General features: G+C 69.4%; 58 protein-coding genes. 40 read left to right on the top strand and 18 right to left on the bottom strand.

Features of this window, described 5'->3' with window-relative positions:
* Positions 1-240: 240 nt before the first annotated feature.
* A complete protein-coding gene (locus ACIQCS_RS09085) occupies positions 241-564 on the bottom strand; it encodes a hypothetical protein (protein ID WP_345849562.1) in 324 nt (107 codons plus the stop codon).
* Between the two features lie 8 nt (positions 565-572).
* Positions 573-1,499 (bottom strand): hypothetical protein, encoded by a 927-nt coding sequence (locus ACIQCS_RS09080; protein ID WP_345849563.1) that lies wholly within the window; start codon positions 1,497-1,499, stop codon positions 573-575.
* Positions 1,500-1,753: 254 nt separating this feature from the next.
* Here ACIQCS_RS09080 and ACIQCS_RS09075 point away from each other — a divergent pair, with 254 nt between their 5' ends.
* The 3 genes from ACIQCS_RS09075 to ACIQCS_RS09065 are packed head-to-tail and all read left to right on the top strand — an operon-like array spanning position 1,754 to position 3,250.
* The gene (locus tag ACIQCS_RS09075) at positions 1,754-2,155 is read left to right on the top strand and encodes a VOC family protein (protein WP_345849564.1); all 402 of its coding nucleotides are present in this window, start codon (positions 1,754-1,756) and stop codon (positions 2,153-2,155) included.
* A gap of 53 nt (positions 2,156-2,208) precedes the next feature.
* Positions 2,209-2,490, top strand: a complete 282-nt coding sequence (locus tag ACIQCS_RS09070) for a hypothetical protein (RefSeq protein ID WP_345849565.1) — start codon at positions 2,209-2,211, stop codon at positions 2,488-2,490.
* A gap of 25 nt (positions 2,491-2,515) precedes the next feature.
* Positions 2,516-3,250 carry a hypothetical protein gene (locus ACIQCS_RS09065; protein WP_345849566.1) on the top strand — a complete coding sequence of 245 codons (735 nt, stop codon included), beginning with the start codon at positions 2,516-2,518 and terminating at the stop codon, positions 3,248-3,250.
* Between the two features lie 63 nt (positions 3,251-3,313).
* On the opposite strand, the gene ACIQCS_RS09060 is transcribed toward ACIQCS_RS09065, so the two are convergent.
* The 4 genes from ACIQCS_RS09060 to nth all read right to left on the bottom strand — a co-directional run bounded on the left by ACIQCS_RS09060 (position 3,314) and on the right by nth (position 6,996).
* Positions 3,314-3,970: a DUF6891 domain-containing protein gene (locus ACIQCS_RS09060; protein WP_345849567.1), complete on the bottom strand. Its 657-nt coding sequence runs from the start codon at positions 3,968-3,970 to the stop codon at positions 3,314-3,316.
* Positions 3,971-4,045: 75 nt separating this feature from the next.
* Complete coding sequence (locus ACIQCS_RS09055; RefSeq protein WP_345849568.1) at positions 4,046-5,509, bottom strand: S41 family peptidase; 1,464 nt, start codon at positions 5,507-5,509, stop codon at positions 4,046-4,048.
* A gap of 68 nt (positions 5,510-5,577) precedes the next feature.
* Positions 5,578-6,279, bottom strand: coding sequence for a uracil-DNA glycosylase (ung, locus tag ACIQCS_RS09050; RefSeq protein WP_345849569.1), 702 nt, complete (start codon positions 6,277-6,279; stop codon positions 5,578-5,580).
* A gap of 30 nt (positions 6,280-6,309) precedes the next feature.
* A complete protein-coding gene (gene nth, locus ACIQCS_RS09045) occupies positions 6,310-6,996 on the bottom strand; it encodes an endonuclease III (protein ID WP_345849570.1) in 687 nt (228 codons plus the stop codon).
* A gap of 78 nt (positions 6,997-7,074) precedes the next feature.
* Here nth and ACIQCS_RS09040 point away from each other — a divergent pair, with 78 nt between their 5' ends.
* The 4 genes from ACIQCS_RS09040 (at position 7,075) to ACIQCS_RS09025 (ending at position 8,762) form a co-directional block, all read left to right on the top strand.
* Positions 7,075-7,422 carry a GFA family protein gene (locus ACIQCS_RS09040; RefSeq protein ID WP_345849571.1) on the top strand — a complete coding sequence of 116 codons (348 nt, stop codon included), beginning with the start codon at positions 7,075-7,077 and terminating at the stop codon, positions 7,420-7,422.
* Between the two features lie 39 nt (positions 7,423-7,461).
* Positions 7,462-7,833, top strand: a complete 372-nt coding sequence (locus ACIQCS_RS09035) for a tRNA-binding protein (RefSeq protein ID WP_345849572.1) — start codon at positions 7,462-7,464, stop codon at positions 7,831-7,833.
* Positions 7,834-7,912: 79 nt separating this feature from the next.
* Positions 7,913-8,482 carry a hypothetical protein gene (locus ACIQCS_RS09030; RefSeq protein WP_345849573.1) on the top strand — a complete coding sequence of 190 codons (570 nt, stop codon included), beginning with the start codon at positions 7,913-7,915 and terminating at the stop codon, positions 8,480-8,482.
* Between the two features lie 67 nt (positions 8,483-8,549).
* Positions 8,550-8,762 carry a DUF4287 domain-containing protein gene (locus tag ACIQCS_RS09025; protein ID WP_345849574.1) on the top strand — a complete coding sequence of 71 codons (213 nt, stop codon included), beginning with the start codon at positions 8,550-8,552 and terminating at the stop codon, positions 8,760-8,762.
* Positions 8,763-8,794: 32 nt separating this feature from the next.
* On the opposite strand, the gene ubiG is transcribed toward ACIQCS_RS09025, so the two are convergent.
* Positions 8,795-9,526 (bottom strand): bifunctional 2-polyprenyl-6-hydroxyphenol methylase/3-demethylubiquinol 3-O-methyltransferase UbiG, encoded by a 732-nt coding sequence (gene ubiG / locus ACIQCS_RS09020; RefSeq protein WP_345849575.1) that lies wholly within the window; start codon positions 9,524-9,526, stop codon positions 8,795-8,797.
* Between the two features lie 86 nt (positions 9,527-9,612).
* Between ubiG and ACIQCS_RS09015 the strand changes: the two genes are divergently transcribed.
* From ACIQCS_RS09015 to ACIQCS_RS09005, 3 genes are all read left to right on the top strand, one after another.
* Entirely contained in the window at positions 9,613-10,893 is a 1,281-nt protein-coding gene (locus tag ACIQCS_RS09015; RefSeq protein WP_280277566.1) for an aspartate kinase, read from the top strand.
* Between the two features lie 102 nt (positions 10,894-10,995).
* Entirely contained in the window at positions 10,996-11,760 is a 765-nt protein-coding gene (locus tag ACIQCS_RS09010; protein WP_345849576.1) for a hypothetical protein, read from the top strand.
* A 77-nt stretch (positions 11,761-11,837) separates the two neighbouring features.
* The gene (locus ACIQCS_RS09005) at positions 11,838-12,824 is read left to right on the top strand and encodes an NAD(P)H-dependent flavin oxidoreductase (RefSeq protein WP_401530624.1); all 987 of its coding nucleotides are present in this window, start codon (positions 11,838-11,840) and stop codon (positions 12,822-12,824) included.
* A 176-nt stretch (positions 12,825-13,000) separates the two neighbouring features.
* On the opposite strand, the gene ACIQCS_RS09000 is transcribed toward ACIQCS_RS09005, so the two are convergent.
* Together ACIQCS_RS09000 and ACIQCS_RS08995 are read right to left on the bottom strand one after the other, a co-directional pair.
* Positions 13,001-13,960, bottom strand: coding sequence for a hypothetical protein (locus ACIQCS_RS09000; protein ID WP_345849578.1), 960 nt, complete (start codon positions 13,958-13,960; stop codon positions 13,001-13,003).
* Positions 13,960-14,301: a PadR family transcriptional regulator gene (locus ACIQCS_RS08995; protein WP_401530621.1), complete on the bottom strand. Its 342-nt coding sequence runs from the start codon at positions 14,299-14,301 to the stop codon at positions 13,960-13,962. The genes ACIQCS_RS09000 and ACIQCS_RS08995 overlap by 1 nt, the downstream gene beginning before the upstream one ends.
* A 178-nt stretch (positions 14,302-14,479) precedes the next feature.
* Between ACIQCS_RS08995 and ptsP the strand changes: the two genes are divergently transcribed.
* From ptsP to ftsH, 5 genes are all read left to right on the top strand, one after another.
* Positions 14,480-16,759: a phosphoenolpyruvate--protein phosphotransferase gene (gene ptsP / locus ACIQCS_RS08990; RefSeq protein ID WP_345849580.1), complete on the top strand. Its 2,280-nt coding sequence runs from the start codon at positions 14,480-14,482 to the stop codon at positions 16,757-16,759.
* A gap of 109 nt (positions 16,760-16,868) precedes the next feature.
* The gene (locus ACIQCS_RS08985) at positions 16,869-17,789 is read left to right on the top strand and encodes a helix-turn-helix domain-containing protein (protein ID WP_345849581.1); all 921 of its coding nucleotides are present in this window, start codon (positions 16,869-16,871) and stop codon (positions 17,787-17,789) included.
* Positions 17,790-17,866: 77 nt separating this feature from the next.
* Entirely contained in the window at positions 17,867-18,832 is a 966-nt protein-coding gene (locus ACIQCS_RS08980) for a hypothetical protein (RefSeq protein ID WP_345849582.1), read from the top strand.
* Positions 18,810-19,811, top strand: a complete 1,002-nt coding sequence (gene tilS / locus ACIQCS_RS08975) for a tRNA lysidine(34) synthetase TilS (RefSeq protein ID WP_345849583.1) — start codon at positions 18,810-18,812, stop codon at positions 19,809-19,811. The genes ACIQCS_RS08980 and tilS overlap by 23 nt, the downstream gene beginning before the upstream one ends.
* Before the next feature lie 68 nt (positions 19,812-19,879).
* A complete protein-coding gene (gene ftsH, locus ACIQCS_RS08970) occupies positions 19,880-21,841 on the top strand; it encodes an ATP-dependent zinc metalloprotease FtsH (protein ID WP_345849584.1) in 1,962 nt (653 codons plus the stop codon).
* A gap of 412 nt (positions 21,842-22,253) precedes the next feature.
* On the opposite strand, the gene ACIQCS_RS08965 is transcribed toward ftsH, so the two are convergent.
* Positions 22,254-23,330, bottom strand: coding sequence for a DUF3667 domain-containing protein (locus ACIQCS_RS08965; RefSeq protein ID WP_345849585.1), 1,077 nt, complete (start codon positions 23,328-23,330; stop codon positions 22,254-22,256).
* 50 nt (positions 23,331-23,380) lie between these two features.
* On the opposite strand from ACIQCS_RS08965, the gene ACIQCS_RS08960 reads away from it, so the two are divergent.
* From ACIQCS_RS08960 to ACIQCS_RS08910, 11 genes are all read left to right on the top strand, one after another.
* Positions 23,381-24,634, top strand: a complete 1,254-nt coding sequence (locus tag ACIQCS_RS08960; RefSeq protein ID WP_345849586.1) for a glutamate-5-semialdehyde dehydrogenase — start codon at positions 23,381-23,383, stop codon at positions 24,632-24,634.
* Positions 24,635-24,665: 31 nt separating this feature from the next.
* Positions 24,666-24,929 carry a CopG family transcriptional regulator gene (locus ACIQCS_RS08955; protein WP_345849587.1) on the top strand — a complete coding sequence of 88 codons (264 nt, stop codon included), beginning with the start codon at positions 24,666-24,668 and terminating at the stop codon, positions 24,927-24,929.
* Positions 24,917-25,204, top strand: a complete 288-nt coding sequence (locus tag ACIQCS_RS08950; protein WP_345849588.1) for a type II toxin-antitoxin system RelE/ParE family toxin — start codon at positions 24,917-24,919, stop codon at positions 25,202-25,204. Before ACIQCS_RS08955 ends, ACIQCS_RS08950 begins: the two co-directional genes overlap by 13 nt.
* Positions 25,201-25,830 carry a nicotinate-nucleotide adenylyltransferase gene (locus ACIQCS_RS08945; protein ID WP_280277579.1) on the top strand — a complete coding sequence of 210 codons (630 nt, stop codon included), beginning with the start codon at positions 25,201-25,203 and terminating at the stop codon, positions 25,828-25,830. The genes ACIQCS_RS08950 and ACIQCS_RS08945 overlap by 4 nt, the downstream gene beginning before the upstream one ends.
* An 80-nt stretch (positions 25,831-25,910) precedes the next feature.
* Entirely contained in the window at positions 25,911-26,219 is a 309-nt protein-coding gene (gene rsfS / locus ACIQCS_RS08940) for a ribosome silencing factor (protein ID WP_137861951.1), read from the top strand.
* A gap of 26 nt (positions 26,220-26,245) precedes the next feature.
* Entirely contained in the window at positions 26,246-26,668 is a 423-nt protein-coding gene (locus tag ACIQCS_RS08935; RefSeq protein WP_280277580.1) for a 23S rRNA (pseudouridine(1915)-N(3))-methyltransferase RlmH, read from the top strand.
* A gap of 4 nt (positions 26,669-26,672) precedes the next feature.
* Positions 26,673-27,845 carry a peptidoglycan DD-metalloendopeptidase family protein gene (locus ACIQCS_RS08930; protein ID WP_345849589.1) on the top strand — a complete coding sequence of 391 codons (1,173 nt, stop codon included), beginning with the start codon at positions 26,673-26,675 and terminating at the stop codon, positions 27,843-27,845.
* A 66-nt stretch (positions 27,846-27,911) separates the two neighbouring features.
* Positions 27,912-29,264 (top strand): S41 family peptidase, encoded by a 1,353-nt coding sequence (locus ACIQCS_RS08925; protein ID WP_345849590.1) that lies wholly within the window; start codon positions 27,912-27,914, stop codon positions 29,262-29,264.
* A gap of 3 nt (positions 29,265-29,267) precedes the next feature.
* Entirely contained in the window at positions 29,268-29,753 is a 486-nt protein-coding gene (locus tag ACIQCS_RS08920) for a disulfide bond formation protein B (protein WP_345849591.1), read from the top strand.
* Entirely contained in the window at positions 29,750-30,283 is a 534-nt protein-coding gene (locus ACIQCS_RS08915; protein WP_345849592.1) for a demethoxyubiquinone hydroxylase family protein, read from the top strand. The genes ACIQCS_RS08920 and ACIQCS_RS08915 overlap by 4 nt, the downstream gene beginning before the upstream one ends.
* Positions 30,284-30,336: 53 nt before the next feature.
* Positions 30,337-30,744: a hypothetical protein gene (locus tag ACIQCS_RS08910; protein ID WP_345849593.1), complete on the top strand. Its 408-nt coding sequence runs from the start codon at positions 30,337-30,339 to the stop codon at positions 30,742-30,744.
* 127 nt (positions 30,745-30,871) lie between these two features.
* Here ACIQCS_RS08910 and ACIQCS_RS08905 read toward each other — a convergent pair whose 3' ends face one another.
* The gene (locus ACIQCS_RS08905; protein ID WP_345849594.1) at positions 30,872-32,080 is read right to left on the bottom strand and encodes a hypothetical protein; all 1,209 of its coding nucleotides are present in this window, start codon (positions 32,078-32,080) and stop codon (positions 30,872-30,874) included.
* 113 nt (positions 32,081-32,193) lie between these two features.
* Here ACIQCS_RS08905 and ACIQCS_RS08900 point away from each other — a divergent pair, with 113 nt between their 5' ends.
* Entirely contained in the window at positions 32,194-33,441 is a 1,248-nt protein-coding gene (locus ACIQCS_RS08900; RefSeq protein ID WP_345849595.1) for a putative DNA modification/repair radical SAM protein, read from the top strand.
* 17 nt (positions 33,442-33,458) lie between these two features.
* Here the strand turns inward: ACIQCS_RS08900 and ACIQCS_RS08895 are convergent, their stop codons facing one another.
* Entirely contained in the window at positions 33,459-33,932 is a 474-nt protein-coding gene (locus ACIQCS_RS08895) for an Lrp/AsnC family transcriptional regulator (RefSeq protein ID WP_345849596.1), read from the bottom strand.
* Between the two features lie 531 nt (positions 33,933-34,463).
* Between ACIQCS_RS08895 and ACIQCS_RS08890 the strand changes: the two genes are divergently transcribed.
* Genes ACIQCS_RS08890 through ACIQCS_RS08880 form a run of 3 tightly spaced genes read left to right on the top strand, consistent with a single transcriptional unit; the run spans position 34,464 to position 38,087 of the window.
* Positions 34,464-35,654: a parallel beta-helix domain-containing protein gene (locus tag ACIQCS_RS08890; RefSeq protein ID WP_345849597.1), complete on the top strand. Its 1,191-nt coding sequence runs from the start codon at positions 34,464-34,466 to the stop codon at positions 35,652-35,654.
* Complete coding sequence (locus ACIQCS_RS08885; protein WP_345849598.1) at positions 35,651-36,670, top strand: SO2930 family diheme c-type cytochrome; 1,020 nt, start codon at positions 35,651-35,653, stop codon at positions 36,668-36,670. The genes ACIQCS_RS08890 and ACIQCS_RS08885 overlap by 4 nt, the downstream gene beginning before the upstream one ends.
* Before the next feature lie 22 nt (positions 36,671-36,692).
* Positions 36,693-38,087: a UdgX family uracil-DNA binding protein gene (locus ACIQCS_RS08880; protein WP_345849599.1), complete on the top strand. Its 1,395-nt coding sequence runs from the start codon at positions 36,693-36,695 to the stop codon at positions 38,085-38,087.
* A 59-nt stretch (positions 38,088-38,146) separates the two neighbouring features.
* On the opposite strand, the gene ACIQCS_RS08875 is transcribed toward ACIQCS_RS08880, so the two are convergent.
* Positions 38,147-38,548, bottom strand: a complete 402-nt coding sequence (locus tag ACIQCS_RS08875) for a hypothetical protein (protein ID WP_345849600.1) — start codon at positions 38,546-38,548, stop codon at positions 38,147-38,149.
* Between ACIQCS_RS08875 and ACIQCS_RS08870 the strand changes: the two genes are divergently transcribed.
* The 6 genes from ACIQCS_RS08870 to ACIQCS_RS08845 are packed head-to-tail and all read left to right on the top strand — an operon-like array spanning position 38,433 to position 45,483.
* Entirely contained in the window at positions 38,433-39,056 is a 624-nt protein-coding gene (locus ACIQCS_RS08870; protein ID WP_401530611.1) for a CerR family C-terminal domain-containing protein, read from the top strand. The two genes, ACIQCS_RS08875 and ACIQCS_RS08870, sit on opposite strands and share 116 nt — an antisense overlap.
* Complete coding sequence (locus ACIQCS_RS08865; RefSeq protein WP_345849602.1) at positions 39,053-40,060, top strand: HlyD family efflux transporter periplasmic adaptor subunit; 1,008 nt, start codon at positions 39,053-39,055, stop codon at positions 40,058-40,060. The genes ACIQCS_RS08870 and ACIQCS_RS08865 overlap by 4 nt, the downstream gene beginning before the upstream one ends.
* 55 nt (positions 40,061-40,115) lie before the next feature.
* Positions 40,116-41,843, top strand: coding sequence for an ATP-binding cassette domain-containing protein (locus ACIQCS_RS08860; protein WP_345849603.1), 1,728 nt, complete (start codon positions 40,116-40,118; stop codon positions 41,841-41,843).
* Positions 41,840-42,970: an ABC transporter permease gene (locus ACIQCS_RS08855; RefSeq protein ID WP_345849604.1), complete on the top strand. Its 1,131-nt coding sequence runs from the start codon at positions 41,840-41,842 to the stop codon at positions 42,968-42,970. The genes ACIQCS_RS08860 and ACIQCS_RS08855 overlap by 4 nt, the downstream gene beginning before the upstream one ends.
* Positions 42,971-44,074, top strand: a complete 1,104-nt coding sequence (locus ACIQCS_RS08850) for an ABC transporter permease (protein WP_345849605.1) — start codon at positions 42,971-42,973, stop codon at positions 44,072-44,074.
* A 5-nt stretch (positions 44,075-44,079) separates the two neighbouring features.
* On the top strand, positions 44,080-45,483 hold the full coding sequence (locus tag ACIQCS_RS08845) for an efflux transporter outer membrane subunit (protein WP_345849606.1): 1,404 nt from the start codon (positions 44,080-44,082) through the stop codon (positions 45,481-45,483).
* A gap of 243 nt (positions 45,484-45,726) precedes the next feature.
* Here ACIQCS_RS08845 and ACIQCS_RS08840 read toward each other — a convergent pair whose 3' ends face one another.
* The 3 genes from ACIQCS_RS08840 to ACIQCS_RS08830 are packed head-to-tail and all read right to left on the bottom strand — an operon-like array spanning position 45,727 to position 49,636.
* Positions 45,727-47,319, bottom strand: a complete 1,593-nt coding sequence (locus ACIQCS_RS08840) for a HAMP domain-containing sensor histidine kinase (protein WP_345849607.1) — start codon at positions 47,317-47,319, stop codon at positions 45,727-45,729.
* An 8-nt stretch (positions 47,320-47,327) separates the two neighbouring features.
* Positions 47,328-48,029, bottom strand: coding sequence for a response regulator transcription factor (locus tag ACIQCS_RS08835; RefSeq protein ID WP_345849608.1), 702 nt, complete (start codon positions 48,027-48,029; stop codon positions 47,328-47,330).
* Positions 48,030-48,040: 11 nt separating this feature from the next.
* Positions 48,041-49,636, bottom strand: coding sequence for a DUF4173 domain-containing protein (locus ACIQCS_RS08830; RefSeq protein WP_345849609.1), 1,596 nt, complete (start codon positions 49,634-49,636; stop codon positions 48,041-48,043).
* 111 nt (positions 49,637-49,747) lie between these two features.
* On the opposite strand from ACIQCS_RS08830, the gene ACIQCS_RS08825 reads away from it, so the two are divergent.
* On the top strand, positions 49,748-51,037 hold the full coding sequence (locus ACIQCS_RS08825) for an Hsp70 family protein (RefSeq protein WP_345849610.1): 1,290 nt from the start codon (positions 49,748-49,750) through the stop codon (positions 51,035-51,037).
* 67 nt (positions 51,038-51,104) lie between these two features.
* Here ACIQCS_RS08825 and copD read toward each other — a convergent pair whose 3' ends face one another.
* Together copD and copC are read right to left on the bottom strand one after the other, a co-directional pair.
* Positions 51,105-52,022 carry a copper homeostasis membrane protein CopD gene (gene copD / locus ACIQCS_RS08820; RefSeq protein WP_345849611.1) on the bottom strand — a complete coding sequence of 306 codons (918 nt, stop codon included), beginning with the start codon at positions 52,020-52,022 and terminating at the stop codon, positions 51,105-51,107.
* A 3-nt stretch (positions 52,023-52,025) separates the two neighbouring features.
* On the bottom strand, positions 52,026-52,394 hold the full coding sequence (gene copC, locus ACIQCS_RS08815; protein WP_345849612.1) for a copper homeostasis periplasmic binding protein CopC: 369 nt from the start codon (positions 52,392-52,394) through the stop codon (positions 52,026-52,028).
* A 191-nt stretch (positions 52,395-52,585) separates the two neighbouring features.
* Between copC and ACIQCS_RS08810 the strand changes: the two genes are divergently transcribed.
* From ACIQCS_RS08810 to ACIQCS_RS08800, 3 genes are read left to right on the top strand one after another with little or no spacing between them, the layout of a single operon-like run.
* Positions 52,586-52,852, top strand: a complete 267-nt coding sequence (locus tag ACIQCS_RS08810) for a hypothetical protein (RefSeq protein WP_345849613.1) — start codon at positions 52,586-52,588, stop codon at positions 52,850-52,852.
* Entirely contained in the window at positions 52,849-53,289 is a 441-nt protein-coding gene (locus ACIQCS_RS08805; RefSeq protein ID WP_345849614.1) for a periplasmic heavy metal sensor, read from the top strand. Before ACIQCS_RS08810 ends, ACIQCS_RS08805 begins: the two co-directional genes overlap by 4 nt.
* On the top strand, positions 53,286-53,852 hold the full coding sequence (locus tag ACIQCS_RS08800) for an RNA polymerase sigma factor (protein ID WP_345849615.1): 567 nt from the start codon (positions 53,286-53,288) through the stop codon (positions 53,850-53,852). Before ACIQCS_RS08805 ends, ACIQCS_RS08800 begins: the two co-directional genes overlap by 4 nt.
* Position 53,853 lies beyond the last annotated feature (1 nt).

The following is a 53,853-nucleotide window of genomic DNA, read 5'->3' as shown; positions in this document are numbered from 1 at the left end:
GGATCCCGGGCCAGGGGCGAGGGGCGCGAAGCTCGCTTTGCCGTTTCCGGCCGGTACCCGCGTGATTGCCTCGATCATCCCATACTACCCTGAATCCCCGCCTGCGCGGGGATGACGGAAGTGATCTCAAAGACTTGTCCGGGTTCTCGACCAAGGTGGAACTGATATTCCCGGTTGCGGGGACGACGATCAAGAATGGGATGTCTGGCCCCGGGGCCCCGGATTCGGCGGCTCCCGGGCTCATTCCCGCGGGCGCAGCGTGCCTTCGATCATCGGCACCAGTCCGATCCAGTCGCGCGGCAGCCGGGCGATCAGGAAGCGCTCGATGTTCTGCTGCGGATCGGCAAGGATCCCGTGCGGCGTCCGCACCGCGCCATGATAGGCGCGGCAGCCATCGGCCCGGATCGCATAGAGGAAGCCGCGATAGCCGAGCGCGGGAGGCTCCCGCCAGCCCGCGCCCGCCGCCAGGGCATCGTGCAGCGCGGCCAGCGCCGCGGCGGCTCGCGCGTCGAGCTGCCAGACCGGATTGGGCCGGCCGCTGAAGACATCGAGCTCGACGCGCATGGCCTGGTTCAGTTGATCACCACCGATCTGCCTGCGTAGAAAAAGTCGCAGAAATTGGTGTACGGCCCCCGCGCGCAGGTCTGCGGGTCGGTGATCAGCACGCCGTTGCTGTCATAGTTGCGTGCCGCCGTGCTGCCGGGCTTGTGGCCCCAGAAGCCGCCGCGCTGGTGACGATACCAGTGATAGTCATAGCCCGGCGCGATCACCAGCGCCATCAGCCGGCGCGGATACTCGCTCTGCGGCAGGCAGGTGCACCGCTTCTTGAGGCCATCGGCCATCGCCGCGGCGGTCACCGTGTTGCATGCCATGACGGACGTGCCGGCACCATGCGCGCGGCCCGGCTGCGCAAAGGTGTTGGTGCGCCAGTTCCGCGCGTAATTGTAGCAATTATTATAGGGCTGGGTCGCCGGATTGTTCCAGAAGCCGGGATTATACTGGCTGACCTCATATTGGCACTGGCTGCACTTGCTGTCGGGAATGGTAGTGATGAGCGGGTTGCTCGGCGGGGGCGGCGGGGGCGGCGGTCCGGGGGGCTTCCGCATCAGGCGCGTCGTCACCTCCATCCATTCCAGCGCGGTCTCGCGCAGCTTCTCGTCGAGCGGCGTCACGGCATGCTCGACCAGCCGGACCTCGGAACGGAGCGGCATCGTCCCGATGAGCAGGCGCGCCAGCTCGCCCGCGGCATCCAGATTCTCCTTTCCGGTGGGCGCCACCGCGAATTTCTGCGGAAGCCCGCGCGGCGCCCGCACGTCGTCGAGGAGATTCTCGACGCGAACCTCGCGAAAGCCGAGCCCGTCATAGCCCGCGCCGGGCTTGGTCACCGCGGCGCGCATCTCGCGGGCCGCGCCGAGCAGCTTCTTGGCTGCTTCTTCCTCGGTGATCATCCAGACCGGATTGGGCCGGCCCGAGAACATATCCACTTCAATGCGTAGCATGATCGATTCTCCCCAGTAGAAGAATTGGCGTCATGCGACCCAGGATTTATCGAAGAAATTTATTGGCTGACCCGAATTGCCCCATGGAGTTTCGCGCAATTCATGTGCGACTCGACATGCGGAATTCGAGCATAGTCCCTGCCTTTCGATCCAGGCAACCAAATAGACTGGAAGAATAATCCATTTTGGGTATCAGCCTTTCCGGCGACGGCGCCCGGGCCGGTTGCCGCGGCCCGGCCCGCTCTGGAGACAAGGTGCCCCAACTCGCCCATATCGCCCTCATCGTCCGCGACTATGACGAGGCCCTTGCCTTCTACGTCGGCAAGCTGGGCTTCACGCTGGTCGAGGACAGTTACCAGCCCGAGCAGGACAAGCGCTGGGTCACGATCCGCCCGCCCGGCGCGCCCGATGGCGCCACCACGCTCCTGCTCGCCCGTGCCGCCACGCCGGAACAGGAAGCCGCGATCGGAAACCAGGCCGCGGGCCGCGTCTTCCTGTTCCTCGCCACCGACGATTTCGCGCGCGACCATGCGGCCTTCGCCGCAGCCGGCGTGCGCTTCGTTCGTCCGCCCGCCCTGCAGCCCTATGGCAAGGTCGCGGTGTTCGAGGATCTCTACGGCAACCGCTGGGACCTGATCGGGCCCGCCCGGGACTGAAGACGCCGCCCGGCCATCAATGCTAGGGTGGCGCTCCGAAGGGAGCCCCGCGCATGGACACCGAACCGCACCCCCTGCTCGCGCCGCAGACCGCCCGCGCCACCTTCCGGGTCGGCGATCGCGTGGTGATGGAGGCGGAGGCGCGCACGACGCCGCTCGGGCTGCTCGCGGCCGGGGGAATGGTCGCGGCGATCCTGCTCGCGATTCCGCCGATCCTGCTGGCCAGGCGTGGCCGCGCGGCGCTCCGGCCGCCCGGGGTCGGCGGCGCCGCGATCCTGATGGATGCCCCGGCGCAACATCTGCCGGGAACCTCTCCAACCACGCTCGCAAATTAGGATTTCGTCTGGCCTATCCTGCCTGATGAGCAGGAAACGCAATGCCGCCGCCTCGCGCGCGGCCTCCGCCCCGGAGCACGGCGCCAAGCCGCGCCTCGGCTCCCCCGTTCGGGTCCGGCCGCGCCATGATGGCTGGTCTCCCGAGAAGCAGGTCGATTTCATCGAGGCGCTGGCGGAGAGCGGCTGCGTCGCCCACGCCTGCGAGCGGGTCGGCATGCAGCCGCAATCGGCCTATATGCTGCGAAGGCGCATCGATGCGCAGAGCTTCCGCTTCGCCTGGGATATGGCGCTCGATTATGCGGTGCAGCGGCTCGCAGAAGCCGCGCTCAGCCGCGCGATCCACGGCGTCGCGGTGCCGGTATTCTATCAGGGTGAGCAGATCGGCGAGCGGCGCCATTTCGACGAGCGGCTCACCCGCTTCCTCCTGCGCTGCCGCGATCCGGTGCGCTATGGCGCCTGGATCGACCGGATGGTGGAAGCCCGGCGCCATCCGGACGGCGCCGCCTCGCTGCTCTCGCGCGCGATGCACAATCTGGAGGACGATGCCTATGCCGAGGAGGCGGGCGAGCGGCGTTCGCGCGATCGCCACCTGCCGCTCGGCTGGACGCGCGTGGACAATCTGGAGGATGTCCGGGCCGCCGACCTGGCCCGGGAGGAAGAAGCGCGCGAAGCGGCGGACGAAGCGCGGCGCGAGGCCGAGTTCCAGGCCCATCTGGATGAGATCGCACGCGGGCAGCGGAAGAAAACCGGCCCCCCATAGCCTAAACTTCGTAAACTTCCGCGTGCGCGGCAGCCCCTCAGATGCGCCCCTCAGATGCGCCCCTCAGATGCCCCGGCGCCGCTTCCAGTCGAGCGCCACGCCGATGCGCTGGTCCCAGCTGCCGTCCCAGCGGGTCTCCAGCCCGTGCGCCTCGAGCTCGACGACGATGTCGCGCGCCACCGCCAGCGCCGCGTCCTCGCCCTCGTCGCAGGCGCCGTAGTTGAGGTACAGCCCGCCGCCGTCCACGGCGCTCTCGGTGTCCTGCATGTGGTAGAAGGCATAGCCGCGTGCCGACACCCCGGCATCTTCCGCCGCGCGCACCTCGTCCCAGATCTCGGTCGCGCCGCAATTGCCGCAGCAGCTGAAATTCTGGCGGGTGATCACGCCGCTTTCCTCCAGCGCGGCGAAGGCGGCGTCGAGCCGGTCGCAATCCGTTTCGTCGGGCCAGTGGCGTTCGGCGGCGCGCTGCTCGGCCAGTGCCTGGCGGAGCAGCTTCTGCGCGAGCGGGCGCAGTTCGTCGGGAGACAGGTCGTCGGCAAAGGCGTCGGACGCGTTGGTCAGGATCGCGTCCTCGTCATAGAAGCCGCTCGCCACGTCGCGGCGGATCTGGTCGCGTACCCATTCGGTCTTCTCGGCCAGCGGCGTGGCCGGGGGCGCCAGCGCGGCCTCCGGCTGCGGCGCGATGCGCTTGCCGAACAGGCGGCCGAACAGCGACTTCATTGCTTCCTCCATCGTCGGGAGGGGAAGATAGCAACCCCGGAGGCCCGCGCCTATGCCGCGCGCCGCAAAAACGGATCAGAACATGCCGGGCACGTCGCGCTGGGGCACGCTCGGCCGGGCGGGCGCGAGCAGCTCGTGCGCCGCCGCGCCGCCCGTCTCGGTGGCGCTTTTCGCGGCGGCGGTGGCGGTCACGGCGCTGATCGCGGTGCAGCTCCGGCCCTGGATGAAGTCGAGGGCGGCGCGGGTCGATGCCTCGCGCGGATCGCCCATGGGATAGGCGATGTCGTCCGATGCGCGGCAGCTCGCCCGCACCGTGCCGGCGAGCCCGGTGAAATAGGCGCCCTGATGGTCGCGATTCTGCAGGGCGAAGGCGATGATGCGGAAACGGTCGTCGCAGGCGGTCTTGTCGATGGCGATCTGGCCCACCGGCTTGCCATAGGTATTGGTGCCGACCAGCGCGAGGCTGGTGCCGAGATAGGGGAGCATCCCGGCGGCGACGAGCTCGCTGGCCGATGCGGTGCTCGACGTGCCGATAAAGGCGACGCGGGTCGGCGCGATCGACTGGGTCTGGGGCGCGAAATAGGCGGTGCTGTTCTCCGCCGACTTGCTCGGGCGGAAGGTCATATAGTCGAACACGTCCGAGGTCGCCCGGTTGGCGCCCATCAGATTGCCCATCAGCTCGGCGATCGAGACGAGCCCGCCGCCATTGTAGCGCAGGTCGATGATCACTTCGGTCACGCCGGCGGTGCGGAACTGGGCGAAGGCCGCGCGCAGCGGCGAATCGGCGGTGTTGATGAAGGTGCGCAGATTGACATAGCCGACGCGGTGGCCGCCATCGTCGATGATCTTGGCGCCGTAGCGCGAGGAGACCGGAGTGAGCGTATAGTCGGTCTTGGCGATGGTCACCACGCGAGTGCCGGCGGCGGCGTCGTTCACGCGCATGGTGCGGCTGGTGCCGGCGGTGTTGGGGCCGAGCGCATCGGTCAGCGCGGCGGTGCCGCCGCCGGCGAGGATGTCGCTGACGTTGCGCAGGTTGGCGGCGCTGGTACCGATCGCCTGGATCTCGGTGCCGCGGTCGATCCCGGCGGTGAGCGCGCTGGTGCCCTCGAACGTTTCGGCGGAGTAGAGCCGGTTGCCGTCGAGATAGAGGCGGAAGCCGAAGCCCGCGCTCGAGCCCGAATTATAATAGGCGTTCTCCTCGGCGATCGAGGTGACATAGGTGAAATAGCGGTCGCGCCCCTGGGCCCGCGCCGTGGCGGTGAGCGCGTCGACATAGGCGCCGACGCTGGCATAGGGCGTGGGATCGAGGCTGGCGGGCAGCGTCTCGGGGAAGAGGTACCATTCGTTGAGCTGCGCGGCGGCCCAGTCCTGGCGCTCGCGCAGGGTGCAGCCCGCCACGGTGGGGGTGGGCGTGGTGGTCGGCGTCGGCGTCGCGCTGCCGGTCGATCCGCCGCCGCCCGCGACAGACCCGCTGCCGCCTCCGCCGCCGCTGCAGGCGGAAAGGGAAAGCGCGATCAGGGCAGTCAGCGTACGGCGCATGCGAAGTCTCCTCGGCGGCCAGCCTAAGTCAAGCGTGGGGCCAAGTCATCCTGCTGCATAGGTGAAATCTAGTTCTGTAGTGGCGGCAGCGCCCAGTCGATCGGCTTCATGCCGCGGCTCCTCAGGAATTCGTTGGCCTTGGAGAAGTGCCGGCTGCCGAAAAAGCCCGAATGGGCGGAAAGGGGGGAGGGATGGGGCGCCTTGAGCACCAGATGGCGGCCGCCGCGGTCGATCGAATCGACGAACGCTGCCTTTTTCTGGGCATGGCTGCCCCAGAGCAGGAAGACCACCGGCTCGGCGCGAGCGTTGACGAGGCGGATCACCGCGTCGGTGAATCGCTCCCAGCCGCGCCCCTGGTGCGATGCGGCCATGCCCATCTGCACGGTGAGGACCGCGTTGAGGAGGAGGACGCCCTGGCCGGCCCAATGCTCGAGGAAGCCGTGCCGCGCCGGCGGAATGCCGAGATCGGCCTCCATCTCCTTGTAGATGTTGACCAGGCTGGGCGGGGTGCGCACGCCCGGCCGCACCGAGAAGCACAGCCCGTGCGCCTGGCCCTCGCCATGATAGGGATCCTGGCCGAGGATGACGACGCGGACGTCCTCGAGCGGCGTCAGGTCGAGCGCGCGGAACCACTCGCTGCCCGCCGGGAAGATGCGCTTGCCCGCCGCCTTCTCGGCGACGAGGAACTGGCGGAGCGCCGCCATGTACGGATCGGCGAACTCGCCCTGCAGCGGATCGAGCCAGCTCGGATGGAGTTTCACCTCGGCCATGGCCTCCTGTCCGAAAGCCGCGCCGCCCTGTCAATCGCCTCGCGCGCGGCAATCGCGCCGCAAGGGGCAACGCGCGCAGTCGGCGGCGTCGAAGCGGCAGAGCGTCTGGCCGAGCTTCTTGGTGGCGATGTGGAAGTCGAGAAAGTCGCGGCCCTGCCATTCGGGCATCGCCCGGGTCACCGCCTCGCTCGCCGCGCGGCCGCCGGCACCGCGGTGGACCAGGCCGGTGCGCTGGAGCACGCGCAGCACATGGCCGTCGACGATCAGCACCGGACGGTCGAGGGTGCTGGCGTTGAGCGTGGCGGCGGCGACCTTGCGGCCGACGCCCGGCAGCCGTTCGAGCCAGGCCAGGGCGTCGTCGAGCGGCAGGTCGCCGAGGAAGCCCAGGTCGAACCCCCGGCGCTCCGCCGCGATCCGGCCGAGCGCACCGATCACGTAGCGTGCCTTGTCCTCGGCATGGGTGACCGCGCCGATGCAGCGCAGCACGTCCGCCGGGCCGGCCGCGAGCACCCGCGCCGGGGTGCCGAACGCGGCGACGAGCCGGTCATAGGCGGCGAGCGACACCGCGTCCCTGGTCCGCCCGCTGATCATCGACTTGACCAGCGCCCCGATCGGCGAGCGCCGGGGTAGCGGTCCGGCCAGGGTGCGGATAGGCTCCAGCGCGCGCTGCCAGCGCTGGATGTCGTCGTGCCCGCAGAATCCGAAGCCCGATTGCATGCTGGCATGGTAGAACATAACTAGAACAAGAGCAATGGGCGACGCTGGCGCGTTGGCCATGGAACAGGAGGAGAGCCGATGCCGTTCACCGGAAGCTGCCATTGCGGCGCGATCGCCTATACGGTCGCGGAGGATCCGCCCGGCCAGGCGATGCAGTGCAACTGCTCGATCTGCCGCCGCAAGGCGCCGCTCCACCATTTCACCACGCCGGAGCGGTTCACGCTCCACACCCCGCGCGATGCGGTGGCGACCTATCGCTTCAACCATCATGTCATCGATCATCACTTCTGCGGAACCTGCGGCGTCGCACCCTTTGCCGAGGGGCAGGGGCCGAACGGGCCGATGGTGGAGATCAACCTGCGCTGCGCCGACGGAATCGATCTCGATGCCCTCAATGTGCAGCTGTATGACGGGGCGAGCCGCTGAGCGCTGGTCTCGGCGGCGTGGCGGTGGCAGAGGGTCGGCATGCACCTTTCCCATGATCCCGCCGCCCCGGCCGCCGAGACGATCGGCTTCGACCAGTTCCTGTCCGTCGACATCCGGGTCGGCACGATCGTCGAGGCGCAGCCTTTCCCCGAGGCGCGCAAGCCGGCCTACAAGCTGCTGATCGATTTCGGCCCCACCATCGGCCGCAAGCGCTCCTCGGCGCAGATCACCGAGCATTATGCGCTGGCGGAACTGCCGGGGCTCCAGGTCGCGGCGGTGGTCAATTTCCCGCCGCGCCAGATCGGCAAGTTCATGTCCGAAGTGCTGACCCTCGGCTTTCCCGACGCGGCCGGCAGGGTGGTGCTGTTCCATCCCTCGATGCCGGTGCCCGATGGCGGCCGGCTCTTCTGATCGGTAGCGCTAACATTTTTCGTTGAAACGTTCCGGACACAGGCATAGCCTCGCCGCAAAATAACGAGGGGAGGCATATATGACCAAGCGACTGGCGTTCGCCGCCATGACCCTGTCGATTCCGGCAATGGGATCCGCCCCGCGCGCCGCGCAGGACGCGGCGCCGGCGGCAGAGCCCGAGATACTCAACAATGCCGATCCGGACAGTTTCCAGGTCTATGGCCTGCCGGGCGGGGCCAAGCCGGCGTCGATCAAGGATGCCAAGGTCCAGTTCGGCAAGGCGATCCGCGTCGAGACGCCGGGGGGCGGCAATGCCTGGAGCGTCGGAGTCAACGCGCCGCTGCAGGCAGGCGTGCGGAAGGGCGACAAGCTGCTCATCGCCTTCTACGCCCGGGTGGAGAAGCCGGCCGAGGGCGCCACCACCGCGGCGATCGCCTCGGCCCAGCTCCAGCTTGCCGCCGCGCCCTATACCAGGCTGTTCGGCGAGGGCGTCACGGTCGGGCCCGAATGGAAGCTCTACAAGATCGTCGGCCATGCCGATCGCGACTATGCGAAGGGCGAGCTCGCCGCGGCGCTGCACATCAATACCGCCCGGCAGACGCTCGACATCGGGGCGATGGCGGTGCTGGACTTCGGCCAGAAGCCCTGAGCCGCGATTGCGTCACGGCCACGCATCGGCCAGTGCGTTCCGGCAATATATTCGGAGAGCGAAGCGCGTGGCTGACGAATCCATCAAGGGACCGGCTTCCTATTTCCCGTCCATCGAGAAGAAGTACGGGCGCCCCATCGGCGAATGGCAGGAACTGGTGCGCAAGGCGCTGCCGGCCAAGCACATGGAGCTGGTCGCCATGCTGAAGAACGAGCATGGCATGGGCCATGGGCATGCCAATGCCGTGGTCGCGCACGTGCTGGCGACGGAAGGGAGCTAGGTCGCCGATCGCGACCGCTCCGCCCGGGCGGTCTAGGCCCGCACCGCCGTGACCAGATAGTTCAGCGCCTCGCCGGTGCCGGTCACGAAGCCGCGTGCCGGCGAGAAGCCCAGGCCGGTGCGGTCGGTCACCTTCAGTCCCGTGGCGGCCAGCAGTTCCTCCAGCTCCTCGGGGCGGAGGAACTTGCTCCAGTCATGCGTTCCCGGCGGGATCGCGCCGGTGCCCTCGGCCAGCGTGATCATCGCCAGGCGCGAGGCGAGCGTGCGGTTGGGAGTGGAGAGGATCATCAGCCCACCCTCGGCCAGCGCCCCCGCCAGCGCGGCGACGAAGGCCGCCGCATCGGTGACGTGCTCGATCACTTCCATCGAAGTGACGAGGTCGAAGGTCCGCCCCGGCAGATCCTCGATCCCGCCGGCGACATAGTCGATGGCCAGCCCGGCGGCCGCGGCATGCGCGCGGGCGGCGCCGATATTCTCGGGCGCGGCGTCGATGCCGGTCACTGTCGCGCCCAGCCGGGCGAGCGGCTCGGCAAGCAGGCCGGCGCCGCAGCCGACATCGATCGCGGTCCTGCCCGCCAGTGGCGTGAAGCGGGTGGGATCGCCGCCCCAATGCGCGTCGATCGCGGCGCGGACATAGCCCAGCCGCGCCGGATTGAGCCGGTGCAGCATTGCCGAGGAGCCCTTCGGATTCCACCAGTCCGCCGCCAGCTTGCCGAAATGCTCAGCTTCACGCGGGTCAATCGTAGCTTTGGTTGCGCTTGCCATGCGCCGCTCCTATCAGGGCGCCCCATTATCGTCATCCCCGCGCAGGCGGGGACCTCAAGGCCCGCAAAGCAGACAGGCTCCTTTCCATGGCGCGTATCGTGATGAAGTTCGGCGGCACCTCGATGGCTGGCATCGAGCGCATCCGGAGCGTCGCGGCGCGGGTCAAACGCGAATGGGAAGCCGGCAACCAGGTGGCGGTGGTCGTCTCGGCCATGGCCGGCGAGACCGACCGGCTGGTCAATTTCTGCCGCGAGGCGAGCTCGCTCTACGATCCGCGCGAATATGACGTGGTCGTATCGAGCGGCGAGCAGATCACGTCGGGCCTGCTCGCGGTCGCGCTCCAGGCGATCGGCGTGCCCGCGCGTTCCTGGCTCGGCTCGCAGGTGGCGATCCACACCGACGCCGCCCATGCCAAGGCGCGCATCCGGTCGATCGATTCCGCCGGGCTCGAAGCGGGCTGGTCGCGCGGCGAGGTCGCGGTGATCCCCGGCTTCCAGGGCATCGCCAATGACGGCAGCAACCGCGTCACCACGCTCGGCCGCGGCGGATCGGACACCTCGGCGGTGGCGGTGGCGGCGGCGGTCAAGGCCGATCGCTGCGACATCTATACCGATGTGGACGGCGTCTACACCACCGATCCGCGCATCGTCCCCCGGGCCCGCAAGCTCAGGAAGGTGACGTACGAAGAGATGCTGGAGCTCGCCAGCGTCGGGGCCAAGGTGCTCCAGACGCGCTCGGTGGGCCTGGCGATGAAGGAACAGGTCCGCGTCCAGGTGCTGTCGTCGTTCACCGGCGACGATGCCCCGATGGCGGACACGCTGCCCGGAACGATGATCGTGGGCGAAGAGGAGATTCAGGACGTGGAAAGCCAGCTCATCACCGGCATCGCGCACGACAAGAACGAAGCGAAGATCACGCTCACCGCAGTGCCGGACAAGCCGGGCGCAGTGGCGACGATCTTCAATCCGCTGGCCGAGGCCAACATCAACGTCGACATGATCATCCAGAACATCGCGCACCAGAGCACGGGTTCGGCGAGCGCGACCGACGTGACCTTCACCGTGCCGGCGGCCGATCTGGCGCGCTCGATCGAGGCGCTCAACCAGGCCAAGGGCTCGATCGGTTTCGCCGACCTGCTGCAGGACACGCGCGTCGCCAAGATCTCGGTGGTGGGCGTGGGCATGCGCAGCCATGCGGGCGTGGCCGCGACGATGTTCAAGACGCTCGGCGAGCGCGGGATCAACATCCAGGCGATCACCACCTCGGAGATCAAGGTCAGTGTCCTGATCAACGAGGACGAGACCGAGCTCGCGGTGCGCATCCTCCACACCGCCTATGGCCTCGACGCGACCGACGAAGCGGCCTGATCCCTTTTCCAGCCCGGCTGCAACGCACCGTAACATGCGGCGCGATGCTGCCATGTTTCGGACGCCGTGCCGCCGCGGCGCAATGGTTGGGGCGAAGCCGTGATGCGGTGGCCTTCCCGTCCCTTCGCCGATTCGGGACTGCTCCGCAGGCGGGGCGCCGCATTGCTGCTGGCGCTCGCCATCGAGCTGCTGCTGGTGCTGCTCCTGCTCTTCTTCGTGCCGCCGGTGCCGAGCCGCAAGGAGAGCGGGCGCACCACCGTGTTCGGGGTCGAGGCGTCGAAGGGCGAGGATAGCCCCGACAAGAAGCCGGCCGAGAAGCAGCAGAAGAAGGCAGCGAAGGCGCAGCGTGCCGAGGCGCAGACCCAGCCGCCACCGCCGGTGCCCGTGCCGGTCGAGACGCCGGTGCCGGTGGGGCCGCCGACCTTCCTCAAGCTCAGCCGCAACGATTATCAGCAGGGCGACATCGCCAGGATGCCGTCGCGCGGGCCGACGCGCAGCCAGGACAGCGAGGTCGCCGATAGCGGCGGTGCGCGGGCGGACGATAGTCCGATAGTTGGCACGGCCCCCAATGGCGAGCCGCTCTATGCTCCAGGCGGATGGGTCCGAAAGCCGACCAATGCTGAAATCGAGCCCTATCGGCCGCGCCGGGCCAAGAACGGTACTGGCACGATCGCGTGCCGCACGGCGCCACGAAACCGGCTTGTCGATTGCCAGATCCTTGGTGAGTCGCCTCGCGGATCGGGCTTCGGTTACGCGACGCAGCAGGCATCCTGGCAATTCCTGATGCGGCCGCCGCGCCTGGGCGGCAAGGAGCAGATCGGCGTTTGGGTGACCGTCACCGGCGAATATACGACTACCGAGAAATGACACCGGGCTTGCGGGGAGCCGCCGGGCGCGGCTAGGCCCCTGCCATGACGATCGGACAAGAGAGACTGGAGCGCCGGATGGCGCGGGGACGCGACTTTCTGGGCAGCGAGGTCGCGATCATGTGCGGCGCGATGTCATGGGTGAGCGAGCGCAACCTCGTCGCCGCAATGTCGAATGCCGGCGGTTTCGGCCTGATCGCCTGCGGCGCGATGACGCCCGAGCTGCTCGACGCGGAGATCGCCGGCACCAAGGCGCTCACCGCGAAGCCCTTCGGCGTCAACCTGATCACCATGCACCCGCAGCTGTTCGACCTGATCGAGGTCTGCAACCGGCATGGCATCGGCCATGTCGTCCTGGCCGGCGGGCTGCCGCCGGCGGGCTCGCTCGACGCGATCAAGGCCAATGGCGCGAAGCTGATCTGCTTCGCCCCGGCGCTCAGCCTGGCCAAGAAGCTGATCCGCTCGGGCGTCGACGCGCTGGTGGTCGAGGGCATGGAGGCCGGCGGCCATATCGGCCCGGTCTCGACCAGCGTGCTCGCGCAGGAGATCCTGCCCGAAGTGGCCGAGGCGGTGCCCGTGTTCGTCGCCGGCGGCATCGGCCGGGGCGAGGCGATCGCCGGCTATCTCGACATGGGCGCGGCCGGCGTCCAGCTCGGCACCCGCTTCGCCTGCGCGACCGAAAGCATCGCGCATGCGAACTTCAAGAAGGCCTTCATCCGCGCTTCGGCGCGCGACGCCACCGCGAGTGTGCAGATCGATCCGCGCCTGCCGGTGATCCCGGTGCGCGCGCTCAAGAATGCCGGCGGCGAGCTGTTCACCGCCAAGCAGCGCGAAGTCGCCCAGCTGCTCGACGAGGGCAAGGTGGCGATGGCCGAGGCGCAGCTCCAGATCGAGCATTACTGGGCCGGGGCGCTGCGCCGCGCAGTGATCGACGGCGATGTCGAGCATGGCAGCGTGATGGCCGGCCAGTCGGTCGGCATGGTGACGAAGGAAGAGCCGGTGGCGGACATCATCGCGACGCTGATGGCCGAAGCCGCCCATGCGCTGGAGAAGCGCGCGGCCTGAGGCTTGCCGAGCGCCGGGCGGGGAACACCCGGCGCTGGTGCCAGGCTGAGGACTCATATTACTTCAACCGTCGTCCCGGCCTTGCGCCGGGATTCCGCTTCTTCTTGCGCGGGTGAGATAGCGGGGCCCCGGCGCAAGGCCGGCGTGACGAAGAAGGAACCGCTGAGTCCCCAAAACTAGCGGGGCTCCTTGTAGAGCTGGTACAGCTCCTTCACGCATTGCCAGGCGGAGATCGCCGCGACCACGATCACCGCGATCTCGAGGCCCTTGTCGAGACTCTGCTGGATCTTCGCGACCTTCGCCGCGTCGGCGCCGGCGACGATCACGATCCGCTCCGCTGCATGCAACACCGCGGCGATGGCGAGCGTGCCGGCGGTGCTGGCAAGGATCAGCAGCGCGCGTAGCGGCTTCCAGGCCGGCCGCAGGAACTGGACGAGGCTCAGCAGGATCCGCGCCCAGACCAGGACTACCACCGGCCAGTAGAGCGTTGCCCAGATCGGCGCGGCAGTGATCGTCATCCCGTCGTCGTGCGGGAAGAAGGGGATGGTGAAGGCGCCCGCCCACCAGGCGAGAAAGCCGATGCCGAAGGCGATCTCGAACACCGGCTCCCAGCGCTTGCGCGGCGGCAGGTCGAGGCGGAGCTTGCCGAGGTCGGGCAGTTCCTCGGGCTTCCAGCGGGCGAGATAGGTGTCGAGCCAGCCGGCCTGCTCGATGGCCGCAAAGGCCAGGGTGATCAGCGCGCCGATGGTCAGCAGCGTGTTCGCGGCGTCGCCGAGCCCTTGGGAAAGCGCCTGGAAGAAGGGTTCGCCGCTCACCGCGATCCGCCCGGCGGTCTTCACCGCCTCGATCACCGCGAAGAGCGCCAGCATGATCCGCAGCACGAACCAGTAAAAGGGGAAGAGCTCCGCGCCGATCAGCACCTGACGGTCGTGATAGCGGCCGGCGACGGTGAGCGGGTGGCCGAATTCCCTGAGGATCTGGCTCACCTCGCCCTTGTCGAGCGGGCGGCCGAGCGCTTCCTCGCGATCCTCGATGCGGGCGGCGATCAGGTCGGCCAGCTCGGCGATGATGTCGCCGGCCTTGGCCGAGGGCAGGTTCCAGCGCACCGCGCCGAGATAGCGTTCGATGAGGTCCATCACTTTTCTCCCTCGGTCAGGCGCAGGATCGATTCCGAGATCGCGTTCCATTCGGCGAGAAGCTGGCCGAGCACGTGCAGACCGTCGGGCGTGAGGCGGTAGAAGCGCTTGTTGCGCCTCGCTTCCTCGCGCCATTCGCTGGTGAGCAGCCCCTGCGTCTCCAGCCGGCGGAGCAGCGGATAGAGCGCGCCTTCGTCGATCGGCAGCCCCGCCTCCTCCAGACTGGTGCGCAGCGTGTAGCCATAGCGTTCCTCGCGCAGCGCGCCGAGCACCGCCAGCACCAGCGATCCGCGCCGCAGCTCGACGCGCAGTTTCTCGAACAGGTCTTCCTCGACCGGCATCGCCCTGTGCCTCATATCGTGTATGACACACACTGTGTAGCATACAGTATAAGAGGCCACAAGCTTCCCCGGGGATCGTTTCGCCGGCGTTCGCGATTCGCGGCGGGTTGCCGGTGGCGGCGCACACTTGTTTCGCCTGCGCATGGCGCGCGCGATCACAATCTGTTAGCGCGGATCCATGCCCGTTTCCGCAGCCGCCTCGGCCCGTGAGATACTGACGCGCCTCCACGACGTGATGGCGTCGCGCAACCCGGCGCAGTCGAAGCTCAATTCGGTGGTCAACATCATCGGCGAGGCGCTGTCGAGCGAGGTCTGCTCGATCTATCTGCTGCGCGAGGGGCTGCTCGAGCTGTTCGCGACGCGCGGCCTCGCGCAGGAGGCGGTGCACGTCACCAAGCTCGCGCTGGGCGAGGGCCTGGTCGGCACGATCGCCCAGAATGTCGAGACGCTGAACCTCGACGAGGCCGAGCTGCACCCCGCCTTCGCCTATCGTCCCGAGACGGGCGAAGAGGCGTTCCACAGCTTTGCCGGCGTGCCGATCATCCGGCGCGAGCGGGCCGTGGGGGTGCTCGCCGTGCAGCATGCCGAATCGCGCCGCTACGAGAGCGAGGAGATCGAGGCGCTGCAGACCGTAGCGATGGTGCTGTCCGAGCTGATCGCCAATGCCGATCTGATCGACCCGGCGAGCGGCGGCGGCTCCACCCGGCTCCAGTCGACCGCGCCCGAGCTCGGCCATGGCTTCAAGCTGGTCGACGGCATGGCCGCCGGCGTCGCGGTGTTCCACCAGCCGCGCATCGTGATCGAGCACACCGTCGCCGAGGATACCGAGGCGGAGCGCCACCGCGTCTATGCCGCGTTCGACAAGATGCGCGAGCAGATCGATCGCATGGCCAGCCAGGCCGAGTTCGGCGGCGGCGGCGAGCAGGACGAGATTCTCGCGACCTACAAGATGTTCGCCTATGACGAGGGCTGGTCGCGCCGGATCAACGAGGCGATCGATTCGGGCCTCACCGCCGAGGCGGCGATCGAGCGCGTCCAGCAGCGCACCCGCCAGCGCATGCGCGAGATCGACGATCCGCTGCTGCGCGACCGGATGCACGATCTGGAGGATCTCTCCAACCGGCTGCTCCGTATCGTCTCCGGCCAGCTCGGCACCGCGGCGCAGATGGGGCTGCGGCAGGATTCGATCCTGATCGCGCGCAATCTCGGCCCGGCGGAGCTGCTCGAATATGATCGCCGGCGCCTGAAGGGCGTGGTGCTGGAGGAAGGATCGCTCACCGCGCACGTCACCATCGTCGCACGCGCCATGGGGGTGCCGGTGCTGGGGCGCGTCCGCAACATCCGCCAGATGATCGCCGAGGGCGACATGCTGCTGCTCGACACCAGCGAGGAGAGCCTGTTCGTCCGCCCCACCCAGGCGATGCAGGAAGCGTTCGAGGCCAAGCTCGAGCTGAGCCAGAAGCGCCGCGCCGCGTTCGCGCAGATGCGCGGCGTCGCGCCGGTGACGACCGACGGCCACCGCGTGACGGTGATGGTCAATGCCGGCCTGCGCGACGACATGGCCGCGCTCGATCTCACCGGTGCCGACGGCATCGGCCTGTTCCGCACCGAATTCCAGTTCCTCGTCTCGGCCACGCTGCCCCAGCGCGAGATGCAGCGCCGCCTCTACAAGGACGTGCTCGACGCGGCGGGGGACCGCCCCGTTACCTTCCGCACCGTCGATATCGGCGGCGACAAGGCGCTGCCCTATCTCAACCATGACGAGGATGGCGAGGAAGAGAATCCCGCCATGGGCTGGCGGGCGCTGCGCCTCGCGCTCGATCGCGACGGGTTGATGAAGGCGCAGGCGCGCGCGCTGATCGAGGCCGGTGCCGGCCGCACGCTCAACATCATGTTCCCGATGGTCTCGGAGCCATGGGAGTTCGACGCGGCGCGCGAGCTGTTCGAGGCGCAGCGCACTTGGCTCGCCGCGCGCGGGCGCAAGATGCCGACCGAGATCCGCTATGGCGCGATGCTCGAGGTGCCGGCGCTGGCGGAAGTGCTCGACCTGCTGCTGCCGCGGCTCGATTTCCTGTCGATCGGCACCAACGACCTCACCCAGTTCCTCTTCGCCGCCGATCGCGCCCATCCCAAGCTGGCGTTGCGCTATGATTGGCTGAGCCCGTCGATCCTGCGATTCCTCAAGCGCGTGGCGGACCAGTGCCGGGCGGGCGGCGTGCCGGTGGGCGTGTGCGGCGAGATGGGCGGGCGGCCCCTGGAGGCGCTGGCGCTGCTCGGGCTCGGCATCGATCGCCTGTCGATCACACCTGCCGCGGTGGGGCCGATCAAGGCGATGGTCCGTTCGATCGATCGGGGCGCGCTGATGACGGCGATGGCCGGGATGCTGGCCGATCCGGGCAGCTCGCTGCGCGACCAGCTGGAGGCATGGGCGAGCGAACATTCCGTCGAACTGGCCTGAACTGCGGGCAAAATCACCCTGGCTGGCGTTGACAGGCGCGGCTTGGTGAACGACAGCTTCAGCCGTCGGCGGGAGCAACGGGCGCAACCCTTCCGCCCGGAGAGTATGGATGGAAGGCGAAGCCGCCGAAGACCCGACCCTGTTTCCCGCCAGCGTGGGCGAGAAGCTGCGTGCCGCGCGCGAGGCGCAGGGCCTCGATCTTCCCGAGATCGCCGCGCGGACCCGCATTCCGCAGCGTCACCTCGAGGCGATCGAGAAGGGCAATTATGCCGGCCTTCCGTCGATCACCTATGCGCTGGGATTCGCCAAGGCCTATGCCCGCGCGGTCGGTGCCGACGAGGTGATGATCGCGCGCGAGCTGCGCACCGAGCTGCATCGCAATCCCGAGCGCGCGGCGCCCGTTCCCGCCTATGAGACGAGCGATCCGGCGCGCGTGCCGCCGCGCGGTATCGTCATCTTCGGGGTCGTCCTGGCGCTGCTGCTCGTGGTTGGCGGAGTGCTCTATTACGGTACCGGCCTGTTCCGCGGCAGCGCCCCGGCGCCCGAGACTCTGGCGACCGAGGAGCCGCAGGCGAACCTGGCCGACAATGTCAGCGTCGCCAATGCCGCCGTGCCGGTGGCGGCCAGCGGCGGCCAGGTCTCGCTGATCGCGCTCGACACCGTCTGGATCCGCGTCACCGATGCCAAGGGCACCAAGCTCGTCGAGAAGGAGCTCGCGCCCGGCGAGCGTTACGACGTGCCGGCCGATGCCGATCATCCGCGCATCCGCACCGGCGGGCCCGAGAAGATTCAAGTTACGCTCAATGGCTCGAACGTCGATCCGCTCGGCCGCGCCGGCACGACGGTGGATGTCGAGGTGAGCGCCGGTGCGCTGCGCGCCCGCGGCCAGCCGGGCGCTGCGCCGACGCCGGCTGCCGCCGCGACGCCGGCCGCGCGCCGCGAGCGTCCGGCCGCGCGCCTCTCGACGGCGACTCCGGCGCCGACACCTGCCGAGCCGGCTGCGACGAGCACTGGCAACAGCGCGCCGTAAGGACTGGCGAGGCGGGCGGCCTCCCGGCTATAGCGGACCAATTCTCCATGTCTGACCTGCACCGGGGGGTGTGATCGATGCGTTTTCTTCTTGCCGCCACCGCAATGGCCGTCGTCTTCGGCGCCGGCACCGCCCAGGCCCAGGATTCGGCACTGTCCGGCCGCGTCGACCGGCTCGAGCGCGAGATGCGCGCCGTGCAGCGCAAGGTGTTTCCGGGCGGCGCCGGCCAGACGGTGGAACCGCAGATCACGCCCGAGACCAGCACGAGCGTGCCCGGCACGCCGTCGGGCACGCCGCTGATCGACCTGACCCAGCGCGTCACCGCGATCGAGGAGCAGCTGCGCACGCTCACCGGCCAGGTCGAGCAGGGCCAATACCGCCTGCGCCAGCTCGAGGACGCCTTCGCCGCCTACAAGCGTGGCAATGATGCGCGCATCAAGGGGCTCGAGGACCGCGCGACCGCCAATGCGGCGCTGGGCGGCGAGGATACGACGGTGCCGGCCGATACCGCCGGCGCCACGATCCGTCCGCCGGCGGGCGGCACGCGCCCGACCACGCCGCCTCCGGCCGCGGGCACCACGCCGGCCGCGGCCAAGCCCGGCGGCACGCGCGCCCAGCAGGTCGCGGCGATCGAGAAGCCCAATACGGGCGATCCCGCCGAGGACGGCTATGCCTATGGCTTCCGCCTGTGGCAGGCCAAGCTCTATCCCGAGGCCCGCCGCGAGCTCGAAGCGGTGGCGACCAAATATCCGACGCATCGCCGCGCCAGCTATGCGCAGAACCTGCTCGGCCGCGCCTATCTCGACAGCGGCGCGCCCAGCCTGGCGGCGGTGGCCTTTTACGAGAATTACAAGAAGAACCCCAAGGGCGAGCGCGCGCCCGACAGCCTCTATTATCTGGCCCAGGCGCTCATCAAGCTGAAGAAGCCCGCCGCCGAGGTCTGCAAGGTCTATACCGAGCTCGACCAGCTTTACGGCGACAAGCTCTCGATCGAGATGAAGACCGGCGTGGCGGAGGGCCGTGCAAGCCAGAAGTGCAAGTGACCGGTTGACGCCCGACCAGGATAAGGTCGAGCGTTTCCGCCGCGATTGCGAGGCGCTGACCGGCGGCGCTCCGGATGCGGGGCGCCCGCTGGCCCTGGCCGTCTCGGGCGGGCCGGACAGCCTGGCCCTGCTCCTCCTTGCCCATGCGGCCTTTCCCGGCGCGGTGATCGCGGCGACCGTCGATCACGGCCTGCGCCCTGAAGCGGCGGAGGAAGCCGGGTTCGTCCGGCAGCTGTGCAATCGGCTCGACCTGCCGCACGAGACGCTCGGCGGAACCGTGCCCGCCGCCGGCAACCTGCAGCAGGGCGCGCGGGCGCTGCGCTACAAGCTGCTCGCCGATTGGGCGGCGGGCCGGGCCACATGGCTCGCGACCGCGCACCAGCAGGACGATGTCGCCGAGACCTTCCTGATGCGGGCCCGGCGCGGCGCCGGGGTGGGCGGGCTTGCCGCGATGGCGGCGGCGCGGCCGCTTGGCCGGGTCATGCTGATCCGGCCGCTGCTCCACTGGACCCGGGCGGAACTGGAGTCGCTGGTCGCGGATGTGGGAATCGCGCCGGTGCGCGACCCCTCCAACGCCGATCCGCGCTTCGACCGTGCCCGCATCCGCGCATTGCTGGCGCAAATGGGGGAACTGCCCGCCGATCGCCTTGCCGCCGCCGCACGCAACCTGCGCGATGCCGAGGATGCGCTGGCCTGGGTCGCCGAGCGCGAATGGCGCGCGCGCGCGGTGGTCGAAGACGGCTCGGTCGCGTTCGATCCTGCCGGTCTGCCCAGGGAGCTCCGCCGCCGCCTCGCCGAGCGGGCGGTGGCGACTGTCCGCGCCGCGCACGGCCTGGGCCCCGATTGGCGGGAGACCGGGCTCGAGCCCCTGCTCGCCGCGCTGGATGCCGGGGGCACCGGTACGATTGCGGAAGTGATCGCCCGGGCCGGGGCTGCTATCTGGCATTTCGCGCTGGCGCCACCGCGTCGATCACACTGATCGACGCTGTTCCATTGCCATTAACTTGGCCGTGCCTATCTTGGGCAGCGGAAAGGTACCGAATCCGCATGAGCGACAACGACAAGCAGCAGGGCCCCGACAATGGGGGCGGCAACCCCTGGATGAAGAGCCTGTTGATCTGGGTGGGCATCCTGGCGGCGCTCGCCCTGTTCGTGACGATCTTCGACAAGAACAACGCGCCCGCGCCCGGCGATGCCGTGGCCTATTCCGATTTCATGGCCAAGGTGAACAACGGCGAAGTGAAGTCGGTGAACATCTCGCGCGCCACCGGCGTGGTCAGCGGCGAGCTGTCGAACGGCGGCAAGTTCCGCACGAACGCGCCCGAGGATCCCGCGATGATCGGGACGCTCCTCGCGAAGAACGTGAAGGTCTCGGCCCGGGCCGAGGAGGGGCCGAACATCTGGATCTACCTCCTCTATCAGTCGCTGCCGTTCCTGCTGATGCTCGGCATCGCCTTTTTCGTGATCCGCCAGATGCAGAAGGGCTCGGGCTCGGGCGCGATGGGCTTCGGCAAGTCGCGGGCGCGCCTGCTCACCCAGAAGGAAGGCAAGGTCACTTTCGACGACGTGGCGGGCATCGACGAGGCGCGCGAGGAGCTGCAGGAGATCGTCGAGTTCCTCAAGGACCCGACCAAGTTCGCCCGCCTGGGCGGCAAGATCCCCAAGGGCGCGCTGCTGGTCGGCTCGCCGGGCACCGGCAAGACGCTGCTCGCACGTGCAATTGCAGGCGAGGCGGGCGTGCCCTTCTTCACCATTTCGGGCTCGGACTTTGTCGAGATGTTCGTCGGCGTCGGCGCGTCCCGTGTCCGTGATATGTTCGAGCAGGCCAAGAAGTCGGCGCCCTGCATCGTCTTCATCGACGAGATCGACGCCGTCGGCCGTTCGCGCGGTGCCGGCCTTGGCAACCAGAATGACGAGCGCGAGCAGACGCTCAACCAGCTGCTCGTCGAGATGGACGGCTTCGAGGCGAACGAGGGCATCATCATCATCGCGGCGACCAACCGCCCCGACGTGCTCGATCCCGCGCTGCTCCGTCCGGGCCGCTTCGACCGCCAGGTCCAGGTGCCGCGCCCGGACATCGAGGGCCGGGTGAAGATCCTCCAGGTCCATATGAAGAAGGTGCCGCTGGCGCCGGACGTCGAGCCGCGGGTGATCGCGCGCGGCACGCCGGGCTTTTCGGGCGCCGATCTCGCCAATCTGGTCAACGAAGCGGCGCTGCTCGCCGCCCGCCGCGGCAAGCGGCTGGTGGCGGCGCAGGAGTTCGACGATGCGCGCGACAAGGTGCTGATGGGCGCCGAGCGCCGCTCGATGGTGATGACCGACGACGAGAAGCGGATGACCGCCTATCACGAGGCCGGCCACGCCCTGGTCTTCGCCCATGAGCCGACGGCGGACCCGATCCACAAGGCGACGATCATCCCGCGCGGCTTCGCGCTGGGCATGGTGCAGCCGCTGCCGGAGCGGGACAGCTACAGCTATCACCGCGACAAGATGCACGCGGATATCGCCGTGGCGTTCGGCGGCCGCATCGCCGAGGAGCTGATCTTCGGCTATGACAAGGTGTCGTCGGGCGCCTCGAACGACATCATGCAGGCGACGCGCCTCGCCCGTGCGATGGTGACGAAATGGGGCCTGTCGGACAATGTCGGCCCGCTGGACTTCTCGGAGAGCGACGAGAGCTACGGCTATGCGATCTCCCGCGCCAAGCCGATGTCGGACGAGACGGCGCGGCTGATCGACAGCGAAGTGAAGGCGTTCGTCGAGCGCGGTCTCGGCCGTGCCCGCCAGTTGCTCACCGATCATATCGACCAGCTCCACACCATCGCCCAGGCGCTGCTCGAATATGAGACGCTGACCGGCGAGGAGATCAAGCGGTTGATCGCGGGCGAGGATCTGGGCCGCGAGGATCCGGGCGCGGCCGCGCGGCCGGCGGCGGTGGCGGGAACTTCGATCCCCAAGATCCGCAAGCCCAAGGGGCCGTTCGGCCAGCCGGCGCCGCAGGGCGCCTGAGCTGAGGCTCCAGTCCAAAGGAAAGGGCCTTCCCGGTCGTTCGGGGAGGCCCTTTTTCTTTCGTCCCCATCTTCTTGGATCGTAGTCCCGCCCGGGATTCCGACCTGACGATCTCGCAACCCGCCTGGTGGACCCCGGCACAAGGCCGGGGTGACCGGCGAAAGGCGGCTACGCGTCCGTCCAATCTGAACCTCGGTACAGCCTTGGGCCAGAAGCTGATCAAGGCTCCGATCTCTTTCGTCATCCCCGCGAAGGCGGGGATCCAGGGCCCAGAGGCGGATTGCGCGCAGTCGAGTCCCGCGCGCTCCGGAGGCGCTCGCCTCGTGGCATCGTTGTCCCGCGCTAGTCTGGACCCCGCCTGCACGGGATGAGGGTGTCTGTTGACGGAGGCGGCCCCGGCCGCCCGCTTCGCCTATCCGAACAGCCCCAGCGCCACCAGGATCAGCACGAAGATCGCCAGGATCCAGCTGATGAAGAAGGTCAGCACCCAGGCGCGCATGATCGCGGAGAACCAGCCCAGCTGATAGGCCTGTTGCAGCTGCCGGGTCACATGGACGAACGGTATCGCCAGCGCCGCCACGGCCAGCCAGCCGCCGCCCAGCCCGATCGCGGCGACGATCGCCACCACGATGTAGAAGAGCGACATGAAGGTGATCGAATAGGTGACGAACACCGCATGATCGTAGAGCTTGTACTGCCGCTTCCAGAAGAACAGCGCCCACAGGAACGGCACCGAGAGCGGGATCAGCAGCCAGGAGAATTTGTAGCTGGCCGACTGGAGCTTGTACATCATCAGCGCCGGGTTCTTCTGCCACTTCTCGATGCCGTGATCGAGTGCGTGCCAGCCGGTATGGGCCTCCGCCATCGACCCGTCGAGATGGTCGCCGCCCAGCGACTTCGCCGCCTTGTCGAGCCCGGCCAGGTCGCTCTGCGCATTGGCGATGCGCTCGCGATACTCGGCCTTCTCCTCCTCGTCGGTGGCGGCGGCGAGCTTCCGCTGCGCCTTGCCGAGCTTCGCCTGCGCATCCTTGCGCGCATAGTCGATCGCGGCGAAGGGCTTCATGTTGCCGGCATTGAGCTCGGTCGGCGCCGAGATTCCCACCCAGGAGAAGACCGCGAACATCGCGAAGACCGAGAAGAGGAAGATCGCCATGGGCGAGACGAAGCGGGCGCGCTCGCCGGCGATGTAGCGCCGCGTCAGCTCGCCCGGCCGCCAGGCGAGCATCGGCAAGGTGCGCCACAACTTGCCTTCGAAATGGAAGACGCCGTGCAGGATGTCGTGGCCGATCGCGGAAAGCGAACGATGGATATGCGCTGCCTGGCCGCAGCCGTGACAATGCGATCCGATCAGCGCCGTCCCGCAATTGAGGCACAGCCCATGCCCCGCATCGTTCCCCGTGCCATGCCCTTCGCCCGCCTGCGGCTCCACCGCACGGCCGAGCAACGCCCCCGTCGCCAGTTCCCCGGCTGCTTCGATTCCCCCCGACATGGCGCCGGACCTATCAGCTTGATCTTGCGCGTGCTAGGCGCAAGCGCAGCATGACCGACACCGCCGCCCTGATCGCCCAGATGGCCCAACGCGCCCGCCGCGCCGCAGTGCAGCTCGCCGCCATGCCGACCCCGGCCAAGGCCGCCGCGCTGCGCGCCGCCGCCGCCGCGATCCGCGCCGACACGCAGGCGATCCAGGCCGCGAATGCCGAGGACATGGCCGCCGCCAAAGCCAATGGCCTGTCGGGCGCGCTGCTCGATCGCCTGAAGCTCGATGCCGGTCGGATCGAAGCCATGGCCGCCGGAGTCGAGGCCGTGGCCGGGCTCGCCGATCCGGTCGGCGACGTGATCGACCGGGTCGAGCGGCCCAATGGCCTGGTGCTCACCCGCGTCCGTGTGCCGATCGGGGTGATCGGCATCATCTATGAGAGCCGGCCCAACGTCACCGCCGATGCCGGCGTGCTCTGCGCCATGGCGGGCAATGCCGCGATCCTGCGCGGCGGCTCGGAAGCGATCCGCTCGAACCGCGCCGTCCATGCCGCGCTCGCCCGCGGCCTGGCGGAGGGCGGCATGCCCGAGGATGCGGTGCAGCTCGTTCCCGTCACCGATCGCGCCGCGGTCGGCGCGATGCTTGCCGCCGAGGGAGCGATCGACATGATCGTGCCGCGCGGCGGCAAGAGCCTGGTCGCCCGGGTCCAGGCGGAGGCGCGCGTCCCCGTGCTGGCCCATCTCGACGGGCTCAACCACACTTATATCGACGGTGCCGCCGATCCGGCGATGGCGCGCGATCTCGCGCGCAACGCCAAGATGCGCCGCACCGGCATCTGCGGCGCGACCGAGACGCTGCTGATCGACCGCGGCTTCGCCGATCCGCGGCCGGTGCTGGCCGCGCTGGCCGATGCCGGCTGCGAGCTGCGCGGCGATGCCGAGATCCGGGCGCTCGAGCCGCGCGCGGTCGCCGCCGATGCCGCGGATTGGGACACCGAATATCTCGATTCGATCCTGTCGGTGAAGCTGGTCGACGGCGTGGACGCGGCGATGGCGCACATCGCCGCGCACGGCTCGCATCACACCGATGCGATCGTCACCGCCGACGCGGCCGTCGCCGAGCGCTTCCTGGCGCAGGTCGACAGCGCGATCGTGATGTGGAACGCTTCCACCCAGTTCGCCGATGGCGGCGAGTTCGGGCTGGGTGCCGAGATCGGCATCTCCACCGGCCGCCTCCACGCCCGCGGGCCCGTGGCGCTCGAAGGGCTGACGACCTATAAATGGGTGGTGCGCGGCACGGGCCAGGCGCGGCCTTGAACTCCTGAATACGAATGTATACAATGGTGGCATGAGCAAATCCGCCGTCGTTACCGCGCGCCTCGATCACGAGACGCTGGACCTTGTCGACAAGGTTGCGGCCGCACAGGGTCGAACCCGTGCCGATTTCGCTGCTGAAGCGATCCGGCGCGTCGCGGAGAGCGAAGCCGACTTCATGGCCTTTGTGCAGGTGGGGATCGACGCTGCCGAGCGCGATGAGGTCGTGCCGCATGCCGAAGTCATGGCCGAACTCGAGCAGATGATCGAAAAGCACCGGGCTCGATGCCGGTCCTGATCTGGACGGTACCTGCACGTGATGACATCCGCAGGATTGACGCCTGGCTCGATGAGAACGCTACGCCCGGTTCCGCCGTCGCGACGCTGACGGCGATTTATCGTCGCGCCGCATTTCTCGCGAATTTTCCCCGGTCGGGACGGCCGTTGAAGAGCGGTCTGCGCGTTCTGCGCGTCCTCGATACCCCGCACGTGATTCTGTACCGCGCGACGGAACCGGAAGTGCTGGTTCTGCGCGTACATCATGAACGCGAAGACTGGCTGGTCGAGCCATGAAGCGCATCGGCCTGCTCGGCGGCTCGTTCAACCCGGCGCATCTCGGCCATCGCAAGCTCTCGCTCCACGCGATTCGGGCGCTGGGGCTGGACGAGGTGTGGTGGCTCGTCTCGCCGGGCAATCCGCTGAAGGACAAGGCCGGCATGGCGCCGTTCAAGGCGCGCATGGCCTCGGCCCGGCGCATGGCGCGGCATGCGCCGATCCGCGTGTCGGACATCGAGAAGCGGATCAAGACGCGCTACACGGCCGATACCGTCCGCAAGCTGCCCCGGCTGTTCCCGCAGCACCGCTTCATCTGGCTGATGGGCGCGGACAATCTCGCCCAGTTCCACAAATGGGAGCGCTGGCGCGACATTGCCGAGCAGGTTCCGATTGCGGTGATCGCCCGTCCGGGGTATGATCGCGATGCCCATGCAAGTCCTGCAATGGGTTGGCTGCGGCGCGCTGTGTGGCCCGCAGGCCAGGCGAAGAACTGGACGCGTTGGAGATTGCCGGCCCTCGTGCTGTTGCGCTTCCGCCCCGATCCGACTTCGGCGACGAGCCTTCGGGCCGCCGATCCCGCCTGGCACCGGCGTTTTTCCGCGTCGTCTCCACAACAAGCGCGCACAGACAAGTTGCAACCCTAGGAGGCCCCTTGGCCACATCGCCCAATGTTCTGCGTTCGCCCGATGCCGCTGGTGGCACCGAGGCGCTGCATCAGCTCGTGATGGCGTCGCTCGACGACGATCAGGCGGTCGAGACGGTCTCGATCCCGCTTGCCGGCAAGAGCAGCATCGCCGACTATATGGTCGTGGCATCCGGCCGTTCGACGCGTCAGGTCGCGTCGATGGCGGTGAAGCTCGCCGACAAGATCAAGGCCGAGTTCGGCCGCACCCCGCGCGTGGAGGGCCTGCCCACCGCCGATTGGGTGCTGATCGACGCGGGCGACGTGATCGTCCACCTGTTCCGCCCCGAGGTGCGCAGCTTCTACAATCTCGAGCGGATGTGGTCGTTCGGCGAAGCCGGCCAGGCGTGATCCGCTAGAAAGGGGCGGTACGGGCGATGCAGCTCCATATCGTCGCGCGCGGGAAGATCGGCCGCAGCCCGGAGGCGGAGCTGGTCGATCGCTATCTCCGGCGCATCCAGTGGCCGAGCAAGGTGACCGAGCTGCCCGATACGGGCGGCAAGGTTCCCGAGCTTTCGGGCAGCACCCGGATCGTGATGCTTGACGAGACGGGCGAGAACCTGCCCTCGCGCGTGCTCGCCGAGCGGCTGGGCGCCTGGCGCGATGACGGGGTGCGCGAGGCGCGCTTCCTGATCGGCGCGGCGGACGGATTCGAGGATGCCGATCGTGCCCAGGCGGATCTGCTGCTCAGCTTCGGCCGCGCCACCTGGCCGCACATGCTGGCGCGGGCAATGCTCGCCGAGCAGCTGTGGCGCGCCACTTCCATCCTTGCCAACCATCCCTATCATCGCGAAGGCTGAGCCCGTGCTCCGCCCGCTGATCCTCGGCGCCAGCCTGCTGGCGATCCTCGCCACCGGCAGCTTCGCCGCGGCGCAGGCACCGAGCCTCGGCGAGCAGCAGGGCCGCCTGCGGGAGGCCACTGCCCAGAGCCGCGCGGCGCAGGCGCGCAGCGTGCAGCTCGAGCGCCAGGCCGCGTCGGAGCGCGACCAGGCCGTGCGGGCGCGGGCGCAGGAGGCCGCCGCCGCCGAGCGGATCAAGGCCGCCGAGGCCGACATCGCCGCCGCCCGGGCGCGCATCGGCATCGTCGACCGCCAGCTCGCCGCGCAGCGCACCCGCGTCGCCGAGCGCCAGGGCCCGATCCTCCGCCTGATCGCCGCGCTCCAGTCGATGGCCCGCCGCCCGGCGGTGCTCGGCCTGGTCCAGCCCGGCTCGACTGCCGACATGGTCCATGTCCGCGCCGTGCTCGGCACGGTGATGCCCGTGGTCGAGGCCCGCACGCGCGATGTGCGCGCGGAGCTTGGCCATATCCGCGCGCTGCGGGCCGATGCGCTCGCCGCGGTCGAGAGCTTTCGTGCGGCGCGCCGGCGGATCGAGGACGAGCGGGTCGCCCTGGTCCGGCTCGAGGCGGATCACCGTGCCCGCTCCGCCCGGCTCGCGTCGAGCGCGCTGGTCGAATCGGACCGGGCCATCGCGCTGGGCGAGCACGCCCGCGAGATCGTCGACCAGATGGAGACGGCGGGCCAGGCCGCCGGGATCCAGGCCGATCTCGCCGCACTTCCCGGCCCGCTGCCGCGCCCCGGCAGCGCCCTCGCGGCGCCGTCGCGCCGGGCCGGCGCCCCTTATGTCCTGCCCGTCGCCGGCGCGGTCGTCACCGGCATGGGCGAGCTTTCCGCCACCGGGGTGCGTGCCCGCGGCGTCACGCTCGCCTGCGCGCCCGGCAGCGATGCCGTGGCGCCCGCGGCCGGGCGCATCCTCTTCGCCGGCCCGTTCCGCGACTATGGCGGCGTGGTGATCATCGACCATGGCAATGGCTGGACCAGCTCGGTCACCGGGCTGGGCGGCACCAGTGTCCGCGTCGGCGAGCAGGTGGCGCAGGGCGCGCGCATCGGCCGGACCCCGGGCGGCGACGCGCCGCGCGTCACGGTGGAGCTGCGCCGGCGCGGCGAACCCATGGACCTTGCGCGCCTGCTCGGCTGATTGTGCCGTGCATTTGCCGCGATCCCGTCCTAGATTGATCCTCGAACGCGTTTCCGGAAAGTAACTATGCTTCGTTCGTTCCTTCAGGTCACCGCCGCGGTCGGCGCGCTGGCGCTCGTTCCCATTGCCTCCGGCGCCATGGCCGGCGTGGACACTTCGAGCTTCAAGGAGCTCGACACCTTCATGGAAGTCTACAGCCAGGTGAAGGCGAACTATGTCGACAAGGTCGACGACAAGACGCTGATGAAGGGCGCGATCCAGGGCATGCTGGCCGCGCTCGATCCGCACAGCAGCTATGCCGACGGGCTCGATTTCGACAATCTGAAGATCCAGACCGACGGCAATTATGGCGGCCTCGGCCTCACCGTCACCCAGGAGGACGGGGCGGTGAAGGTGGTGGCGCCGACCGAGGACACGCCGGCCGCGCGCGCGGGCATGAAATCGGGCGACTTCATCACGCATATCGACGGCAAGTTCATCGTCGGCGGCAGCCTGGACGATGCGATCCAGCAGATGCGCGGCAAGCCGGGCACCAGCGTCACGCTCACCGTGATCCGCCCGGGTGCCGACAAGCCGCTCACCTTCACCATGAAGCGCGAGATCATCGTGCAGCGGCCGGTGAAGTGGGACGTCAAGGACGGCGTCGGCATCCTCAACATCAACACCTTCACCGCCCAGACCGGGGCGGACACGATCAAGGCGATCCAGGAGATCGACAAGAAGCTGGGCCACAAGCCGCTGGGCTATATCGTCGACCTGCGCCAGAATGGCGGCGGCCTGCTCAGCCAGGCGATCGAAGTGTCCGACATATTCCTGACGCATGGCGAGATCGTCTCGCAGCGCGGCCGCGAGAAGGCCGATATCGAGCGCTGGTACGCCGATGTGAGCGAGCCGGGCATCGTCGCGGTTCCGGGCGACCTTGCCCAGGGGCTGCCGGTGGTCGTGCTGATCGACGCGGGCACCGCCTCGGCCTCGGAGATCGTCGCCGGCGCGCTGCAGGACCATCACCGTGCGCTCGTCATGGGCGTGCGCAGCTTCGGCAAGGGCTCGGTCCAGTCGATCCTGCCGATGGGCCCGCGCGCCGCGCTGCGCCTCACCACGGCGCGCTATTATACGCCATCGGGCCGCTCGGTGCAGGAAGGCGGCATCAAGCCCGATCTGCTCGTGCCCCAGCTCACCGATCCCGACTACAAGACCCGGCCCTCGATCCGCGAGGCGGATCTGCGCGCGCACCTGATCAACAACGACAAGGTCGACGATTCGGTGCTCGAGGACGATCAGCGCACCGATCCGCGCTTCGCCAAGACGGCGGAGCAGCTGAAGAAGGACGGGATCGACGACTTCCAGCTGCACTATGCGCTGCAGACCATTTCCCGCCTCGGGCCCAAGACCCAGGTCGCCGCGACACGGAGCAAGTAAGCCATGCGTAACGACGGCCTCCGCATCGCGCGCTGGATCGCGCTCCTCCTTCCCCTCGCGTTGGTGGGCGGCGCGCATCTCTCCGAGCTGTTCGGCCTGGTGCCGTGCGAGATGTGCTGGTGGCAGCGCTGGCCGCATTATGCCGCGATCCTGGTCGCGCTCTCGGCCTTTTTCGTGCGTAGCCGGCCGCTGCAGATGACGATCGTCCTGCTTGCCGCCGCCCTGATCGCGGTGAGCGGCGGCATCGGCGTCTTCCATGCCGGCGTCGAGTATAAATGGTGGGAGGGCATTACCGCCTGCACCGCCCAGGTGCATGGCGACAATCCGATGGACATGCTGAACGATGCGCTGCGCCGGCCGCTGATCCGCTGCGACGTGCCGCAATGGACGTTCTTCGGGATCAGCCTGGCCGGCTTCAACGCGATCCTTTCGCTCGGCGGTGCGATCGTGATCTTCCTGCTTGCCGCCCGCAAGGGCGCCCGCGCATGAGCTGGAAGCCCGGCGATCGGCGCGAGGGGCTGGCCTCGATGGTCCGCGTCGACCAGGCGGGCGAATATGGCGCGACGCGCATCTATGCCGGCCAGCTCGCGGTGATGGGCGATCGCACGCCGATGGCGCGGATGATCGCCGGCATGGCGAGCCAGGAGGAACGTCACCGCGCCTTTTTCGACGCGATGATCGCGCGCCGCGGCGTACGCCCGACCGCGCTCCAGCCCTTCTGGAACGTCGCCGGCTTCGCCCTGGGCGCCGCCACCGCGGCGATGGGCCCCGAAGCGGCGATGGCCTGCACCGCCGCGATCGAGACCGAGATCGACCTTCATTACCAGCAGCAGCTCGAGGAGATCGGCGATAGCGATCCCGAGCTCGCCGAAGCCGTGGCGAAGTTCCGCGACGAGGAGCTCGAGCATCGCGATACCGCGCTCGCCCATGGCGCGGAGCATGCCCCGGCCTATCCGCTGCTGTCCGGGGTGATCCGTGCCGGCTGCCGCGCTGCCATTGCGGTATCGAAACGGATATAAAGGCCCCATTCAGCCGTTTTGGACCAGGCACGGCACACAGCAGGAGTAAGCCGATGTTGAACCGGATCATGATCGCAGGCGCGCTCGCCGCCATTCCGATGCTGCTGCCCGTTGCCGCGCATGCCCAGAACGCGGCGCAGAACGGCGTGCTGGTGATCTATGGCAAGGACAAGTGCCCGACCAACTCGAACGGCGAGGAGATCGTGGTCTGCAAGCGCCTCGACGAGCGCGAGCGCTATCGCATCCCGTCGAACCTGCGCGAACAGGCCGGCCCGCCGCAGAAGACCGAGAGCTGGGCGGTGCGTTCGCAGGACGCGCTCACCTCGGGCGATTTCGGTACCGGCAGCTGCTCGACCACCGGTGCCGGCGGCGGCACCGGCTGCTTCGTGCGGAAGGCGACCATCGCCCGCGCCGAGGTTCGGGCGCGCAAGAAGGCCGAAGAGAATCTGCCGCTGCCATGAGCTGATTCCTCTCCCGCGCCACGGGAGCCGGGGAGGGGAACCGCGCCAACCAGATGGGATCCCTCCCACACAGCGCTCGCGGCGGCGCGCCTTTCCGGCGGCGCCTGCCGAGGGGGGCAGCTTCTTCCTACCGCGCCGGCCGGAACGCCACCCATTCGGGCGGCGGGCGGCGCACGCAATCGGCGATGATCCACAGCATCACCAGCGCGCGCGCCGCCGCGGCGCCGGCAACGTCCAGCGTGTTCGCCGCCGGCCAGGCGCCGTCCATACCGGCCAGGAACCAGAACTCGGCGAAATAGGCGAAGATCCCGGTCGCCGCGAACAGCGCCACCGGCCATAGCCGCGGCGCTGTCATCACCAGCATCGGCCACAGCCACAGGTCGAACTGGGGCGAATAGACCTTGTTGGTGAGCATGAACCAGGCGAGCAGCGGCGTCGACAGCAGCCAGAGCCGCGCATGGTGGCGCTGCCAGCCCAGGCCGATGATGGCGGCCCCGCCGATCGCGAAGGCGAGGGCGGCAAGGAGATTCTTGCCCGGCGTGCCGAGCTGCAGGATGCCGAGATTGCCGAGCACGTCCCAGGTCCCGGCAACGGTGCCGCCGCGTGCCTGCGAGAAGCGGTAGAATTCGCTCCAGTTCGCCGGCGCGAGCAAGGCGATCGGCAGGTTCACCGCCAGCCAGGCTCCGATCGCGGCGAGCTTCACCCAGCCGGTGCGCACCACCCGCTGCCACCAGCGGCGGCCCTGCTCGAGAAACGCCGAGAGGGCGAACAGGGGCAGCATCACGATCGGAAACAGCTTGGCGGCCACGCCCAGCCCGGCCGCGGCCCCCGCGCGGATCAGCCGGTCCTCGCGCGCCAGCAGCATCGCCCACACCGCCAGCGTGACGGCGATCATATCCCAATTATGCCCGACATAGAGGATGAGCGGCGGCGCGGCGGCCCACCACCAGAGCCGTCGCCGGTCCATCCCCGCCCGCCGGAACATCCAGAGGATCAGGAAGGCGAGGGCAATGTTCACTGCCGTCACCACGCCCAGGAACCTGGCGTCATTGGCCTCGCGCCCGAAGATCAGATGCGTCGCCGCGCCTTCGATCCAGATCGCCGCGCCGGTCAGCACCGGATATTCGATCGGGGTCTGGAGATAGGGGATCCGGCCCTTGTCCACTGCGCGCGCGGTCCAGAAGGGCACCGCATCGCTGTAGCAGCCGGTGAGATATTGTTCGGAATCGGTCCAGCCGCCCGGCATGCAATGCTGCTTGAAGCCGAAGCCGAGCAGGCAGGTGGCCGCCAGCACGACCAGCAGCGCGCGAAAATGCCGGTCGATCCTCAATCGCATCGCGCGCTCCAGAATTTCCCTCCCAGATGCGCTCGGGGAGGAACCGCTTGTTTTCGCTCGCCTCCTTCCACAACCCGCTGGACACCGCAACATCTGGAACATAAAGCGAACGAATGTCGCAGCTCGATCTCCGCGCGAAGCTCGCCGTCCTTGCCGATGCCGCCAAATATGATGCCAGCTGCGCCTCGTCGGGCACGGCCAGGCGCAATTCGGCGGCGGGCAAGGGGCTCGGCTCGACCGAGGGCATGGGCATCTGCCACGCCTATGCGCCGGATGGACGCTGCATCTCGCTGCTCAAGATCCTGCTGACCAACAGCTGCATCTTCGACTGTCATTATTGCATCAACCGCAAGAGCTCGAACGTCCGCCGCGCCCGCTTCACGCCCGAGGAAGTGGTCGACCTCACGCTCGGCTTCTACCGGCGCAACTATATCGAGGGGCTGTTCCTTTCCTCCGGCATCATCCGTTCGAGCGACTATACGATGGAGCAGATCGTCCGCGTCGCGCGGCTGCTGCGCGAGGTTCATGACTTTCGCGGCTATATTCATCTGAAGACGATTCCCGATGCCGATCCGGAGCTGGTGCGCCAGGCCGGGCTCCATGCCGATCGCGTCTCGATCAATGTCGAGCTGCCGACCGTGGCGGGGCTGGCCCGGCTGGCGCCCGAGAAGTCGGCGCCCCGGATCGAAGGCGCGATGCGGGACGTCCGTGCCGCGATCGAGGACGGTGCCGATGCCGTCCGGCGCTACAAGGCCGCGCCGAAATTCGCGCCCGCCGGCCAGTCGACCCAGATGATCGTCGGTGCCGACGCCGCCACCGATGGCGACATCATCGCGCGCGCGGCCGGGCTCTACGACAGGTTTCAGCTGCGGCGCGTCTATTATTCGGCGTTCAGCCCGATTCCCGATGCCAGCGCCGTGCTGCCGCTCCGGCGCCCGCCGCTGATGCGCGAGCATCGGCTCTACCAGTCCGACTGGCTGATGCGCTTCTACGGCTATGCGCCGGGCGAAGTGGCCGAGGCGGCGGATCCCGTCACCGGCATGCTCCCGCTCGACATCGATCCCAAGCTCGCCTGGGCCCTGCGGTTCCGCGCGCATTTTCCGGTCGACGTCAACCGTGCCCCGCGCGCGGCGCTGCTCCGGGTCCCAGGCCTGGGCGTCAAGGCGATCGACGCGATCCTCGCCGCGCGCCGCTGGCGCCGGCTGCGCCTGGCCGATATCGCCCGGCTGACGGCGTCGCTCGCCAAGGTCCGCCCCTTCCTGATCGCCGAGGACTGGCGCCCGGTCGCGCTGGCCGACCGCGCCGACCTGCATGCGCTGGTCGCGCCCAAAGGCGAGCAGCTCGAACTGTTCGCGGCATGAGGATGCTGTCGGTCGCCCTAGTCGGCGATCGGCACGAACAGCCCGCGCTTGCCCACGCCCAGCGCGACATTGGTGGTGAAGCGGCGCACGTTCGGATTGTCCGCCATCAGCCGGCTCATCAGCGCGTCATAGGCGCCGACATCGGGTGCGACGACGACCAGCACGAAATCGGCGGTGCCCGTGACGTAATAGATCTGCTGGACCTGCTCCTCCGCGGCCAGCCATTGGCGCAGCCGGGCGATCAGTTCGGGGCGCTCGCGCTCGATCTCCAGTGCCGCCAGGAAGAAATTGGGCTTCCCCACCTTGAGCGGGTCGACCACGGCGACCTCGCCCAGGATCACGCCCGTCGCGCGCAGTCGCTTGAGGCGGCGCTGCACTGCCGAGGCCGAGAGCCCGACCTGTCCGGCCAGGGCCTCGGCGGTCTGCGCCGCGTCGCGCTGGACCAGGGCGAGGAGCCTGCGGTCGAAGGGGTCGAGATCGGATCGGGCCATTGGCCGCACCCTAGCGCGTAAATGCGCCGAAATCCGCCGATTCGAGTCCCTTCTTCGCGGAAAAGCCGCGCGGGCGCGCCCCTATCTCCCGGGACGAAGGAGAATGTCATGATCGACCATATCGAGATCCGCACCACCCGCCTGGCCGAGAGCCTGGCCTTCTATGCCGATGCCCTGGCGCCGCTCGGCTATACCTAGAAGGTCGATGGCCCGGCCAAGGGCTTCGGCAATGATTCCGCGCTCGACCTGTTCCTGGTCGAGGGCGACGCGCCGTCCGACCTCCACTTCGCCTTTGCCGCGCCCGACCGCGCCACGGTCGACCGAATCTATGCCGCCGGCCGCGACGCCGGCCATGTCCTCGATCGCGCGCCTGCGCTCGCCCCGCACATCCATCCCAATTACTATGCCGGATATCTTCGCGATCCCGATGGGCGGTTGATCGAATTCGTCTGCCACGGCCCTAACTGACAGGCCTGTCAATTTCTCCCGATCGGCGTATCATCTTCAAAAATACGCAAGAGGGAGAGAGGGATGCTTCGATTCTGCGCACTCGCCGCGGTGCTGGTCGCCGCGACTCCGGCCCTGGCCCGCGATATTGTCGTCGAGGCCGGGCCCAATGCCCAGGAACGGCTCCAGTCCGCGCTGCTCGACGCCAGGCCGGGCGACACCGTCCGCATCGGCGCGGGCCGCTTCGAACTGACCGACGGGCTCAGCCTCGACGTGAACGGCGTCACCGTGCGCGGTGCCGGGGCCGAGCGGACGGTGCTCAGCTTCAAGGGCCAGCTGGGCGCGGGCGAGGGACTGCTCGTCACTTCGGACGATGTGGTGCTGCGCGACTTCGCGGTGGAGGATTCGAAGGGCGACGGCATCAAGTCCAAGGGCGCCGACCGGATCGTCTACAAGAATGTCCGCGTCGAATGGACCGGCGGGCCCAAGGCGACCAACGGCGCGTACGGCGTCTATCCGGTGGAGAGCGAGGATGTGCTGATCGACGGCGTCACCGTGAAGGGCGCTTCGGACGCGGGCATCTATGTCGGCCAGTCCAACCGGATCGTCGTGCGCAATTCCACCGCGATGTACAATGTCGCCGGGATCGAGATCGAGAATAGCGGCTTTGCCGAAGTCACCAACAATCTCGCCACCCACAACACCGGCGGCATCCTGGTGTTCGACCTGCCCGCCCTGCCCCGGCGCGGGGCCGGCTGGGTGAAGGTGCACGGCAACAAGGCGGTCGACAACGATACCCCCAATTTCGCCCCGCCCGGCAACACCGTCGCCACTGTCCCCACCGGCACCGGCGTGCTGGTGATGGCCGAGAACGACGTCAGCGTCACCGGCAACGAACTCAGCGGCAACGGCACCGCCAACATCATGGTCGTTGCCTATCGCCAGCCCTTCGAGGACAAGGGCTATGATCCCTATCCCCGCAACATCCGCCTCGCCGGCAACAAGCATGGCCGGGCCGGCTTCGCCCCTGCCATGCCCGGCGGCAAGGCGCTTGCGGCGGCGCTGGGCGGCACGCTGCCGCCGGTCTTCTGGGACGGCACCGGCGGCGACAAGGTGGGCCTCACCGGGGATGACGGACCGGTGCTGACCCTGGGTCTTGCGCTCGGCGCCGGCATCGAGACCGCCAGGCCGCAGATGATCAAGCTCGACAACGCGGTCCCGCCGCCCTGGCAGAGCTTCAAGCTCCCGCCCGCGATGGAGGCCGCCGCCAAATGAAGGCGCTGCTCGGCGCGGCCGCCCTGTTCGCCGCCGCGCTGCTCGGCCAGCCGGGCGGCGTGAACGACGCGGCGATCACCGGCGAGGGCTATCCCGCGCGCCTCTCCGAATTCGGCTTCTTCACCGATCTCGCGGCCCGCACGCCGGCCCAGGGCCTGCTCCGCTACGACCTCGAGACTCCGCTCTTCTCGGACTATGCGGCCAAGGAACGCTATATCTACCTGCCGGCCGGCACCCGGGCGAAATATGATCCGGACGGGCCGCTCGATCTCCCGGTCGGTGCGGCGCTGGTCAAGACCTTCGGCTATCCGGTGGACGGTCGGTTCAAGCCGCTGGAGACCCGCGTGCTGCTTCACCGGGCCGGCGGCTGGGTGCCGATCCCCTATGTCTGGAACGCGGAGGGCACCGATGCGGAGGTGAAGCGCGCCGGCACGCGCATCCCCGTCGCCTTCGCGGATCCCTCCGGCGAGCGGCACGCCATTTCCTATGCCGTGCCCAACCAGAACCAGTGCAAGGATTGCCACGGCCTGGCCGGCCGGGTCACGCCGATCGGCATCAAGGCACGCTATCTCAACCATGGCGGCCAGCTCGAGGCGATGCTGGCTGCCGGCATGCTCGACCGGCTTCCGCCCGACGCGCCGCGCGTCGCCCGCTGGGACGACCAGGCCGCGCCGCTCGACGCGCGTGCCCGCGCCTGGCTGGAGATCAACTGCGCGCATTGCCACAATCCGCGGGGCGCCGCGTCCAATTCGGGCCTGTTCCTCGATCTCGCCCGCGCCGATCCCGAGCAGCGCGGGCTGTTCAAGCGCCCCACCGCCGCCGGGCGCGGGGCGGGCACGCGCGACTTCGACATCGTCCCCGGCGCGCCCGACGCCTCGATCCTGCTCTATCGGATGGAATCGACCGATCCCGGCATCGCCATGCCCGAGCTCGGCCGTGCCACCGTCCACAAGGAAGGCGTGGCGCTGGTCCGCCAGTGGATCGAATCGATGCCGAAATCCGCGCCGGGGCGTTAGAGCCCGCGAACCGGAGGGCAGAGTGCGCGTCGTCACCTTGGCAAGCGAAGACGATTTCGAAGGCTGGCGCGATGCCGCGCGCGGGCTTGCCCAGGCCGGCGTCCCCCCGTCGGAAATCCTGTGGCAGGTCGGCGAGACCCTGACCGACCTCTTCGCCGGCGAAGCCGCGATGCCGCTGGTCGACTCCCGCGTCCTCAAGGTCCCGCCCGCGTTCCTGGACCTTGCCCGGTCGGCGATCCTGCACGGCGACCCCGCGCGCTTCGCGCTGCTCTATGCGCTGCTTGCCGGCGATCCTCGCCGCATCGCCGACCCGGCCGATCCGCGCGTCCGCCGGCTGGAAGCGATGGCCCGCGAAGTCCGCCGCGACATCCACAAGATGCGTGCCTTTGTCCGCTTCCGCGAAGTACGGGACGCCCCGCCTTTCCCGGGCATCGGCGCGCCCGACGCCCGCTATGTCGCCTGGTTCGAGCCGACCCATCACATCGTCCGCGCCAATGCCCGCTTCTTCGTCGAGCGATTCGCCAATATGCGCTGGTCGATCCTCACGCCCGCGCTCTCGCTCCACTGGGATACCGAGGCGCTGCGCGAAGGCCCCGGCGCCACCCGGGCGGACGCCCCCGGCGAAGATCCGGTCGAGGATATCTGGAAGGCCTATTACGCCGCGATCTTCAATCCGGCCCGCCTGAAGACCGGCGCGATGCTCCGGGAGATGCCGCGCAAATACTGGAAAGACATGCCGGAAACCGCGTTGGTGCGGGAACTGGTCGCAACCGCGCGCCAGCGGGAGACGGCGATGGTGGCGGCACATGCCCGGTCGGGCGGCAATGCCGAAGCGGCGTGGCGGGCGCTGCGCGACGAGGCGGCGCACTGCACTCGCTGCGATCTGCACCGGCATGCCACGCGGACCGTGTTCGGCGAAGGCCCGCCCGATGCCCGGATGATGCTCGTCGGGGAGCAGCCCGGCGATCAGGAGGATCTGGCCGGTCGCCCGTTCGTCGGCCCCGCCGGGGACATGCTCGATCGCGCCATGGCCGCGGCGAGGATCGATCGCGACGGCGTCTACGTCACCAACGCGGTCAAGCATTTCAAGTTCGAGCGCCGCGGCAAGCGCCGCATCCATGCGAGGCCCGATGCCGGCGAGATCCAGGCCTGCCGCTGGTGGTACGAGCAGGAACGCGCGCTGGTGAAGCCCGAGATGACCGTCGCGCTGGGCGCGTCCGCCGCCCGCCAGCTGCTCGGCAAGGCCGTGACGATCGCGGCGACGCGCGGCCGGGTGCTGGAACTGCCCGAAGGCGGGCTGGGCTGGGTGACGATCCACCCCAGCTATCTCCTCCGCCTGCCCGACCGGGCGAAGGCAGAGGACGAATTCGCGGCGTTCGTGGAGGATCTGGCGGAGGCGGCGAAGGCCCTGGCCTAGCCAGAACCGCTCCGGTGCAAGCCGGGGGGCATTTTCAGAACTCATGCGTTGTCATGGTCTTAAGGAGAAAGCACATGCGAATCCTGCGCATAGCCGGCGCGTTGGCGCTGGCCGCGACGGCCCTGGCCGGCTGCCATGGCGATGGCCGCCCCGGCTATAATGGCGACCATCACCGCGGCGATCATCACCATCGGGGCGACCAAGATCGCGATCGCGGCGACCATGATCATTCCTGATCGGATCCCAGGCCGCTGAACCGCCGGGTCCCGCTGCGCGTTATGCGCGGCGGGGCTTGTTCCTTGCATCATCATGCCGTATTGTTCGTTCGAACGAACAGGGCATGCGATGACCAGCCAGACGTTGATCGAAACGGCGATCGACCAGTTCGGCCGCCACGGCTTCGAAGGCGCGAGCACGCGGGAGATCGCGCGCGCCTCGGGCACGGCGATGTCTTCGATCACCTATCATTTCGGCGGCAAGCAGGGGCTGTACCTCGCCGCCGCCGATCACATCGCCGCCCGTGTCCGCGAGATCCAGGGGCCCGCGCTCGAAGGCGCCCGCGAAACCGCGCGCGCCGGCACGCGCGAACAGGCGACCGAGGCGCTGCTCGCCTTGCTCGACGGCTTCGCGCTGATGATGATCCGCCCCGAATCCGAAGCCTGGTCGTTGTTCATCACGCGCGAGCAACAGGCCCCTACCGAGGCTTTCGACCGGATCTATGCCGGCGTGATGCAGGAGGTCGTGGGCGTCTTCGTCGCGCTTCTTGCCCGTATCCGCACCGATCTTGGCGAGCGCGAGGTACTGGCCATGGGGATCATGCTGTTCGGCCAGACGCTGGTGCTGCGGGTCTGCCGTGCCGCCGTCACCCGCATCCTCTCGGTAGAGACGATCGACGAGCGCACCCGGGCGCTCCTTCGGGCGCGGCTGCGCGCCAATGCCCTCTGCATCCTGTCGGAGAATGCCGCATGAACCGCCGCCGCATTGCGATCCTCGTCGTCATCGTCGGACTGGTGATCGCCGCGATCGCCACCAGCGGCTTCGGCCTGTTCAAGGCGCGGGACGATGGCGCGCTTCGGCTGAACGGCAATGTCGATATCCGCGAAGTCGATCTCGGCTTCCGGGTGAGCGGCCGCATTGCCGCGATCGGCGTGGAGGAAGGCGCGCGCGTGAAGCAGGGCCAGCTGCTCGCCACGCTCGATGCCGCCACGCTCGACAGCCGCATCGCCCAGGCGGACGCGCAGGTCTCGCAGGCGGAGGCGCAGCTCGCCAAGCTCCGCAACGGCAATCGCGCGCAGGACATCGCCCAGGCCCGCGCCCGCGCGGATGCCGCCGCCGCCGTGGCGCAGGATGCCGAGCGCGACTATGCCCGGCGCCAGCCGCTGGTCGAGCCCGGCGCGATCAGCCGGGACGTCTGGGAGCAGACGGTGGCGGCGCGCGACAAGGCGCGTGCCGATCTCGCCCAGGCCCGCCAGGCGCTCTCGCTGATGCACGCGGGCAGCCGCAAGGAAGACCTCGCCGCGGCCGCCGCCGACGTCCGCGCCGCCATGGCCGCGCGCCGGGGCGCCGCGACCGATCTCGGCGATGCCCGGCTGCTCGCCTCGACCGACGGCACGGTGGTGACGCGCGCGCGCGAGCCCGGCGCGATCGTCCAGCCCGGCGAGACGGTGCTGACGCTGGCGATCCTGCGGCCGCTGCGCGTGCGCGCCTATGTCGCGGAGAGCGACCTGTCGCGGATCGGTCCGGGGATGAAGGTGGCCGTCTCCGCCGACGGCAATCCCAAGCGCTATCACGGCACGATCGGCTATATCTCGCCGCGCGCCGAGTTCACGCCCAAGACGGTCGAGACCGAGAATCTGCGCACCGATCTCGTCTATCAGCTGCGGATCATCGTCGACGATCCGGACGACGCGCTGCGCCAGGGCCAGCCGGTCAGCGTGTCGGTCCCGGGCGCGCGTCCGAAGCACAAGGGTTGAGGGAGGTGGCGCGCGCTTCCCTGTGCATTCCCCTCCCTGGCAGGGAGGGGAGGAGATGACCCAGCCTCTCGCCCAAACCACCGATCTCGTGAAATGCTTCGGCGACAACCGCGCGCTCGATGGTGTGGCGATGGCGATCGCGCCGGGGCGGATCACCGGGCTGGTCGGGCCGGACGGGGCGGGCAAGACCACGCTGATCCGCATCCTGGCCGGGCTGATGGCGCCGACTTCGGGGATCGTGGAGGTGCTTGGCGGCGCGCCCGGCGAGAAGCTTGACGACCTGGGCTACATGCCGCAGCGCTTCGGCCTCTACGAAGACCTGTCCGTCATCGAGAACCTCAAATTATACGCCGAAGTGCGCGGTCTGCCGAAGGACGAGCGGCAGGCGAGCTTCGACCGGCTGCTCGAATTCACCGATCTGGCCCGTTTCCAGGATCGGCTGGCGGGCAAGCTCTCGGGCGGCATGAAGCAGAAGCTGGGCCTTGCCTGCGCGCTGGTGAAGACGCCCAGGGTGCTGCTGCTCGACGAGCCCGGCGTCGGCGTCGATCCGATCAGCCGCCGCGAACTCTGGAGCATGGTCGGAGACCTGACCGGGCAGGGCATCGGGGTGCTGTGGTCGACGGCCTATCTCGACGAAGCGGAGAAGTGCGACACCGTCTATCTGCTCAACGAAGGCAAGCTGCTGTTCGACGGGCCGCCGGCGGAGCTGACCGGCCGGGTGCGGGACCGGGTGATCCGCGTCACCGGCTTCAAGGAGCGCCGCCGTGTCTTCCTCACCCATGCGCTCGACCGCGACGATGTGATCGACGGCACGATCCAGGGCCGCTCGGTGCGGCTGCTGCTGCGCGACGGCAGGGCGGTGCCCGATGCCGGCGCTTTCGCGGCGGGTCCGGACACCGAAGTCCACGCTGCCGATCCGCGCTTCGAGGACGGCTTCATCGAGCGGCTGGGCGGCGGCCCCAAGGGCACGTCCGCGCTCGCGGAGCGCTATCGCACCATCCCCGAAACCGATGTCGATGCGATCGCGGCGAACGGCCTCACCAAGGTCTTCGGCGAATTCACCGCGGCCAGGGACATGAACTTCCGCATCCCCAGGGGCCAGATATTCGGGCTTCTCGGCCCGAACGGAGCGGGCAAGTCGACCACGTTCAAGATGCTCTGCGGGCTGCTTTCGCCCACGTCGGGGACGGGGGCGGTCGCGGGCCGGTCGCTGCGCCACAGCCGCGCCGATGCCCGCGCCCAGCTGGGCTATATGGCCCAGAAATTCTCCCTCTACGGCGATCTCTCGGTCCGCCAGAATCTCGACTTCTTCGCCGGCGCCTATGACCTGCCGCGCGACAAGGCGCGCCGGGCGATCGCGGCGATGATCGAGATCTTCGAGCTTCAGGACAAGCTCGACGTCAATGCCGGCACCCTGCCGCTGGGCTTCAAGCAGCGCCTCGCCCTGGCCTGCGCGGTGATGCACGAGCCGCCGGTGCTGTTCCTCGACGAGCCCACCTCGGGCGTCGACCCGGTCACGCGCCGCGAATTCTGGATGCACATCAACGGCCTGGTCGAGAAGGGGGTGACCGTGCTGGTCACCACCCATTTCATGGACGAAGCCGAATATTGCGACCGGGCGACGCTGATCTACCGCGCCGAGCAGATCGCCACCGGCACGCCCGACGAGCTCAAGGCGGAGGCCGCCCGCCTCACCGGGGCGGAGGACCCGACGATGGAGGACGCCTTCATCGCCCTGATCGAGGCGTTCGACCGCAAGCGCGAAGCGAGGGAGGCGGCATGACCTTCCGCTTCGACCTCAGGCGCCTGGCGGCGCTGGTCCGCAAGGAGGGTGCGCAGATCCTGCGCGATCCCTCCACCTTCCTCATCGCCTTCGTGCTGCCGATGATCCTGCTCTTCCTGTTCGGCTATGCGGTCTCGCTCGACAGCACGCGCACTCGGGTGGGCCTGGTGATCCAGGACGGCAGCGGCCCCGCGCTCCGCCTGGCCCAGGCCTATCGCAGCTCGCGCTATTTCCAGGTGACCGAGGCGCGCACCGTCGCGGAAGTGCGCGACAAGCTGATCGATGGCGAGCTGCGCGCGCTGATCGTGATCCCGCAGGATTTCGGCCAGGGCGTGAAGCGCGGCAAGGTGCCGCCGATCCAGATCGTCACCGACGGTTCCCAGCCCAATACCGCCAATTTCGCCGCGGCCTATGGCGAAGGCGTCCGCGCGACCTGGGCCGCGGCCGAGGGGCTGGAGCGCGATCCCGGCGCCCGCGAGGCACCGGTCACCATCTCGGCGCGCTACTGGTACAATCCCGAGCTAAAGAGCAGATTCTTCCTCGTCCCCGGATCGATCGCGAACGTGATGACGATGGTCGGCACCCTGCTCACCGCGCTCGTCGTCGCCCGCGAATGGGAGCGGGGGACGATGGAGGCGATGATGGCCACGCCGATCTCGATGGCCGAGTTCATCGCCAGCAAGGTCATCCCCTATTTCTTCCTGGCCCAGGCCTCGATGACGCTCTGCGCGGTGATCGGGATATGGATATTCGGCGTGCCGTTCCGCGGCTCGATCTTCGCGCTCTACGCCATCTCCTCGGCCTTTCTGATGCCGGCGCTGGGCCTGGGTCTGTTCATCTCGGCGGCGACCAAGAACCAGTTCGTCGCGAGCCAGGTGGCGCTGCTCTCGGCCTTTCTGCCGACCTTCCTGCTCTCCGGCTTCATCTTCGAGATCGGCTCGATGCCCTGGCCGATCCAGGCGCTGACCTATATCGTCCCGGCGCGCTACCTGATCCCCAGCCTCGAGACCGTGTTCCTGGCCGGCGACCAATGGGGGCTGCTGCTGCCGAACATCGGCATCATGCTCGTCTTCGGCATGGTCTTCTTCACGCTGTCCTTCCGCGTCACCCGCCGGAGCCTCGACTAGATGCGCCGCTTGTTCGCCATGATCGTCAAGGAGATGTGGGCGGTGCTGCGCGATCCGCAGGCGCGGCTGGTGCTGTTCGTGCCGCCGCTGATGCAGCTCTTCATCTTCACCTACGCCACCACGCTCGACGTGAAGAATGTCGATATCGGCATCCTCGACCGCAGCTCGGGCGCGCATTCCGTCGAGCTGGTCCAGCGCATCGCCGGCAGCCCCAATTTCCGCCGGATCGAGCGGCTGGCGACGCCGGCCGCGCTCAGGTCGGCGATCGACAACCAGAAGGTGATCGCCGCCCTGGTGATCGACGAGGATTTCGACCGCAACCTCGCGCGCGGCAAGACCGCCACGATCGGCCTGGTGCTCGACGGCCGCCGCTCCAACGCGGCGCAGATCGTGGCGGGCTATGTCACCAACATCGCCGGCACCCTGGGTGCCGAGCTGGCCCCGCCGCAGCTGCGCGGGCAGGCGGGCGGCAGCGTGGTGACCAACTGGTACAACCCCGCGCTCGACTATATCTGGTTCACGCTCCCCTCGCTCGTCGCGATCATCACGTCGGTCGCCGGCCTCGCCATCACCTCGCAATCGGTGGCGCGCGAGCGCGAGCTGGGGACGTTCGACCAGCTGATGGTCTCGCCCTTGCGGGTCCATGAGATACTGATCGGCAAGATGGTGCCGCCCTTCGTGATCGGCATGATCAACGGCAGCGTCTATCTGGTGGTGGCGCCGCTGGTCTTCGGCGTGCCCTTCACCGGATCGCTGCTGCTCTTCTGGCTGTCGCTCGGCATGTATCTGCTCGCGCTGATCGGCATGGGCATGCTCGTCTCGGCTGCATCGCAGACGCAGCAGCAAGCCTTTCTCGGCGTGTTCCTCGTCACCACGCCGCTGATCCTGCTCTCGGGCTATGCCAGCCCGATCGACAACATGCCCGATTGGCTGCAGACGATCACCTATCTCGATCCCGCCCGCTATTTCCTCGTCATCGTCCAGGGGCTGTTCCTCAAGGCGATGCCGGCGGAAGCCGTGTTCCACCAGCTCTGGCCGCTCGCGCTGATCGCCTGCGTCACGCTCTCCGCCTCGGCCTGGCTCTTCCGCGCGCGCATGGAGTGATCCCGATGATCCGCTCGCTTCCCCTGTTCCTGCCGCCCCTGCTGCTGGCTTCCGCCTGCACGGTCGGGCCGGACTATCATGCGCCCGAGACCAAGGCGGCACCCCAGTGGCTGGAGGCCGGCGCGCCGGGCCAGGTCGATCTGAGCTGGTGGGACCGGTTCGGCGATCCGCAGCTCTCCGCGCTGGTGCGGCGGGCGGTGGCGTCCAGCCCGGATCTCAAGGAAGCCCAGGGCCGGCTCGCCGAGGCGCGGGCGAATCGCGAGGCGATTGCGGGCGGGCGGCTGCCCAGCGTCACCGCCACCGGCTCGGGAACCGAGAATGTGCTGAGCAACAACGGCCAGCTGCCGATCGGCAACATTCCCTTTCCCGGCTTCTCGCGTGATTTCCCGCTCTTCGACCTGGGCTTCGACGCGAGCTGGGAAGTCGACCTGTGGGGGCGCCGCACGCGCCAGATGCAGGGTGCTGCGGCACGCGAGCAGAGCGCGGAGTTCGCCCGGCGCGACGTGATGCTGACGCTGATCGCCGAAGTGGTGCGCAGCTATATGGACCTGCGCGCCGCCCAGGCCGATACGGCCACCGCCGAGCAGCAGGCGCTTTCCAATGCCGAGCTCGCCCGGCTCACCCGCCTGCGCTTCGATGCCGGCGAGGCCTCGCGCCTCGACCTCGAGCGGGCCGACGCCGCGGCCAGGGCAAGCGCGGCGGCGGTGCCCAATGCCAGGGCGCAGGCCAGCGCCGCCGCCTATCGCATCGCCACGCTGGCAGGCGCGCCGCCCGAGCAGCTGGTGCCCGAGCTCCAGGCCCCCGGCCCCTTGCCGGCGAGCCCGGACGCGATCCTGGTGGGCCTGCGCTCCGAGCTGCTCGAGCGCCGCCCCGATGTGCGCCGCGCCGAGCGCGATCTGGCTGCGGCAACCGCCGATATCGGCGTCGCCACCGCCGATCTCTTCCCGCGCTTCAGCCTGCTCGGCAGCATCGGCCAGCAGGCGCGCAAGCCCGGCGACCTCTTCTCGACCGATTCGACGCGCCTCCAGATCGGGCCCAGCTTTTCCTGGCCGATCTTCCAGGGCGGCACGATCCGCGCCCAGATCCGCGCCGCCGATGCGCGCGCGGACCAGGCCGCGGCGCGCTATGAGAAGGCCGTGATCGGCGCGCTTTCCGACAGCGAGGCGGCGATCAACCGCTTCCTCAACGCGCGGGCCGCCGCGGCGGATGCTGCCGCGTCGCTCCAGCGCGAACAGGGTGCCTTCGCGCTTGCCCGGCAGCGCGCCGATCGCGGCGAGGATGACCGGCTGACGCTGGAGCGCGCCCGCCAGTCGCTGCTTGCCGCCGAGCAGCGCGAGCAGCAGGCACGTGCGGCCAAGGCGCAGGCGGCGACGGCGCTCTACAAGGCGCTGGGCGGGGGCTGGAGCTGAGCCCAGGACAATCCTTCGTCGCCCTTGCTATGTAGGATTTCGCCTGCTTGCGTCTCGCAGCCGAGCTTCGCGTCCGGCCGCTCTTTGTCTTGTTGGATGGATAGGATCACGCACACGCAAGAATGTTGCGAGATGCGGCCGGTTGACGGGAAATTAGGGAAAATAGGCTGCCGCGAGAACCGCGCTTGGCGTGAACTTTGGCGAGTCCCCCGGCGACGCGCAGTTCGAGAACGCGACGGCGGTTCAGGCGGCCGGCACGCGGATCTCGAAGCGGGTCCCGCGCTCGGCCGCCGCCAGCGCGATCGTCCCGCCATGCGAGGCGAGCAGCGAGCGGGCGATCGGCAGGCCCAGCCCGGTGCCGCCCGCGGCACGGCGGCTGGTGAAGAAGGGCTCGAAGATGCGCGCGCGATCTGCCTCCGGGATGCCGGGGCCGTCATCGGCGACGGTCAGCAGGATCTCGCCGCCTGTCTCCTTCGCTGCCAGCCGCACCCGGCCCGCGCCGGCCTGACGGCTGTTCTCGACCAGGCTGCCGACGATCGCCTCCAGCATCGGCCCGGGCATGGCGGCACGGGGCAGCGCGCCGGGCACGTCGATCGCGCAGGCCAGCCCGCGCTCGCCCCAGGCATCGGCGATGCGGTGCAGCGCGGGCGCGACATCGGTGGCCGCATCGGCATCGGTTTCGGCCATGTCGGCGCGCGCCAGCTCGAGCAGGCGCGTGACGAGCTGGGCGAGCCGGTCGGCATCGGCGCCGGCATTGGCGAGGAAGCGGCGGCGGTCCGCCTCGTTCATCCCGGCATGATGATCCTCGAGGATCTCGATCACGCCGCGGATGCCGGCCAGCGGCGTCTTGAACTCGTGGCTCACCGCATGGGCGAAGTCGCGCAGATAGCGCGAGCGCCGGTCGATCGCGCCGGCCATGGTGGCGAAGTCGGCATAGAGGGCCTGGATCTCGATCGCGGCGGTGCGCGGCACTTCGGGCACGGTGCCGCCGCCGCGCGCGACGTCGCGGGTCGCCTGGCTCAGCATCTCGATCGGCCGGGCGATGCCGCGCGAGAGCAGGCCGCTCAGCACGACGAGCGTGGCGAAGATCGCGCCGATGCCGAACAGGATCTTGCCGCGATCCTCATAGAGTCCGCGAAACAGCGCGCGGGGCGAGCGCGAGAGCAGCAGGACCGCGACGACCTTGCCGTTCGCCAGCACCGGCCGGGCATGATGGATGCGCAGGCCCGATGCGCGGCTCAGCCATTCAAAGGCATATTCGGGACGATAGTCGCCGCGGCGGCGCAGCACGGTCTCGGGCCGGCCCCCGGCCGCCGTGGCGAGCTCGGGCAGGCCGGCCAGGCTCTTGCCGATGTTCCTGCCGATCAGGATGCGGCCGTCGGGGGCGAGCAGCAGGATCGAGGCGAGTGTCGCGTCTTCGGTGGCGGCGACCAGCGGGGCGAGCCGGCCGGCGGCGGCCAGCGCGTCGGGCGCCGCGCTTCCCGGCTGCCCGACCGGTTCGGGGCGCTCGGGCAGCGGCCTGGTGCCCAGGTCGATGGTCGAGAGCGGGCCGCCCGCGATGCCGCGCGCGCCCGGCGGCGGCTCGCGCACCAGCTCGGGCCCGGCCGAGCCCGGCCATTCGGCGCTGGCGATGGCGGCAAGGGCGGTGCCCTGGGCGATCAGCTCGGCCTCGGTCTGGCGGACCAGGGTGTTCTCGTAGACGCGCAGGAACAGCGCGCCGGCGCCGGGCAGGGCGGCGACGAATATCAGGGTGGCGAGCAGGATCGTCCGCAGCCGCAGCCGCGGCCAGTGGCGCCGCACCGGCGCCTTGAGCGCTTCGATCGCGTGCCGGATCATGCCCCGGGTCACTGGCCCGAACACGGGCCGATGCGATATCCGATGCCGGGCCGCGTCTCGATCAGGTCCTGCGCGCCGGCCTGGGCGAATTTCGCGCGCAGGTTGCGGACATGGCTGTCGATCGTCCGGTCGGTGAGCGCGAAGCCCGGCCCGCGCAGCCGGTCGATCAGCGCGTCGCGGCTGAACACCTTGGCGGGCATGCCGGCCAGCGTGCGCAAGATGCCGAACTCGGTGACGGTGAGCGGCACCGGGGCGCCCGCCCAGCTGGCGTCCCAGCTCTCGGGATCGAGGGCGAGCCGGCCATGACGGATCGTTCCGGGGGCACGATCGACGGTGGGCGCCTGCGCGGCGGTGCGGCGGAGCACCGCCATCACCCGCGCCACCACCTCGCGCGGCGAGAAGGGCTTGGTGACATAATCGTCCGCGCCCAGCTCGATGCCGAGGATCCGGTCGATCTCGTCGTCGCGCGACGAGAGGAACAGGATGGGCAGCCCGCCCTCGGCACGCAGCCTGCGGCAGACTTCCAGCCCGTCCATGCGCGGCATGTTGATGTCGAGCACGATCAGGTCGGGCTGGCGGCTCTCCGCGATCCGCAGCGTCTCCTCGCCGTCCGCCGCCTCGATCGTCTCCAGCCCCGCCTTGGCGAGCGCGAAGACGAGCAATTGCCGGATGTGCGGATCGTCATCGGCGACGAGGATGGTGCGGGGCATGGGGCATTGGATCATCGCAAGGGCGCTCCGGTCAACGGCGGAATGGTGTTTCCGATGGCGCCGGCGATCGGTTCGCCGGCCGGCGTGGCGGCTGGCGCGGGCTGCTCGGTGGCGATGGGGTGGAGCGCGCCGCCGCAATCCCGCTCCACGCCCGGCGGCGGCGTCGCCGCGGTGGGCGGACTGGGGCCGAGCAGGCGCCGCGCCGTCTCCAGCCGATATCGTCCGCGCCAGGTCCAGCCCCGCCAGTCGGCCTGCTGCCGGGCAAGATCGGCCATCACTTGCGCGCGGACATGGCGCACCCGGTCGCGGAACCCGGGCGGCAGCGGCCGGCGCTCGAGCGCGACCAGCGAAAGCAGCGCGGAGGGGCCGGTATGCGCGAGATAGCAGAGGTCCAGCGCCACTCCGCGACCGCCCGTCTCGCGGGCATGGCGCACATTCCAGGCGGCGGCGCCTGCCTCGAGATCGGCGATGCTCGCCGCGCTCAGCACCAGGGCGGCCATCAGTGCGTTGGCGTTGATCAGCCAGGCGGCGCTCCTGCCGGCGAGCATGCGCCAGCAGATCAGCGCCAGCCCGATCGCGACCAGCCCCATCCAGGCGAGCGCCGCGATCCGGAGGCTGGTGAGCGAATAGGCCGCGACATAGTCGAGCGTGCGCAGGATCGAGGAAGCGACGAGCAGCAGGTTCTGCGCCACCCACAGCACCACCAGCCGGCGGATCGCCGGGTCGCCGGCGCTGGCCGAGCCGGGCTTCAGCGCCACCAGCACGAACAGCCCGGCGAGCAGGGCGGTGGCGATCAGCGGATAGGCGCCGCGATGGGCATAGTCGGCCAGCGTCACGCCCGGGGGCAACGGCGCGCCGCTCCACAGAAAGGCGAGGTCGAGCCCGTTCTGGATGGCGAACACGATGTTGAACAGCAGCAGGGAGAGCAGCAGCGAGGCGGCCGGGATGCCGGGCAGGGCGATGTCCGCGCGCGGCAGCAGGGCGGCGGCGCGCGTCGCCCAGCGCGTGGGGCGCAGGCTCGGCCAGATCAGCGCCAGCAGCAGGGCCCAGAACAGCAGCTCGCCGAGCCCGGGCAGGCGGACCCGGGCGAGTGCCTGGGCGATGACGGGGTTGGCGCTGGCGAACAGCGCGACGAACAGCGCGGTCATGCCGAGCGGCAAGGCGAGCAGCGCGGCGAGCCCCGCCGGGCCGTGCCCGCCGCGTCGCGGCCGCAGGCGCGCGAGGCGGATCAGGTCGAGCGCCGGGGCGAGCGGTCCGCTCAGCCCGTGCGCGGCCAGGCGCAGGCTCCAGCGCCAGGCATCGTCGAACCGCCCGATGCGCGGCATCAGCCCGGCGATCGAGAGCGCGCTCCAGAACAGCACCCATCCGAGGCTGCCGGGGTCATGGGCGAGCACGATGGCGAAGCCCGCCGCGATCGCCAGCGCGACCAGGCTCGGCCGCCGGCGGAGCGCCGGGCGGGTGGCGAGCAGGGCGCCGATCCAGGCAAGGGCGAAGCCGCCGATCCACGATCCCGCCGCGCCGCCGAGGAACAGCCGGTCCATCGCGGCGATGATCGCGATAGCGGCGGCGGCCTTGGCCAGAAAGCTGAAGCGTGCGGTGCGGATCATGCGGGTCTCCCGGGTTCGGAAGCGCGATGCGCCCGCACCGTCCAGCCGGAGCGCCGAAGGCCAAGGAGAGGTTGTGCAGGATCGATGCAGGACGATAGAGGCGCCCGGACCATGACTGCGCTTCCCGCCCTCGGCTTCGATTTCGGCACCACCAATTCCGTCGCGGCGCTGGCGGGCGAGGGGAGTTCCACGCTGGTGCGGCTGGACGGGCCCGAACGCGCCGATCCCGTTTTCCGCTCGGCGCTATGCTTCTGGCAGGACCCGGCGGAGCACGGCGGGCTCGGCGTCGCGGCCGGGCCCTGGGCGATCGCCGAATATCTCGACTTTCCCGAGGGCAGCCGCTTCCTCCAGTCGTTCAAGTCGGTCGCGGCGAGCGCGAGCTTCGAGCATGCGATCGTCTTCGAGCGGAGGCTGCGCTTCGAAGAGCTGGGCCGCACCTTCCTGGGGCTGATGGCGGCGCGGGCGGACGGGGCGCTGGCCGGCGGCGCGCGGCGCGTGGTGGTCGGCCGTCCGGTCGAATATGCCGGCAGCCGGCCCGACGAAGCGCTCGCCCGGCAGCGCTACGATGCGATGTTCGCCGGGTTCGGCGCCGAGATCCACTATGTCTACGAGCCGCTGGGTGCGGCGTTCAGCTATGCGACGCGGATCGCCGAGCCGGCGACCGTGCTGGTGGCGGATTTCGGCGGCGGCACCAGCGATTTCTCGGTGGTGCGGATCGAAGCGCCGGGCGCGCCGCGCCGCTGCTCGCCGCTTGCCCATGCCGGTGTCGGCATCGCGGGCGACCGGTTCGACCAGCGCATCGTCGAGCATCTGATCCTGCCGCTGCTCGGCAAGGGCGGGAGCTATCGCTCGTTCGACAAGGTGCTGGACATTCCGGCGGGCTGGTTCACCGATTTCTCGGACTGGTCGCGCCTGGCGCTGATGCGCAACCGCAAGACGCTGGCCGAACTGGAGAAGCTCCGGCGCGCGGCGCTGGATCCGCAGGCGATCGGGCGGATGATCGCCGTGATCGAAGGCGAACTGGGCTATCAGCTCTATCATGCGGTCGGCGCGCTCAAGCGGGCGCTCTCGACGGCGGAGGCGGCGCATTTCCGCTTCGAGGGGGGCGATCTCGCGATCGAGGCCGAGGTCTCCCGCGGCGCGTTCGAGGCGTGGATCGCACCCGACATGGCGCGGATCGAGGCGGCGGTGGACCGGGCGCTGGCGCTCGCCGCCATCGACGCGGCGGCGATCGACCGCGTCTTCCTGACGGGCGGCACGTCGCTCACGCCCCGGGTCCGCCGGCTGTTCGAGGAGCGTTTCGGCGCGGAGCGAATCGCCGCCGGCGGCGAGCTCACTTCGATCGCCCATGGCCTGGCGCTGATCGGCTGCCAGGAGGATGTGTCTGCCTGGGCGGCCTGAGGCGCGGCCGGCGGACATATGCGGCGGATGGCGCCCGAAACGGGCCGGGGAAGATGACTCGATATCCTCAACCCGCCGAGAGGATCGGCTCCAGCGTGCCGAGCCAGGCGACGAGCGCCAGCACGATCGCCGCACAGGCGGTTTCCAGGGCCAGGCTGATCCGCAGCGCGGCCAGGGCGCCGCCATGGTCTTCGGCTGCGATGCGCGCGAGGAGCGCGGGCGTGAGGCGATACCGGTTCGCCGCGGCGAAGCCGAGCATCGCCGCGAACAGCGCCAGCTTGCAAAGAAGCAATTGCCCGTAGAGCGTGTCGGGCAGCCGCGCCAGGTTGGCGGGCCCGACGAGCAGCCACGCATTCACCATCCCGCTGGCGACGATGACCGTTACCAGGATGGTGCCGATGCGCGCGAAGCCGTCGAGCGCGCGATGGGTGGCGCGGAGATGCCCGGTATCGGCGCGGGCGGCGGGGCGTGCGACCAGCAGGAGGAGAGAGAGGAGCGCGCCGATCCAGGCCCCGGCGGCGGCGAGGTGCGCGATATCGGCGCCCAGGTGGAGCCAGCCGATCGCGCCTTCGTCCATCGCGCCATGCCCCGCCCAGGCCAGGGTGCCGAGCGCCGCGCCGCCGCCGACGGACGCCGCGGCGAGCGCGGCGCCGGGCCTTCTCCCGATCTGGAACGCCGCCAGGCCGAGGAGGGCGAGGCCGGCGATGCGGGCGGCCCAGGCCTTGCCCAACGGCATGCCCGTCAGGATCGTCGACAGGGTGCCGGCATCCACTTGCCCGACCGGCACGCCCGCCATGGCCGCCGCGATCACCACGAGGCCGAATACCGACAATCCGATCCCGGTGATTCCCGTCGCGATCAGGATGGCGCGCAGGGGCAGCGCCTCACGCACCCCGGCGGCGCACAGCGCGAAGAAGGACACGCCGAACGCCGCCGCCAAGTCGAGATAGAGCGCGAACCTGATGGCGACGCCAAGCGTGTCCATGTCTCACTTCACCTTGAAAGCGTAGCTGCCCTGCACCCGGTGCGTGTCGTTGGAGACGACGTGCCAGTCGAGCTTGTAGGCGCCGCGGGGCAGGGGCTTCGCCAGCGTCACGACCATGGTCTTGCCGTCCGGCGACAAGGCAGTGGTGAGCTGCATCTTCATCGGCGCCGACATCTTCATGCCCGGCATGTCCGTCATCACCAGGTCGACGCCCGAGAATTTGTCGACGAGCGCTTCCGAGAACACCAGCTGCAGCCTGGCCGGAGCCGCGACGACCGAGTCCGGCGCGGGGGTGGCGGACATCAGCTTCGGATGGGCCAGCGCGGGCGTCGCCATCATGAGCGCGGCGGCGGTGAGGATTCCAAGGCGCATTGTCGAGACTCCATGAACCGGCCAGGTGCCGGCACGACCGATACGCGGGGCCGGAGCCGATCCCTCATCCGGACGGCCACCAGGGCCGTCGATCACGCATCGCCCCTGTGCCGGTGCCCGCAACGCCATTAGGATGGGCGAGGGTGCATGCGCTCACCTGCGTATTGCAACGAAGGGAACTGGAGCGGACAATGGAAACCGACATCGACGCGACGCTGCGCAAGCTGGCGAACGCGGATCATCCCGGGCTCGACGGCATGGAGGCCGCAGTGCTGGCGGGCGTGCGGGCAAGGCGCGAAGCACGGGCCGGCGTCCGGATGGCCGCCGTCGCCGGCATCGGCGCCGTGGTGCTCGGCGCGGTGGCGGCCGGCCCCGGCACCGCGCCGGCTTCCGCCGCGGCACCCTTTGGCGGTGCCGCTTCGCTCGCGCCGTCGACGCTGCTGCTGGCCGAGCGATGAGGCCGGGGAGGCTCGCGGCCATCGTCGCCGCCATCGCCTTTCTGGCCGCCGTCGCCGGGGTCTGGGTGGGCCGCACGCTGATCCCGGCGCAGGGCCATCAGGGATCGGAGCTCCACGAGGTCCTGCATCATCAGTTGACGCTGGACGACGGGCAGAAGGCACGGCTCGCGCTGCTCGAGCAGAGCTTCGCGGTCCGCCGTCAGGCGCTGGAGCTGGAGATGAAGTCGGACAATGCCCGGCTGGCCGAGGCGATCGCGGCCGAGCACGGCATCGGCCCGCGCGTGACCGCCGCCATCGATGCGTCGCATCGCGCGATGGGGGAGTTGCAGAAGGAAACGCTGGCGCACATCTTCGCGATGCGGGAAATCCTGCGGCCCGATCAGCAGGCCGTGTTCGACCGTGCGGTGGTTCATGCGCTCACCGCCGACGCGCGGTGAGGTCGGATTACGGTTCCCTGTCCGACGGCGACCTCGCCACGCTGGCCGTGGCGGGAACCGACACTGCCTATGCCGAGATCGTGCGCCGCCATCGCAGCCATGTCTATCGATTGGTCCTCGGCAATGTCGCCGATGCCGACGAGGCGCTGGACCTGGTGCAGGAAACCTTTCTCTCGGCGCACCGGGCGCTGCGCCGCTATGATCCGGCGCGGCCGATGCGCAGCTGGCTTGCCACGATCGCGCTCAACAAATGCCGTGACTGGGCGCGTCGCCGGACGGTCCGTCGGTTCTTCACCTTCGCCCGCGACATCGACGATCTCGCCGGGGCGGTGCCCGACGACCGGCCCGATCAGGCGGTCGTGGCGGCCGATCGCCAGGAACTCGCCCGGCTCCGCCGCGCGATCGCGACGCTTCCCGCATCGCTCCGCGAACCGCTCGTGCTGCACGCGATCGAGGGCATGAGCCAAGCCGAAACCGCCTTGGTGCTGCGGATCACCGGAAAGGCCGTCGAGATGCGCCTCCGCCGCGCCCGCATCAGGCTGGGCGAAATGCTGGGGCGCTGAT

This window comes from Sphingomonas sp. NPDC092440 (genome assembly GCF_044754985.1).
Classification (GTDB): domain Bacteria; phylum Pseudomonadota; class Alphaproteobacteria; order Sphingomonadales; family Sphingomonadaceae; genus Sphingomonas.
This window is presented reverse-complemented; position numbering and strand designations above follow the sequence as displayed.

Excerpts from the sequence above, each read along its gene's own strand:
- ACIQCS_RS09085 (WP_345849562.1), bottom strand. The coding sequence starts at position 564 with ATGCGCGTCGAGCTCGATGTCTTCAGCGGCCGGCCCAATCCGGTCTGG.
- ACIQCS_RS09080 (WP_345849563.1), bottom strand. The coding sequence starts at position 1,499 with ATGCTACGCATTGAAGTGGATATGTTCTCGGGCCGGCCCAATCCGGTC.
- ACIQCS_RS09070 (WP_345849565.1), top strand. The coding sequence starts at position 2,209 with ATGGACACCGAACCGCACCCCCTGCTCGCGCCGCAGACCGCCCGCGCC.
- ACIQCS_RS09065 (WP_345849566.1), top strand. The coding sequence starts at position 2,516 with ATGAGCAGGAAACGCAATGCCGCCGCCTCGCGCGCGGCCTCCGCCCCG.
- ACIQCS_RS09060 (WP_345849567.1), bottom strand. The coding sequence starts at position 3,970 with ATGAAGTCGCTGTTCGGCCGCCTGTTCGGCAAGCGCATCGCGCCGCAG.
- ACIQCS_RS09055 (WP_345849568.1), bottom strand. The coding sequence starts at position 5,509 with ATGCGCCGTACGCTGACTGCCCTGATCGCGCTTTCCCTTTCCGCCTGC.
- ung (WP_345849569.1), bottom strand. The coding sequence starts at position 6,279 with ATGGCCGAGGTGAAACTCCATCCGAGCTGGCTCGATCCGCTGCAGGGC.
- nth (WP_345849570.1), bottom strand. The coding sequence starts at position 6,996 with ATGCAATCGGGCTTCGGATTCTGCGGGCACGACGACATCCAGCGCTGG.
- ACIQCS_RS09040 (WP_345849571.1), top strand. The coding sequence starts at position 7,075 with ATGCCGTTCACCGGAAGCTGCCATTGCGGCGCGATCGCCTATACGGTC.
- ACIQCS_RS09035 (WP_345849572.1), top strand. The coding sequence starts at position 7,462 with ATGCACCTTTCCCATGATCCCGCCGCCCCGGCCGCCGAGACGATCGGC.
- ACIQCS_RS09030 (WP_345849573.1), top strand. The coding sequence starts at position 7,913 with ATGACCAAGCGACTGGCGTTCGCCGCCATGACCCTGTCGATTCCGGCA.
- ubiG (WP_345849575.1), bottom strand. The coding sequence starts at position 9,526 with ATGGCAAGCGCAACCAAAGCTACGATTGACCCGCGTGAAGCTGAGCAT.
- ACIQCS_RS09015 (WP_280277566.1), top strand. The coding sequence starts at position 9,613 with ATGGCGCGTATCGTGATGAAGTTCGGCGGCACCTCGATGGCTGGCATC.
- ACIQCS_RS09010 (WP_345849576.1), top strand. The coding sequence starts at position 10,996 with ATGCGGTGGCCTTCCCGTCCCTTCGCCGATTCGGGACTGCTCCGCAGG.
- ACIQCS_RS09005 (WP_401530624.1), top strand. The coding sequence starts at position 11,838 with ATGGCGCGGGGACGCGACTTTCTGGGCAGCGAGGTCGCGATCATGTGC.
- ACIQCS_RS09000 (WP_345849578.1), bottom strand. The coding sequence starts at position 13,960 with ATGGACCTCATCGAACGCTATCTCGGCGCGGTGCGCTGGAACCTGCCC.
- ACIQCS_RS08995 (WP_401530621.1), bottom strand. The coding sequence starts at position 14,301 with ATGCCGGTCGAGGAAGACCTGTTCGAGAAACTGCGCGTCGAGCTGCGG.
- ptsP (WP_345849580.1), top strand. The coding sequence starts at position 14,480 with ATGCCCGTTTCCGCAGCCGCCTCGGCCCGTGAGATACTGACGCGCCTC.
- ACIQCS_RS08985 (WP_345849581.1), top strand. The coding sequence starts at position 16,869 with ATGGAAGGCGAAGCCGCCGAAGACCCGACCCTGTTTCCCGCCAGCGTG.
- ACIQCS_RS08980 (WP_345849582.1), top strand. The coding sequence starts at position 17,867 with ATGCGTTTTCTTCTTGCCGCCACCGCAATGGCCGTCGTCTTCGGCGCC.
- ftsH (WP_345849584.1), top strand. The coding sequence starts at position 19,880 with ATGAGCGACAACGACAAGCAGCAGGGCCCCGACAATGGGGGCGGCAAC.
- ACIQCS_RS08965 (WP_345849585.1), bottom strand. The coding sequence starts at position 23,330 with ATGTCGGGGGGAATCGAAGCAGCCGGGGAACTGGCGACGGGGGCGTTG.
- ACIQCS_RS08960 (WP_345849586.1), top strand. The coding sequence starts at position 23,381 with ATGACCGACACCGCCGCCCTGATCGCCCAGATGGCCCAACGCGCCCGC.
- ACIQCS_RS08955 (WP_345849587.1), top strand. The coding sequence starts at position 24,666 with ATGAGCAAATCCGCCGTCGTTACCGCGCGCCTCGATCACGAGACGCTG.
- ACIQCS_RS08950 (WP_345849588.1), top strand. The coding sequence starts at position 24,917 with ATGCCGGTCCTGATCTGGACGGTACCTGCACGTGATGACATCCGCAGG.
- ACIQCS_RS08945 (WP_280277579.1), top strand. The coding sequence starts at position 25,201 with ATGAAGCGCATCGGCCTGCTCGGCGGCTCGTTCAACCCGGCGCATCTC.
- rsfS (WP_137861951.1), top strand. The coding sequence starts at position 25,911 with ATGGCGTCGCTCGACGACGATCAGGCGGTCGAGACGGTCTCGATCCCG.
- ACIQCS_RS08935 (WP_280277580.1), top strand. The coding sequence starts at position 26,246 with ATGCAGCTCCATATCGTCGCGCGCGGGAAGATCGGCCGCAGCCCGGAG.
- ACIQCS_RS08925 (WP_345849590.1), top strand. The coding sequence starts at position 27,912 with ATGCTTCGTTCGTTCCTTCAGGTCACCGCCGCGGTCGGCGCGCTGGCG.
- ACIQCS_RS08920 (WP_345849591.1), top strand. The coding sequence starts at position 29,268 with ATGCGTAACGACGGCCTCCGCATCGCGCGCTGGATCGCGCTCCTCCTT.
- ACIQCS_RS08915 (WP_345849592.1), top strand. The coding sequence starts at position 29,750 with ATGAGCTGGAAGCCCGGCGATCGGCGCGAGGGGCTGGCCTCGATGGTC.
- ACIQCS_RS08910 (WP_345849593.1), top strand. The coding sequence starts at position 30,337 with ATGTTGAACCGGATCATGATCGCAGGCGCGCTCGCCGCCATTCCGATG.
- ACIQCS_RS08905 (WP_345849594.1), bottom strand. The coding sequence starts at position 32,080 with ATGCGATTGAGGATCGACCGGCATTTTCGCGCGCTGCTGGTCGTGCTG.
- ACIQCS_RS08900 (WP_345849595.1), top strand. The coding sequence starts at position 32,194 with ATGTCGCAGCTCGATCTCCGCGCGAAGCTCGCCGTCCTTGCCGATGCC.
- ACIQCS_RS08895 (WP_345849596.1), bottom strand. The coding sequence starts at position 33,932 with ATGGCCCGATCCGATCTCGACCCCTTCGACCGCAGGCTCCTCGCCCTG.
- ACIQCS_RS08890 (WP_345849597.1), top strand. The coding sequence starts at position 34,464 with ATGCTTCGATTCTGCGCACTCGCCGCGGTGCTGGTCGCCGCGACTCCG.
- ACIQCS_RS08885 (WP_345849598.1), top strand. The coding sequence starts at position 35,651 with ATGAAGGCGCTGCTCGGCGCGGCCGCCCTGTTCGCCGCCGCGCTGCTC.
- ACIQCS_RS08870 (WP_401530611.1), top strand. The coding sequence starts at position 38,433 with ATGACCAGCCAGACGTTGATCGAAACGGCGATCGACCAGTTCGGCCGC.
- ACIQCS_RS08865 (WP_345849602.1), top strand. The coding sequence starts at position 39,053 with ATGAACCGCCGCCGCATTGCGATCCTCGTCGTCATCGTCGGACTGGTG.
- ACIQCS_RS08860 (WP_345849603.1), top strand. The coding sequence starts at position 40,116 with ATGACCCAGCCTCTCGCCCAAACCACCGATCTCGTGAAATGCTTCGGC.
- ACIQCS_RS08855 (WP_345849604.1), top strand. The coding sequence starts at position 41,840 with ATGACCTTCCGCTTCGACCTCAGGCGCCTGGCGGCGCTGGTCCGCAAG.
- ACIQCS_RS08850 (WP_345849605.1), top strand. The coding sequence starts at position 42,971 with ATGCGCCGCTTGTTCGCCATGATCGTCAAGGAGATGTGGGCGGTGCTG.
- ACIQCS_RS08845 (WP_345849606.1), top strand. The coding sequence starts at position 44,080 with ATGATCCGCTCGCTTCCCCTGTTCCTGCCGCCCCTGCTGCTGGCTTCC.
- ACIQCS_RS08840 (WP_345849607.1), bottom strand. The coding sequence starts at position 47,319 with ATGATCCGGCACGCGATCGAAGCGCTCAAGGCGCCGGTGCGGCGCCAC.
- ACIQCS_RS08835 (WP_345849608.1), bottom strand. The coding sequence starts at position 48,029 with ATGCCCCGCACCATCCTCGTCGCCGATGACGATCCGCACATCCGGCAA.
- ACIQCS_RS08830 (WP_345849609.1), bottom strand. The coding sequence starts at position 49,636 with ATGATCCGCACCGCACGCTTCAGCTTTCTGGCCAAGGCCGCCGCCGCT.
- ACIQCS_RS08825 (WP_345849610.1), top strand. The coding sequence starts at position 49,748 with ATGACTGCGCTTCCCGCCCTCGGCTTCGATTTCGGCACCACCAATTCC.
- copD (WP_345849611.1), bottom strand. The coding sequence starts at position 52,022 with ATGGACACGCTTGGCGTCGCCATCAGGTTCGCGCTCTATCTCGACTTG.
- copC (WP_345849612.1), bottom strand. The coding sequence starts at position 52,394 with ATGCGCCTTGGAATCCTCACCGCCGCCGCGCTCATGATGGCGACGCCC.
- ACIQCS_RS08810 (WP_345849613.1), top strand. The coding sequence starts at position 52,586 with ATGGAAACCGACATCGACGCGACGCTGCGCAAGCTGGCGAACGCGGAT.
- ACIQCS_RS08805 (WP_345849614.1), top strand. The coding sequence starts at position 52,849 with ATGAGGCCGGGGAGGCTCGCGGCCATCGTCGCCGCCATCGCCTTTCTG.